At 69.4% G+C, this 55,288-nt stretch carries 55 protein-coding genes (1 of these 55 cut by a window edge); 35 read left to right on the top strand and 20 right to left on the bottom strand.

The features are described from left to right. Positions 1-1,014: the 3' end of a S46 family peptidase gene (locus V7D63_RS06080; protein WP_333591371.1), read on the top strand. 1,053 nt of this gene lie to the left of the window's left edge; only the last 1,014 of its 2,067 coding nucleotides appear in the window; its start codon lies beyond the left edge, outside the window; the stop codon is at positions 1,012-1,014. A 143-nt stretch (positions 1,015-1,157) separates the two neighbouring features. Here the strand turns inward: V7D63_RS06080 and pgsA are convergent, their stop codons facing one another. Together pgsA and V7D63_RS06070 are read right to left on the bottom strand one after the other, a co-directional pair. Further along, positions 1,158-1,787 carry a CDP-diacylglycerol--glycerol-3-phosphate 3-phosphatidyltransferase gene (gene pgsA / locus V7D63_RS06075; RefSeq protein ID WP_333591370.1) on the bottom strand — a complete coding sequence of 210 codons (630 nt, stop codon included), beginning with the start codon at positions 1,785-1,787 and terminating at the stop codon, positions 1,158-1,160. Between the two features lie 57 nt (positions 1,788-1,844). Next, positions 1,845-2,468, bottom strand: a complete 624-nt coding sequence (locus V7D63_RS06070) for a carbonic anhydrase (protein WP_333591369.1) — start codon at positions 2,466-2,468, stop codon at positions 1,845-1,847. Between the two features lie 100 nt (positions 2,469-2,568). On the opposite strand from V7D63_RS06070, the gene V7D63_RS06065 reads away from it, so the two are divergent. Beyond that, positions 2,569-3,048 (top strand): hypothetical protein, encoded by a 480-nt coding sequence (locus V7D63_RS06065; protein WP_333591368.1) that lies wholly within the window; start codon positions 2,569-2,571, stop codon positions 3,046-3,048. Further along, positions 3,048-3,449, top strand: a complete 402-nt coding sequence (locus tag V7D63_RS06060) for a type II toxin-antitoxin system VapC family toxin (RefSeq protein WP_333591367.1) — start codon at positions 3,048-3,050, stop codon at positions 3,447-3,449. The genes V7D63_RS06065 and V7D63_RS06060 overlap by 1 nt, the downstream gene beginning before the upstream one ends. 3 nt (positions 3,450-3,452) lie before the next feature. Here the strand turns inward: V7D63_RS06060 and uvrC are convergent, their stop codons facing one another. The 3 genes from uvrC to V7D63_RS06045 all read right to left on the bottom strand — a co-directional run bounded on the left by uvrC (position 3,453) and on the right by V7D63_RS06045 (position 7,009). Further along, a complete protein-coding gene (gene uvrC / locus V7D63_RS06055) occupies positions 3,453-5,345 on the bottom strand; it encodes an excinuclease ABC subunit UvrC (RefSeq protein WP_333591401.1) in 1,893 nt (630 codons plus the stop codon). Positions 5,346-5,647: 302 nt separating this feature from the next. Continuing rightward, complete coding sequence (locus V7D63_RS06050; protein WP_333591366.1) at positions 5,648-6,511, bottom strand: alpha/beta hydrolase; 864 nt, start codon at positions 6,509-6,511, stop codon at positions 5,648-5,650. A 60-nt stretch (positions 6,512-6,571) separates the two neighbouring features. Further along, positions 6,572-7,009, bottom strand: coding sequence for a DMT family transporter (locus V7D63_RS06045; RefSeq protein WP_333591365.1), 438 nt, complete (start codon positions 7,007-7,009; stop codon positions 6,572-6,574). A 110-nt stretch (positions 7,010-7,119) separates the two neighbouring features. On the opposite strand from V7D63_RS06045, the gene V7D63_RS06040 reads away from it, so the two are divergent. From V7D63_RS06040 to V7D63_RS06020, 5 genes are all read left to right on the top strand, one after another. Continuing rightward, positions 7,120-8,643 (top strand): TIGR00341 family protein, encoded by a 1,524-nt coding sequence (locus V7D63_RS06040; protein ID WP_333591364.1) that lies wholly within the window; start codon positions 7,120-7,122, stop codon positions 8,641-8,643. A 136-nt stretch (positions 8,644-8,779) separates the two neighbouring features. Further along, positions 8,780-9,538 carry an SDR family oxidoreductase gene (locus V7D63_RS06035; RefSeq protein ID WP_333591363.1) on the top strand — a complete coding sequence of 253 codons (759 nt, stop codon included), beginning with the start codon at positions 8,780-8,782 and terminating at the stop codon, positions 9,536-9,538. A gap of 7 nt (positions 9,539-9,545) precedes the next feature. Further along, positions 9,546-9,935: a dihydroneopterin aldolase gene (locus V7D63_RS06030; protein ID WP_333591362.1), complete on the top strand. Its 390-nt coding sequence runs from the start codon at positions 9,546-9,548 to the stop codon at positions 9,933-9,935. A gap of 191 nt (positions 9,936-10,126) precedes the next feature. Next, positions 10,127-10,756, top strand: a complete 630-nt coding sequence (locus tag V7D63_RS06025; RefSeq protein ID WP_333591361.1) for a DUF4870 family protein — start codon at positions 10,127-10,129, stop codon at positions 10,754-10,756. 9 nt (positions 10,757-10,765) lie between these two features. Continuing rightward, a complete protein-coding gene (locus V7D63_RS06020) occupies positions 10,766-11,143 on the top strand; it encodes a hypothetical protein (protein ID WP_333591360.1) in 378 nt (125 codons plus the stop codon). A gap of 8 nt (positions 11,144-11,151) precedes the next feature. Here V7D63_RS06020 and V7D63_RS06015 read toward each other — a convergent pair whose 3' ends face one another. Beyond that, a complete protein-coding gene (locus tag V7D63_RS06015) occupies positions 11,152-11,769 on the bottom strand; it encodes a DUF3617 domain-containing protein (protein WP_333591359.1) in 618 nt (205 codons plus the stop codon). Positions 11,770-11,861: 92 nt separating this feature from the next. Between V7D63_RS06015 and V7D63_RS06010 the strand changes: the two genes are divergently transcribed. Next, entirely contained in the window at positions 11,862-12,152 is a 291-nt protein-coding gene (locus V7D63_RS06010) for a GNAT family N-acetyltransferase (RefSeq protein WP_333591358.1), read from the top strand. A 76-nt stretch (positions 12,153-12,228) separates the two neighbouring features. Further along, a complete protein-coding gene (locus tag V7D63_RS06005; RefSeq protein ID WP_333591357.1) occupies positions 12,229-12,828 on the top strand; it encodes a DUF4126 domain-containing protein in 600 nt (199 codons plus the stop codon). A 5-nt stretch (positions 12,829-12,833) separates the two neighbouring features. Here V7D63_RS06005 and V7D63_RS06000 read toward each other — a convergent pair whose 3' ends face one another. Both V7D63_RS06000 and V7D63_RS05995 read right to left on the bottom strand, forming a co-directional pair. Beyond that, positions 12,834-13,430 (bottom strand): hypothetical protein, encoded by a 597-nt coding sequence (locus V7D63_RS06000; RefSeq protein ID WP_333591356.1) that lies wholly within the window; start codon positions 13,428-13,430, stop codon positions 12,834-12,836. Continuing rightward, complete coding sequence (locus V7D63_RS05995; protein WP_333591355.1) at positions 13,430-13,741, bottom strand: hypothetical protein; 312 nt, start codon at positions 13,739-13,741, stop codon at positions 13,430-13,432. Before V7D63_RS05995 ends, V7D63_RS06000 begins: the two co-directional genes overlap by 1 nt. 115 nt (positions 13,742-13,856) lie before the next feature. Between V7D63_RS05995 and V7D63_RS05990 the strand changes: the two genes are divergently transcribed. Beyond that, positions 13,857-14,666 carry a BglII/BstYI family type II restriction endonuclease gene (locus tag V7D63_RS05990; protein WP_333591354.1) on the top strand — a complete coding sequence of 270 codons (810 nt, stop codon included), beginning with the start codon at positions 13,857-13,859 and terminating at the stop codon, positions 14,664-14,666. 124 nt (positions 14,667-14,790) lie between these two features. Further along, a complete protein-coding gene (locus V7D63_RS05985) occupies positions 14,791-15,435 on the top strand; it encodes an MT-A70 family methyltransferase (protein ID WP_333591353.1) in 645 nt (214 codons plus the stop codon). Between the two features lie 27 nt (positions 15,436-15,462). On the opposite strand, the gene V7D63_RS05980 is transcribed toward V7D63_RS05985, so the two are convergent. After that, complete coding sequence (locus V7D63_RS05980) at positions 15,463-16,125, bottom strand: hypothetical protein (protein ID WP_333591352.1); 663 nt, start codon at positions 16,123-16,125, stop codon at positions 15,463-15,465. A gap of 72 nt (positions 16,126-16,197) precedes the next feature. Further along, positions 16,198-18,477, bottom strand: a complete 2,280-nt coding sequence (gene uvrB / locus V7D63_RS05975; protein WP_442882114.1) for an excinuclease ABC subunit UvrB — start codon at positions 18,475-18,477, stop codon at positions 16,198-16,200. Between the two features lie 205 nt (positions 18,478-18,682). On the opposite strand from uvrB, the gene V7D63_RS05970 reads away from it, so the two are divergent. From V7D63_RS05970 to V7D63_RS05940, 7 genes are all read left to right on the top strand, one after another. Then, positions 18,683-18,949 carry a PadR family transcriptional regulator gene (locus V7D63_RS05970; protein WP_333591399.1) on the top strand — a complete coding sequence of 89 codons (267 nt, stop codon included), beginning with the start codon at positions 18,683-18,685 and terminating at the stop codon, positions 18,947-18,949. A gap of 29 nt (positions 18,950-18,978) precedes the next feature. Then, entirely contained in the window at positions 18,979-20,064 is a 1,086-nt protein-coding gene (locus V7D63_RS05965) for a hypothetical protein (protein ID WP_333591351.1), read from the top strand. A 54-nt stretch (positions 20,065-20,118) separates the two neighbouring features. Continuing rightward, positions 20,119-20,634, top strand: a complete 516-nt coding sequence (locus V7D63_RS05960; RefSeq protein WP_333591350.1) for a methylated-DNA--[protein]-cysteine S-methyltransferase — start codon at positions 20,119-20,121, stop codon at positions 20,632-20,634. A 68-nt stretch (positions 20,635-20,702) separates the two neighbouring features. Then, positions 20,703-21,383 (top strand): hypothetical protein, encoded by a 681-nt coding sequence (locus V7D63_RS05955; RefSeq protein ID WP_333591349.1) that lies wholly within the window; start codon positions 20,703-20,705, stop codon positions 21,381-21,383. After that, on the top strand, positions 21,376-21,585 hold the full coding sequence (locus V7D63_RS05950; RefSeq protein WP_333591348.1) for a helix-turn-helix transcriptional regulator: 210 nt from the start codon (positions 21,376-21,378) through the stop codon (positions 21,583-21,585). Before V7D63_RS05955 ends, V7D63_RS05950 begins: the two co-directional genes overlap by 8 nt. Positions 21,586-21,587: 2 nt before the next feature. After that, positions 21,588-22,283 (top strand): hypothetical protein, encoded by a 696-nt coding sequence (locus V7D63_RS05945; RefSeq protein ID WP_333591347.1) that lies wholly within the window; start codon positions 21,588-21,590, stop codon positions 22,281-22,283. A gap of 73 nt (positions 22,284-22,356) precedes the next feature. Then, positions 22,357-23,619 (top strand): dicarboxylate/amino acid:cation symporter, encoded by a 1,263-nt coding sequence (locus V7D63_RS05940; protein ID WP_333591346.1) that lies wholly within the window; start codon positions 22,357-22,359, stop codon positions 23,617-23,619. A gap of 99 nt (positions 23,620-23,718) precedes the next feature. Here the strand turns inward: V7D63_RS05940 and V7D63_RS05935 are convergent, their stop codons facing one another. Then, on the bottom strand, positions 23,719-26,334 hold the full coding sequence (locus V7D63_RS05935) for a M14 metallopeptidase family protein (protein ID WP_333591345.1): 2,616 nt from the start codon (positions 26,332-26,334) through the stop codon (positions 23,719-23,721). A 353-nt stretch (positions 26,335-26,687) separates the two neighbouring features. On the opposite strand from V7D63_RS05935, the gene V7D63_RS05930 reads away from it, so the two are divergent. From V7D63_RS05930 to nadC, 7 genes are all read left to right on the top strand, one after another. Next, positions 26,688-27,794 carry a bifunctional transcriptional activator/DNA repair enzyme AdaA gene (locus V7D63_RS05930; protein WP_333591344.1) on the top strand — a complete coding sequence of 369 codons (1,107 nt, stop codon included), beginning with the start codon at positions 26,688-26,690 and terminating at the stop codon, positions 27,792-27,794. Beyond that, a complete protein-coding gene (locus V7D63_RS05925; protein WP_333591343.1) occupies positions 27,784-28,332 on the top strand; it encodes a methylated-DNA--[protein]-cysteine S-methyltransferase in 549 nt (182 codons plus the stop codon). The genes V7D63_RS05930 and V7D63_RS05925 overlap by 11 nt, the downstream gene beginning before the upstream one ends. Before the next feature lie 25 nt (positions 28,333-28,357). Next, the gene (locus V7D63_RS05920) at positions 28,358-29,143 is read left to right on the top strand and encodes a hypothetical protein (protein ID WP_333591342.1); all 786 of its coding nucleotides are present in this window, start codon (positions 28,358-28,360) and stop codon (positions 29,141-29,143) included. 87 nt (positions 29,144-29,230) lie between these two features. Further along, positions 29,231-30,313, top strand: coding sequence for a quinolinate synthase NadA (nadA, locus tag V7D63_RS05915; protein ID WP_333591341.1), 1,083 nt, complete (start codon positions 29,231-29,233; stop codon positions 30,311-30,313). Positions 30,314-30,422: 109 nt separating this feature from the next. Then, the gene (locus tag V7D63_RS05910; protein WP_333591340.1) at positions 30,423-31,295 is read left to right on the top strand and encodes a metalloprotease; all 873 of its coding nucleotides are present in this window, start codon (positions 30,423-30,425) and stop codon (positions 31,293-31,295) included. Beyond that, positions 31,292-32,803: an L-aspartate oxidase gene (locus tag V7D63_RS05905; RefSeq protein ID WP_333591339.1), complete on the top strand. Its 1,512-nt coding sequence runs from the start codon at positions 31,292-31,294 to the stop codon at positions 32,801-32,803. Before V7D63_RS05910 ends, V7D63_RS05905 begins: the two co-directional genes overlap by 4 nt. After that, positions 32,800-33,645: a carboxylating nicotinate-nucleotide diphosphorylase gene (nadC, locus tag V7D63_RS05900; RefSeq protein WP_333591338.1), complete on the top strand. Its 846-nt coding sequence runs from the start codon at positions 32,800-32,802 to the stop codon at positions 33,643-33,645. The genes V7D63_RS05905 and nadC overlap by 4 nt, the downstream gene beginning before the upstream one ends. A gap of 18 nt (positions 33,646-33,663) precedes the next feature. Here the strand turns inward: nadC and V7D63_RS05895 are convergent, their stop codons facing one another. Together V7D63_RS05895 and V7D63_RS05890 are read right to left on the bottom strand one after the other, a co-directional pair. Continuing rightward, positions 33,664-34,800, bottom strand: coding sequence for an acyltransferase family protein (locus tag V7D63_RS05895; RefSeq protein ID WP_333591337.1), 1,137 nt, complete (start codon positions 34,798-34,800; stop codon positions 33,664-33,666). A gap of 106 nt (positions 34,801-34,906) precedes the next feature. Continuing rightward, positions 34,907-35,908: a cell wall hydrolase gene (locus V7D63_RS05890; RefSeq protein WP_333591336.1), complete on the bottom strand. Its 1,002-nt coding sequence runs from the start codon at positions 35,906-35,908 to the stop codon at positions 34,907-34,909. A 498-nt stretch (positions 35,909-36,406) separates the two neighbouring features. Here V7D63_RS05890 and V7D63_RS05885 point away from each other — a divergent pair, with 498 nt between their 5' ends. From V7D63_RS05885 to V7D63_RS05875, 3 genes are all read left to right on the top strand, one after another. Next, the gene (locus V7D63_RS05885) at positions 36,407-36,592 is read left to right on the top strand and encodes a hypothetical protein (protein WP_333591335.1); all 186 of its coding nucleotides are present in this window, start codon (positions 36,407-36,409) and stop codon (positions 36,590-36,592) included. Positions 36,593-36,682: 90 nt separating this feature from the next. Beyond that, on the top strand, positions 36,683-37,177 hold the full coding sequence (locus V7D63_RS05880; protein WP_333591334.1) for a hypothetical protein: 495 nt from the start codon (positions 36,683-36,685) through the stop codon (positions 37,175-37,177). 108 nt (positions 37,178-37,285) lie between these two features. Next, complete coding sequence (locus tag V7D63_RS05875; protein ID WP_333591333.1) at positions 37,286-37,645, top strand: DUF6481 family protein; 360 nt, start codon at positions 37,286-37,288, stop codon at positions 37,643-37,645. Between the two features lie 58 nt (positions 37,646-37,703). On the opposite strand, the gene V7D63_RS05870 is transcribed toward V7D63_RS05875, so the two are convergent. Beyond that, a complete protein-coding gene (locus V7D63_RS05870) occupies positions 37,704-41,765 on the bottom strand; it encodes a PAS domain S-box protein (protein ID WP_333591332.1) in 4,062 nt (1,353 codons plus the stop codon). Positions 41,766-41,945: 180 nt separating this feature from the next. Between V7D63_RS05870 and V7D63_RS05865 the strand changes: the two genes are divergently transcribed. Beyond that, on the top strand, positions 41,946-42,125 hold the full coding sequence (locus V7D63_RS05865; protein WP_333591331.1) for a hypothetical protein: 180 nt from the start codon (positions 41,946-41,948) through the stop codon (positions 42,123-42,125). 9 nt (positions 42,126-42,134) lie between these two features. Beyond that, positions 42,135-43,325 (top strand): cell wall hydrolase, encoded by a 1,191-nt coding sequence (locus V7D63_RS05860; protein WP_333591330.1) that lies wholly within the window; start codon positions 42,135-42,137, stop codon positions 43,323-43,325. 20 nt (positions 43,326-43,345) lie between these two features. Here V7D63_RS05860 and trxB read toward each other — a convergent pair whose 3' ends face one another. Continuing rightward, a complete protein-coding gene (gene trxB / locus V7D63_RS05855; RefSeq protein ID WP_333591329.1) occupies positions 43,346-44,356 on the bottom strand; it encodes a thioredoxin-disulfide reductase in 1,011 nt (336 codons plus the stop codon). A 202-nt stretch (positions 44,357-44,558) separates the two neighbouring features. Between trxB and V7D63_RS05850 the strand changes: the two genes are divergently transcribed. Further along, positions 44,559-44,759, top strand: a complete 201-nt coding sequence (locus tag V7D63_RS05850; protein ID WP_333591328.1) for a hypothetical protein — start codon at positions 44,559-44,561, stop codon at positions 44,757-44,759. On the opposite strand, the gene V7D63_RS05845 is transcribed toward V7D63_RS05850, so the two are convergent. From V7D63_RS05845 to V7D63_RS05835, 3 genes are all read right to left on the bottom strand, one after another. Then, positions 44,756-45,754 carry a mitochondrial fission ELM1 family protein gene (locus tag V7D63_RS05845; RefSeq protein ID WP_333591327.1) on the bottom strand — a complete coding sequence of 333 codons (999 nt, stop codon included), beginning with the start codon at positions 45,752-45,754 and terminating at the stop codon, positions 44,756-44,758. The two genes, V7D63_RS05850 and V7D63_RS05845, sit on opposite strands and share 4 nt — an antisense overlap. A 4-nt stretch (positions 45,755-45,758) precedes the next feature. Continuing rightward, positions 45,759-46,232 (bottom strand): transcription elongation factor GreA, encoded by a 474-nt coding sequence (gene greA / locus V7D63_RS05840; RefSeq protein ID WP_333591326.1) that lies wholly within the window; start codon positions 46,230-46,232, stop codon positions 45,759-45,761. A gap of 207 nt (positions 46,233-46,439) precedes the next feature. Then, complete coding sequence (locus V7D63_RS05835; protein WP_333591325.1) at positions 46,440-47,105, bottom strand: glutathione S-transferase; 666 nt, start codon at positions 47,103-47,105, stop codon at positions 46,440-46,442. 97 nt (positions 47,106-47,202) lie between these two features. On the opposite strand from V7D63_RS05835, the gene selD reads away from it, so the two are divergent. Together selD and mnmH are read left to right on the top strand one after the other, a co-directional pair. Further along, on the top strand, positions 47,203-48,243 hold the full coding sequence (selD, locus tag V7D63_RS05830; RefSeq protein ID WP_333591324.1) for a selenide, water dikinase SelD: 1,041 nt from the start codon (positions 47,203-47,205) through the stop codon (positions 48,241-48,243). Continuing rightward, positions 48,240-49,301: a tRNA 2-selenouridine(34) synthase MnmH gene (gene mnmH / locus V7D63_RS05825; protein WP_333591323.1), complete on the top strand. Its 1,062-nt coding sequence runs from the start codon at positions 48,240-48,242 to the stop codon at positions 49,299-49,301. Before selD ends, mnmH begins: the two co-directional genes overlap by 4 nt. Here the strand turns inward: mnmH and V7D63_RS05820 are convergent. Further along, positions 49,270-50,589 (bottom strand): amidohydrolase, encoded by a 1,320-nt coding sequence (locus tag V7D63_RS05820; protein WP_333591322.1) that lies wholly within the window; start codon positions 50,587-50,589, stop codon positions 49,270-49,272. The genes mnmH and V7D63_RS05820 overlap by 32 nt on opposite strands. A gap of 118 nt (positions 50,590-50,707) precedes the next feature. On the opposite strand from V7D63_RS05820, the gene V7D63_RS05815 reads away from it, so the two are divergent. Further along, positions 50,708-52,507, top strand: a complete 1,800-nt coding sequence (locus tag V7D63_RS05815) for a DUF885 domain-containing protein (protein ID WP_333591321.1) — start codon at positions 50,708-50,710, stop codon at positions 52,505-52,507. A gap of 166 nt (positions 52,508-52,673) precedes the next feature. On the opposite strand, the gene carB is transcribed toward V7D63_RS05815, so the two are convergent. Beyond that, a partial coding sequence (carB, locus tag V7D63_RS05810) for a carbamoyl-phosphate synthase large subunit (RefSeq protein ID WP_333591320.1) occupies positions 52,674-55,288 on the bottom strand: 2,615 nt, incomplete at its 5' end.

Below are 55,288 nucleotides of genomic sequence, written 5' to 3'. Positions count from 1 at the left end.
CGCGTCGGCGACCCTTGGGCCGCCTTGGCCGCGGTTCAGGACGACTATCGCGACCTGTTCCCCGCCTACCATATGCTGGAAAGCAAGGCGGGCGGCGGCGCCGACCTGTTCGGCTGGGCGCAGACCCTGGTGCGCGGCGCGCAGGAGCGGGCCAAGCCCTCGGACCAGCGTCTGGCCGAGTTCGCCGACAGCCGACTGCGTGCGGTCGAGTCGGGTCTGCTGGCCGACAAGCCGACCTATCCGGCGTTCGATCAATTGCGTCTGGAATGGTGGCTGTCCAAGACCCGCGAGGTGCTGACCGCCGATGATCCGCGGGTCGAGAGTCTGCTGGGCCAGGAGTCGCCGGAAGGCCTGTCGGCGCGTCTGGTCGAGGGATCGCGCCTGGCCGATCCGGCCGTGCGCCGCGCCCTGTGGCAAGGCGGGCTGGAGGCGATCCAGGCCTCGGACGATCCGATGATCCGCTATGTGCTGTCGATCCAGCCGACCACCCGCGCCGCCCGCGCCGCCTGGGACGAGCGGGTGCAGGGACCGACCGACCGCGCCTCCGAAGCCCTGGCCGCCGCCCGCTTCGCCGCCTATGGCGACACCGTCTATCCCGACGCCACCGGCACCCTGCGGATGAGCTACGGCCTGATCGAAGGGTCGGACGTTCCGGGCCAGAGGTTCGCGCCCTTCACCACCTTCGCCGGCCTGTGGAAACGCGCCACGGGCGCCCCGCCGTTCCAGGCGGCGTCGCGCCTGCTGGCGGCCAAGGACCGGATCGATCCCGACACCGTGCTGAACATGACGGTCTCGTCCGACACCATCGGCGGCTCGTCAGGCTCGCCGGTGATCACCGAGCGGATGGAGATCGTCGGGGCCAATTTCGACTCGACCGTGATGAGCCAGCGCAACGCCTATGGCTATGACCGCGACGTCAACCGCAGCGTGATCGTGACCACCCCGGCCATCACCGCCGCCCTACGCCACGTCTACGGCATGGAGCGCCTGGCCGAGGAGCTGGGGGCGGACTGACGGGTGCTTTCGATCCTCCCCCGTTCTCGACGGGGGAGGGGGACCGCGAAGCGGTGGAGGGGGCAACCCCACACACCGGCGCTTGAACCCATCCCCTCCACCACCCTTCGGACGGTTCCCGCCACGCGGGGGGCGCCGCCCTCTCACCCCATCTGCCGCCGGGCCTCGTGGAAATACTGCCAGCCGGTCCAGACGGTGATGATCGCCGCGATCCACACCAGGCCGTAGGCGAAGGTCGAAAAGGCCTCCAGCCATTCCAGCGGGAAGCCGAAACCGTCCCACAACAGCACCAGTTGCAGCGCGGCCAAGGCCACCATCTGCAAGGTGGTCTTCCACTTGGCCAACAGGGTGACCGGCAGTTTCACCGAACCGGCCACCGTCTCGCGCAGGGCCGAGACGGCGAATTCGCGGAACAGGATCAGGCCGCACGGAATGGCCGCCTGCGGCACCGAACCCCAGGCCAGCACGCCCAGGATGGCGCCGGTGATCAGCACCTTGTCGGCGATCGGGTCCAGGATGGCGCCCCAGCGCGTCGTCGCCCCCCAGCGTCGGGCCAGAAAGCCGTCGACCCAGTCGGTCGAGGCGGCGATGACGTAGATGAAGAAGGCGTTGCGCCCCAGCCGGAACTGATCGTCCGGCGACAGATATTCCGACAGGAACGGAATCCCCTGCGGCGCCGCCCCGGCCAGGATCAGGAACATCACCACCCCGGCCACGAGCCGCAGGCCGGTCAGGATGTTGGGGATGGGGTTGGCGTGCGGATTGGGGGTCATGGCGGCCTCATCTAGCGGTCCCGGTGTCGCATGGTTCCCGCCGGGAGGTCGAGAGCCTCAGGCCAAGGGTTCAAACCTCGCGGCGTCCGTCAGCGCGCTCAACGCCCCGTCGGCGATGCCGAAATGCAGCCCCGTCAGTCTCAGCCGCCCCGCCGCCTCGCGCTCGGCGATCCAGGGGAAGGTGCGCAGGTTCTCGATCGACAGCCGAACCACCGCCTCTTCCGAGGCGCGCTCGACATCGGCGGGGAAGGTTTCGCAGGCGCGACGCACGGCCGGCACGCCCTGCTGAACCCAGGGGGCGACGAAGTCGGCGCAGATGGCCGGCGCGCCCGTCCGCATCGCCGCCACGCCGCCGCACAGCGCATGGCCCATGACCACGATGCGCGACACCTCCAGCACCTTGACCCCGAACTCCAGCGCCGCCGACACCCCGTGCAGATGACCGTCGGGCTGATAGGGCGGGGCCAGATTGGCGACGTTGCGGACCACGAACAGCTCGCCCGGCGCGGCGTCGAAGATCAGGGCCGGATCGGCGCGGCTGTCGGAACAGGCGATGATCAGGGTGTGCGGCTTCTGCCCCTTCTCGGCCAGGGCCTCATACTCGGCCTTCGCCTCGGGCCAGCGTTCCTGGCGAAAGCGGTGATAGCCGGTCAGCAGCGGATCGTTCGGTCCTTGGGTCATGGCCGGGTTCTAGCGACGCCCCGATCCCCCCTCAATGCGACAAGTTTGACAAGGGTCAGATCAAAGTTCATATAATAACGAACTTCGCTGGAGAAGCGCCATGACCTCACCTGAAGCGCGCGCCCGCTCGGTCCTTACGCTGCTCGATCTGCAAGCCGCCACGCGTGCGGCGAGCGGCCGATACCTTCGATCCGTGCCGGTTCGGCCGGGGGTCCGGTATTGGGCCACGTCCCAGCCTCGGTCCCGCAAGGACCTGCTCGGCGTCCAATTCTATGGCGAGGGGCTGGCCGAGGCCCGCCGTCTGAGCGCGCGGCTGGAGCAGGCCGGTTTCGAGGCGCGTTCGCCCCAGACGGGGCAGGCGACCTTCGCCAAGGCGGCGCCCTTCTCGACGGACGATGCGCTCGACGGTCCCGCGCTGCGTCTGCTTCGGCGCGAACTGGACGCCATCTTGGCGCAGGGAGAAGGCGCGGGCGTCGCCGAACCGGCGTGGTCGTTCCGCGACTTCATGCTGGCCTCGCCCCTGGCCGATCAGGAGATTGCGCTTCCGGCGCGCACCGGCGACTGGCGCGAGGTCGGCTGATGTGGCTGTTCGACACCGTCGCCCTGTCCGAGGCCGCCAAGCCGCGCGCCAACGCCGGGTTCGTCGCCTGGCTGGAGGAGGTGCGCACGCACGACATCCACACCAGCGTCCTGTGCCTGGGCGAGATTCGTCGGGGGATCGAAATGCTGCCGCCGGGCGACAAGCGTGACGGTCTGGCGCATTGGCTGGAGACCGACTTGACGGCCTGGCTGGGCGCCCGCGTCCTGCCGGTGGACGCCGTGACCGCCCAGGTCTGGGGCCGCCTCGGCGCCCGAGGCAAGGTTTCGCCGGTCGATGCGCTGATCGGCGCCAGCGCGGTCTCGGCCGGTCTGACGGTGGTGACCCGCAACGCGCGCGACTTCGACGGCCTGGGCGTGGCGGTCGTCAATCCCTGGACCTGACCCTCAGCCCTTCCTGAAGAAGGCGTGGATGCGTTCAGCCAGGGCCTGGTTGATCCCCTCGATCTTGACCAGGTCCGCCACATCGGCCCGCGACACCCCCTTGGCCGAGCCGAAGGCGTGCAGCAGGGCCTTCTTGCGTCCTGGCCCGACGCCCTCGATCTCGTCCAGCGGATTGCGCTTGATGTCCATCGACCGGCGCTTGGCGTGGGCGCCGTTGGCGAAGCGGTGGGCCTCGTCCCTCAGCCGCTGGAGATAATAGAGGGCGGGCGATTTCAGCGGCAGCATGAAGGGCGGCTTGCCGGGCATGAAGAAGCGTTCCAGCCCCGCGTCCCGATCCGGTCCCTTGGCCACCCCGACCACGGCGACGTCGTCGACGCCCAGATCGGCCAGAACCTCCAGCACCTCGGCCAACTGTCCCGCCCCGCCGTCGATCAGCAACAGGTCGGGCCGCTCGACCGTCTCGCCCTCTTCCTCGTCCCTGACCAGGCGGGTGAAGCGGCGACGCATGACCTCGCGCATCATGCCGTAGTCGTCGCCGGGGGTCAGGTCGGCGCCCTTGATGTTGAATTTTCGGTACTGGGATTTGCGGAACCCCTCGGGTCCGGCCACCACCATGGCGCCGACCGCGTTGGTCCCCTGGATGTGGGCGTTGTCGTAGATCTCGATCCGCTCGGGCCGCGCCTCCAGGCCGAAGGCCTCGCACACCTCGTCCAGGATCTTGCCCTGCGCCGAGCTTTCGGCCAGCCGCCGCCCCAGGGCCTCGCGCGCATTGGTCAGGGCGTGGTCGACCAGGTTTTTCCGATCCCCCCGCCGGGGCTGTTCGATCGACACCACGCGCCGTCCGTCCGCCAGCTTGGCCTTCAGCGAAAAGGCCTCCTCCAGCAGTTCGATCTCATGCGGCCGCACATTGGTCAGGATCAGGCGCGGAACCGGCTTGTCCTCGTAGAACTGGCCCAGGAAGGCGGCTAGGATCTCGGGGTCGGCGTCCATCTTGTCCACGCGCGGGAAATAGGCTCGTCCGCCCCAGTTCTGGCCGCCGCGATAGAAGAACACCTGCACGCACGCCTGCCCCCCCTCGGCGTGCAGGGCGAAGACGTCGGCCTCGGCCAGGCCCTCGGCGCTGACCGAGTTCTCCATGCTGATGGTCGACAGCGCCCGGATGCGGTCGCGCACCCGCGCGGCCTGCTCGAAATCCATGGCGTCGGACGCCGCCTGCATCTCGGCCGACAGCCGGCCGATCACCGCCCGTGACTTGCCGCGCAGGAAGTCCTCGGCCTCGGCCACCAGGGCGCCATAGGCCTCCAGCCCGATCAGGCCGGTGCACGGCGCCGAACAGCGCTTGATCTGGTGCAGCATGCAGGGCCGGGTGCGCGTCTCGTACACGCTGTCCGAACACGATCTCAGCAGGAACGCCTTCTGCAGGGTGTTCAGCGTCCGGTTCACCGCCCAGGTCGAGGCGAAGGGTCCGAAATAGTCGCCGGGAATCGTATGCGCCCCGCGATGCTTCCTGACCTGGGGCGCGCGGTGGTCCTTCCTGATCATCAGCTCGGCGAACGACTTGTCGTCGCGCAGCACCACGTTGAAACGCGGCTTCAGCTTCTTGATGAAGTTGGATTCCAGCAGCAGGGCCTCGGTCTCGGTCGCCGTGACCACCAGCTCCATCGACCGCGTCAGCGACACCATCAGGCCGATGCGCTGGGTGTGGAACCGGCCCTGGGCGTATTGCATGATGCGCTTCTTCAGCGACCGCGCCTTGCCGACGTACAGGCAGGCTCCGTCCTCGCCGTACATGCGATAGACGCCCGGCTTGTCGGGCGCGCGCCGGGCCTCGTCGCGGATCAGGTCCGCCGCTTGCAGCTCTGTCGATTCGGAAGACGGCGTGCTCACCGGCCCGATATAGGCCCGGACCGTGCCGCTCGGAACCGTCTGTCGCCTGACGCTGGACCGAAATCTGAGCCGAGCTGGGCTGCGCCCATCTCAACCGATTTCGGTCTAGGGTGTGCCCCCTGATCGGGTCAGAGTTCCGACAAGGCCTTCCAGGCTCCGTCACCCTCGGGCTTGTCCCGAGGGCCTATCCTTGCGGCGTCCTCGAACGCGGATGGTTCTCACCAGCGGTTAGAACGGTCCTCCGTCCAGCCTACAGCCGCCATGGCTCCTCGGGACAAGCCCGAGGGTGACGAGTTTCAGGGGTTCACGCCCTAGCGCAGGCTGGCGATGAACCGGGCGGCGCGTTCGCCTTCCGTATCCCCGGGGCGGCCGAATTCGCCGTTGATGTCGGCGTGGCTGTCGCCGGGCGCGGCGGCCACTTCGGCTCGGCCGCCGGCGGCGATCAGGGCCTGGGCCAGGCCCTGGCTCTGCACCGTGGAGTCTTCCCGGCTGACGACATGGAAGATCAGGAACGGCGGATAGCGCACGCCCGGCCGAACCCTCAGGGTCGGCGAAAGCTCGGCCCTCTGATCGCCGAAGGCGTCGTCATACAGCCGCTCCAGATACCGCCCCGCCGGTCCCGGCGGGCGCGGCAGGGTCGCGTCAAAGGCCGCGCTGTCCAGGGGAATGACCCCCGCCAGGTCGCTGGGCGCCAGGCCGTGCGCGCCCAGATATCGGGTGTCCGTCCCGACCAGGGCCGCCAGGTGCGCGCCCGCCGAATGGCCCAGCAGCACGATCGGCCGGCCCGGCCGATCCTGACGGACCCGTGCGATCGCGGCGGCCAGGTCCTGGGCCTGTTCGCGCGCCGTGACCTCGGGAACCAGGCGATAGTTGACCGAGACCAGCGTCAGGCCGTGGCGCCGGGCATAGTCGGGCAGGTCATGCACCATCGACTTGTCGCCCCGGCTCCAGCCGCCGCCGTGCACGAAGACCAGCACCGGCCCGGTCGCCCCGGCGTCGTCATAGACGTCAAAGGCCTGTCGCGGGTTCGGGCCATAGGCGACGGCGACATGCGGCGCGTCCGACACGCCCTCGTCGCCGCCTCCGCGACGCCGGCTGAGTCGTCGATCCTGGCCCAAGGCTGGACCGGCCAGGGCGATGATCAGGCCCGAGAGAACAAGCGCGCGACGATCCATGACATCACTCCGAATGGGGACGTCTCAATCCAACGCCGCCCGACCGGACACTCCGTCGCTTCAGAACCGACGCACCATCACCACGCCGACGATGACCAGGACCACCCCCGCGACACGGCCCAGGTTCAGCGGCTGCACCGGCTGACCGAAGGCGCCGAAATGGTCCAGGATCAGCCCGACCAGAAGCTGGCCGGCCACCATCAGGGTGATGGTCAACGCCACCCCCAGGCGCGGCACGCCCCAGGTCGCCGCCACCACGAAGATCGCGCCGTACAGCCCTCCGACCCAGGCGTACCAGGGCAGGGCCTTGGCCGCCGTCATGTCCGGCCGCGCTTGCATGACCAGGGCCAGCGCGCCCAGGGCGACCGTCCCGATGGCGAACGACACGAAGGCGGCGTTCACCGGCGACCCGACGGCGGTCATCAGCCGGGCGTTGGTCGGCGCCTGCAAGGCCGTGGCCCCGCCCGCCAGGACCACCGCGACCAGGGAAAAGAGCATGGGGTTCATGTCGCTTGGCTAGCACCTTGCGAGGCGTCACGCACCGCCCCCCGTCGCGCGGCCGAGACCGATTGATTGCGGTTCGTCGCCATGCCCGGCATTTAGGGGGCATGACTTCCGGCGATAAAACCGTCCGCGACACCCGGAACCTGGCGCGCCGCATCCTGGCCCGCGCCCGCCGCCAGGTCGATCACGGCGATGTGGCCCAGAACGTCTATGACAACGGCGGGCTTAGCGGCCGCTATCTCATCATGTCGGTGATCTCGGCGGCCATCGCCATCCTCGGCTTGATGCTGTCGTCGCCCGCGGTGGTCATCGGGGCCATGCTGGTGTCGCCGATGATGGGACCAATCGTGGCCCTAGGCTTCTCCCTGGCCCTGCTGGACTTCGGCGAGTTGAAACAGGCGCTCCAGGCCATTGTCGTCGGCCTGGGCGTGGCCCTGCTGGTGTCGGTCATCCTGACCCTGGTCTCGCCGTTGAAAGAGCCGACAGCCGAGATTCTGGCGCGCACGCGACCCAATTTCTTCGATCTGCTGATCGCTGTCTTCTCGGGCGTGGCGGGCGCCTACGCCGTCATCAAACAGCGGGGCGAGACCATCATCGGCGTGGCCATCGCCACGGCCCTGATGCCGCCCGTGGCGACGGTCGGCTTCGGCATCGGCACGGGGGATTTGCGCATCGCCGGCGGGGCCTTCTTCCTGTTCATGACCAACCTGGTGGCGATCGCCCTGGCCGCCACCCTGACGGCGGGCTTCTACGGCTTCCGGCCGCGCCTGGGCGAACGTTCGGGCCAGGCCCGTTGGCGCGGTCTGGCGGTCGTGGTGGTGTTCGCCCTGCTGTCGGCGCCGCTGGTGCTGTCGCTGCGTGCTATCGGTCTGGAGAGCCGGGCCATGGCTGAGACTCGCCTGGCGGTGTCCGAGATCTTCAAAGGAGCCGACTCGCGCATCACCGTGCTGGACGTTCGCAGCGACCACGACAGGATTGACGTCTCCACCCTGGTCAGCACCCGCACCTTGGTCGCCGACGCCGAGAGCCGTCTCAACGACCGTCTGACCGCCGCCTTGCACACCCCGGTCCAGGCCCGTCTAGACCAGATCGTCGTCGCCGACCCGCGCGCCGCCGCCCGCGCCGTCCAGGTCAGTCAGGGCGCGGCCCCCGACCCGATCGCGGCCCTGCGGTCGCGGCTGATCGAGGCGGTGCCCTTCGCCACCGACGCCGTCATGCTGGATGGGTCGGGAAGCCGCGCCCTGATTCTGCTGCGGCCGGATTCCGGCCTGGACCTCAACAGCGCCTACGCCTTGGAGAAGGCGCTTCAGGGTCGGTTCCAGGGCATGGCCGTCTGGGTCGCGCCGCCCCTGACGCCGTTCGAGGCGGTGGACCTGGGCGATCCGGCCGCGGTTGAACGCGCCGCCTGGGCCTTGGCGCGTTGGCGGGCCAGTCCAGCGGTCAGTTTCTGCCGCCCGGCCCCCGCGCCCGCGCTTTCGCCCGACGCGCCCGCCGAGGCGCCCCCGCCCCAGAGCGACCGGGAGCGTTTCGTCGCCGCCCTGGCCGTCATGGGGGTGCTTCCGGCTTCGACCGCCGGTCCCGCCTGTCGGCGCGGCGATGTCAATCTGGCCCGGATCGCCCTGGGTTGAGCCGGTCGGCTTGAACCCCGCGCGTCCTCGCTCTATTCCCGCCACACCAACCGGAGTTTCCCCATGCTGGCCATCGCCATCATCCTAGGTTTCGTGGCCGTCATGGCCCTGATCAACTTCGTCGAGTTCGGCCGGGTTGACTGATCCCGCCGTCCGTCGCGGCGCGGCCCTGGTCACGGGCGGCTCGCGGCGCATCGGCCGGGCCGTCGTCCTGACCCTGGCGCGCGCCGGGTGGGACGTCGCCGTGCATCACCGCGATTCGCCCGCCGACGCCGCCCAGACGGCCGCCGACGCGCGCGCGTTCGGCGTTCAGACCGCCGTCGTTCAGGCTGATCTGGCCGACGAGGCGCAGGTGCGCGGCCTGGTCGACCAGGCGGCCCAGGCCCTGGGTCCCCTGTCGGTGCTGGTCAACAACGCCTCGGTGTTCCAGGACGACCGCGTCGGCGCCCTGGACCGCGCCGTCTGGGACCGGCACATCGAAACCAATCTGCGCGCGCCCCTGGTGCTGGCCGAAACCTTCGCCGCCCAGGCGCCGGACGGGGCGTCCATCATCAATCTGCTGGATCAGCGGGTGCTGAAGCCCGATCCCCGCTTCATCTCCTACGCCCTGTCGCGCAACGGCCTGTGGTGGGCCACGCGCACCCTGGCCCAGGCCTTGGCGCCGCGCATCCGCGTCAACGGCGTCGGTCCCGGCCCGACCCTGCCTTCGATCCACCAGACGCCCGAAGACTTCGCCGCCGAGGCCGCCGGAACCCTGTTGCAGCGCCCCGGCAGTCCCGAGGCCGTGGCCCAGGCCGTGTTGTGGCTGATTGACGCCGACATGGTCACCGGCCAGATGATCGCCGTCGATGGGGGCCAGCACCTGGCCTGGCGCACCCCCGACATCCTGGAGTGACCCGCGCGTGAGCCAGCCCGTCGCCGCCTTCCCCGCAACCGCGCCCCGGCCCGAGGCCCTGACCGTCTTCGTGCGCGGCCTGACCATCCAGGCGGGCATCGGCGTGCACGACCACGAACTGGGCCGGTTGCAGACCCTGATCCTGTCCGTGGCCCTGACGCTGGAGCCGCATGCGGTCGCGCGCCTGTCCGACACGGTGAACTATGAAGGCGTGGCCGCCGCCGCCCGCGCCATCGCCGCCGAGGGCCACGTCGGCCTGGTCGAGACCTTCGCCCAACGTCTGGCCCTGGCCTGTCTGGACGATCCGCGCGTGCGCCGGGTCGAGGTCACAGTCGACAAGCCGGGCGCCCTGGACGGCGCCGAGGCCGCGGGCTGCAGCGTCGCCTACGTCCGCTAGACCCAAATCGGCCGAGCTGGACGAAGTCCAACTCGGCTCAGATTTCGGTCCAGCATCATGCGAGAGCCTGATTCACGGCATCGGAGGAAACGCGAAGCGATTCCTCCTCAGCCGATCAGGCTCTGACGGTTGCGCCGAACGGCGCGCGCCGCCATTGTCACAGCGCCGCACGCGCGGCCTAGAGGAGCCAGATGGCCGAACCCGGCGATCCGAACCGTCCCGACGACGAAGAGGCCGCCAAGGCCCCGCCCGCCGGTCACGCCTGGGACGACGACCATGTCGGCTTCGCCACGCCCGCGAGCCTGACGCCCCAGCCCGTGCGCCGACCCGAACCGGAGCCGACGCCTGAACCCGCGCCCGAACCGACGCCTGAGTCGATCTTCGCCGCGCCCGCGCCCGATCTGTTCTCGACGCCGACGCTCGAACCGGCGCCGGTCCCGACGCCTGACTGGGCCGTCGAGACGCCCCGGCCCGACCGCACCCCGCCGAACGTCACCGGGTCCCTGAACCTGTACGCCAACTACGCCCTGATCCTGTTCGCCGTGCCGACCCTGGGCGTTTCAGCCGTGATCGGCCTGCTGGCCGTCACCGGACGCGAGGCCCCGGCCGATCCGGTGGCGCGCAGCCACTTCATCTATCAGCAGCGCACCCTGTGGACCGGCGCCGTCGTGGCCCTGCTGGGGGCCATATTGATCGTCGTGAACATCGGCGTCTTCGTGCTGTTCGCCCTGGCGCTGTGGATGCTGGCGCGCGGCGCGGTCGGCGTCTTCCGCCTGAAGGCCGGGCAGCCGATCTCCCACCCCCGACACTGGTTCATCTAAAGGGTCCCCATGACCGACGCCCAACCCCGTCTGCAGCGCGGCCACGAGAGCGAGGGCAAGGCCGCCGCCATGATCGCCTGGGCGCTCTACATCCTGTCGATCCCCAGCGTGAACACCCTGGTGCTGGTCGGCCTGGTCGTGGCCTATGCCGCGCGCGGATCGGCCACGGGCCTGGCCCGCGCCCATATCGACGCCCAGATCGCCCTGTTCTGGTCGGTCTTCTGGTGGACCGTCGGCCTGTGGATCCTGGTGGGCGTCAGCTTCGTGTCGATCATCGGCATTCCGCTGGGCTATGTCTTCCTGCTGCTGCTGTTCGTCCTCAGCATCTGGTTCACGGTGAAGAGCATCTTCGGCCTGCTGGCCCTGGCCGGCGGCCGCGCGCCCTAGCGTCGGGTTCAGCGCGCGGGACGCGGCGCCTCCATCTTGGACGCCATCTCGGCCATCTCCAGCATGTTGAACTTCATGCCGCCGGGAATGATCATGTCGCCCGGCTTCATGTCGGAGGGGCAGGGACCCTCATAGGCGCCCTGGCCCGAGACCGTCACCGTCCGGTTCATGTGCGCGACCTGGGCGCCGGTGGTCGTCACCGTGGTGCGGCTGGAATAGCCGCTGGTCAGATCGCCGGTCATCACGCCTTCGCTGACGCTGGTCCCGCCGCCCAGGGCCGAGTGGTCGCAGACGGTGCGATAGCGCCAGCCGCCGCCGGGGTTCGGCGAGGTGGTCGTCTGCTGGCAGGCCCCGGCCGAAGCCTGGGCGCCGACCACGTTCAGTCGGGACTGCACGGCGTCGTCCAGGCACATGCGGGCCACGCCTTCCGGCCCGTCGCCGGTGGTGGTCACCCGCCACAGGCCCGCGCGCAGTTTCGGCGTCGCTGCGGGCGCGTTCGCGGCGCCGGGCGCGGCGGGCGTCGCGGCCGAAGGGGCCTGGCCCGCCTTGTCCGCCTGTTTCTTGTCGCCGCAGGCCGCCAGGGCCAGAACGGCGGCGCCGACCGTCAGAACATGGACTGCACGCATTGTTTTCTCCCCTCGCGCGATCGTCATGCGCCGTCATGGAACGGTTGGCCGCGCTCGCGGTTCAATAGCCGACACTAACCCAGGACGCCGCCATGACCACCCAGTTCCGAGACGTCGCCGCCGCCCGGCGCTTCGAGCAGGGTTTCACCGACGCCGACGGCGAGTTGCGCACCGTCTTCGCCGACTATGAGGCCCAGGGGAACGTCCGCCTGATCCTGCATGTCGAGGCCGATCCGCATCTGCGCGGCGCCGGGGCGGCCGGGCGGTTCATGCAGGCGCTGGTCGATCACGCGCGGGCCGAGCGGCTGAAGCTGGTCCCGCGTTGCAGCTACGCCGTCGCCTGGTTGCAGCGACACCGCGAATACGACGACGTCCTGGCCTGAGCGCCGCCGCCCCAGCGATGACGGCCCCGGCGATGACCGCTGGAGCCGCGCGCGTTTCCGGCGCAGTCTGCGGATCATGGACGTCCCGCCCCTGACTGCGCTGAACACCTGGGTCCTGCCCGCCCTGCTGGGGCTGGGGCTGGCCTCGGCGACGGGGCTGCGCACCTTTCTGCCGCTGCTGCTGCTGGCCCTGGCGGCCAAGTTCGAGTTCGCGGGCGTGCGCCTGAACGACCAGATGGCCTGGCTGGCCGGTTGGCCCGCCATCTCGGCCCTGGCCCTGGCCGCGACGGTCGAGTTCGCGGGCGACAAGATCCCGGCCGTCGACCACGCCCTGAACGCCCTGGGCTTCGTCACCCGGCCGATCGCCGGGGCGGTGGCGGCCGGCAGCGTCTTCTGGGGCGTGGACCCGATGGTCGCGGCCATGGCGGGCGTCATCGTCGGCGCGCCCACGGCCCTGGCCTTCAATGCGGCGCAAGGGGGAATGCGCGTCGCCTCCAGCGCCACGACCGGCGGCCTGGGCAATCCGGTGGTCAGCCTGGTCGAAGACGTGCTGGCGCTGTTCACCGTGATCCTGTCCCTGCTGATCCCGATCCTGGTTCCGGTTCTGCTGGTCGTTCTGGCCGTCGTGGTCATGCGCATCGGCAAGCGGTTGAAGCGGGGGCGCGAGGCGGCCTGAGCCGATCAATCGCGCGGCGCGATCGCGTCCGCCTCGTCGAACATGGAGGCGAAGGGTTCAGGCAGGGTCTCGCCGCGCGACAGCATCCGCGCCAGTTCCAGCGCCAGGGTGTGGACATAGCTCATCTGCACCGCGCGACGGTCGGCCTGTTCCTTCTCCAACCCTTCGGGATCGCAGTCGTGATCGCTGATCGGCCAGTCGAGGCGGCGGTCCAGTTCGGCGATCTGCTCGGCCGCGCGGATCAGGCGCATGGCCCCCAGGCCGTCGCGCGCCATCAGCGCCGCCGAGGCCGAGCGCAGGGCCAGCCGCGCCAAGTCGCTGTGATGCGGGACGGCCGGGGGCACGGCCATGACCGCGTCGCGGGCCAGGTCGCGCAGATGCGGCGGCAGGCCGGGCGGGATCAGAGCGGGATCGTCAGCCGGATCGGCCTCGTGCGCCCGAGTTGCGGCGGCGCGGGTCCAGCCGCCGCGCTGGGCGCGCTTGCGGATGGAATTCTCAGTGACGCCAAAGGCGCGGGCCAGGGCGCCGGCGGTTTCCCCGGCCGCGAACCGCGCGTGAATCGCTTGCCATTCGCGAGCGCCGAGCCGATGCGGGGCGCCCATCAGGCGGTTTCCAGAGCCGAGGCGCGGGCCGGAACCGCGCGGGCCGCCGTCAGGCGGCGGTCGATGTCCTCGCCGTGACGCAGCAGGCGGTGCAGACGGTCTGTGTCACCCTGCCGTTCGGCCCAATTAATTGCGATCTGTACCCGTACAGAACGGGCCTCAAGCGTCTTGACCTCGCATGGCGCAGAGCCGGTTTCGGCCCGCGCGCCCGGCGCGACGCCGAACCCGTGCGGCGCCCCGCCCCAGCCGCAAAACCCCGACCCGCCGGGGTTAAAGGGGGTCAGCCGGTCGGCGGGAACAGAGATGGACATGGACGCCTCCTGAAGATGGGGGAGGAGTCTAGGGCGGGTGTGAACCCAGGCGTGGTGATTGTGGCAGGGGGCAGGGGTTGTTGTGCGGCGTTGGGAATCCGTTGCATCGTGTGACATGGCTGAAACTGACGATTTTGAAGACGAGGTCTCGCGGGATGAGATCGCGCTGGAGCCAAGTGAAGCGGCGGACCCACGTGAACTCGTAGCGCAGATGATCCCTACGGATCTGATGGAGAAGTATGAGGTCTACAGCTATCGCAGTGCGGCGACGATCCTCAGAATGAGCCATAGCGACTTGTTTGAGGAGCTGTGTCAGGCGCTTCGGGAGTTTTCCATCGATGAAGCAATGATCCGCACGGCAGGGGGCAATGAATCCGACATTCCCAAGCTGATCTCGGCAAACCTTCGACCCAAGGATTGGCGCGAAACAATCATTCGCGGCGACCTAGAAGTTCAAAAGATCGCCAAGCGGTACGTGACCGCCAGCAAAACAGGTAAGCCGCTCAAGAAGCCAAAATACGAAAAGATGCCTCCCGAGACTATCACGCGAGAGAAGTACTTAGATGGTCACAAAGTTGACTATGTGAAGGGGAAGGTTGCATTCGATCTTGAATGGAACAGCAAAGATCAGACGTTCGACCGGGACCTATATGCATTCTCGGCCTTCGCCCAAACAGGGGTAGTGGACGTCGGTGTTCTGGTGACGCGCGGCACCGAGATGACCGATTACATCAAGGGCTTGGGACCCGCCCTGACAAAGAGTGGTCAGATTGAGATGAAGGACGGGAAGCCGCGAACCACAGCCGCCAAGTACGGTGCCAGCACCACATGGATGGGAAAGTTGCTCTACCGCCTCAACGCGGGCCGAAACGGAGCCTGCCCCGTACTGGTGTTCGGGATCACTCCACGCTGTGTCCAGGACTGATCGTCCACAACCATCTGGACATTTCGCCAAGAACAAAGCAAGAACGAGTGTGTGATTTGTATGCCGTGCGGTTACATTGGGTAATGCGCGCGGTTGATTCCATCTGCGGCAAGGGGCTGTGGAAATGGCTTACGACGCCAACCTGTCTGAAGCGGCTTGCGCTCTCCGTCGCTTCGCTGGCGACCGCCGCTTCAAGACCATCCTCGCTGATCCGCCGTGGCAGTTTCAGAACCGCACCGGCAAGGTGGCACCAGAGCATAAGCGGCTGAACCGCTATCCGACTATGACGCTGGAGGACATCTGCGGCCTGCCGGTGTCAGAGGTCGCGGCCGATACGGCTCATCTCTATATGTGGGTGCCGAACGCTCTGTTGCCCGAGGGACTAAAGGTCATGGAGGCTTGGGGTTTCCAGTACAAATCCAACCTCGTCTGGCACAAGATTCGTAAGGATGGCGGGTCTGATGGGCGTGGTGTCGGCTTCTATTTCCGCAATGTGACCGAGTTGATCCTGTTCGGCGTGCGCGGCAAGAACGCCCGCACCGAGCCGCCCGGTCGTAGCCAGGTCAACATGATCCAGACCCGGAAACGCGAACACAGCCGCAAGCCGGATGAGCAGTATGAACTGATCGAGATGTGCAGTCCGGGACCGTATCTGGAGATGTTCGCCCGCGGTGAACGACCGAGGTGGGCCGTGTGGGGCAATCAGGCGGACGAAACTTATGCGCCGACGTGGAGGACGTATGCCTACAACTCGGCGGCGGCGGAATGATACTTTTCGGATCTAAGAATTTCGGATCTAAGAATCAGGCATGTTTCCGCGCGCCAACGCCTTTTCATATAGCCACAAAGCATTCTCTAAAAATCTTTTATTTCCGCTGGCTCGTCTTCTGTCTTCGATGTGCGGAATAATTTGGGATACGCCATTTATTACGGCGGCGTCATAAAGTATAAGAAAATCATCTTCGTTTAGAACGCCTATCTGGCAGCAGTGTCCGACGGTTTCTAGCCAATAGGGATATCTCATAATATCCATATATTCTTCAGTTGGATTTTCATACAATTTCAATTTAGGTTCAAATATTCGGGCTTTCTTCCAGATTTCTGTCAAGTGACCCGATACAAGTTGGGTGTTTTCCGTGCTTCTGTCTACATAAGGCGGCGTGACACCTGTTCTTTTGCGCGAAATAGAACGCGATAAAGAAAAAAGTCTCTGCCTAGAGGCGGCAAGCGCAGGCTCCTCAAATTCACGATCTATATCTAATATGATTTTCAATCGTTCCAAGCGATTTGAATGAGCTTCCACTTCATTAGATTTACGAAGAGCTTGAAGTTGATAGATGATCGATACTAGGCCTAGCGCTGCTGTCAGGGCTACGACCCAGTCTGGCACCGAACCCCAATCAAGCGCGGTCGCTGCGCTAATGAATCTTTCAATCTTCATTGTGTTGTTAAATGCCAAAGGGAGTCCTTCAGGAAGTTAATATATTACCCACAACTATAGGCTTTGGCCAGCGCTCTACTTTTCCTCTTTTCACCGCCCCCGCCTTATCCGCTCCGCCTTCTCCGCCGCCGCCTCCGCCCGCCACCGCTTGGGCGCGGCCTTGTCCACCTCTTCGTCCGCGCCGGTCAGGGCTTCATTGGCGAACTCCAGGTCCAGCAGTTTCATTTTCTTGATCTCGTCGCGCAGGCGGGCGGCTTCTTCGAACTCCAGGTTGGCGGCGGCTTCGCGCATCCGGCCTTCCATGTCCTTCAGCGCGGCCTGGAAGTTGGAGCCGGTGAAGGGTTTGGCCTCTTCCGCCACGCCGGGGCGGGTCAGCCGGTCCAGGGCGCGGCTCTCGTACGGACTGGCCAGAATCTCCTTGATGTCGCGGCGCACGGACTCGGGCGTGATGCCGTGGGCGGTGTTGTAGGCGACCTGTTTCTCGCGCCGGCGTTCGGTCTCGGCCATGGCCCGCTCCATCGAGCCGGTGATGCGGTCGGCGTACAGGATGACGCGGCCGTCGATGTTGCGGGCGGCGCGGCCGATGGTCTGGATCAGACTGGTTTCCGAGCGCAGGAAGCCCTCCTTGTCGGCGTCCAGGATGGCGACCAGGCCGCATTCGGGGATGTCCAGCCCCTCGCGCAGCAGGTTGATGCCGATCAGCACGTCGAACGAACCCAGCCGCAGGTCGCGCAGGATCTCGATCCGCTCCAGCGTGTCGACGTCGGAGTGCATGTAGCGGACCCGCACCCCCTGTTCGTGCATGTATTCGGTCAAGTCCTCGGCCATCTTCTTGGTCAGGACGGTGACCAGGCTGCGATAGCCGTTTCGCGCGACCGCCTTCACCTCGTCGATGACGTCGTCGACCTGGGTGCGGGTGGGGGTGGAGACGGGGCGCACCTGGACCGGCGGGTCGATCAGGCCGGTGGGGCGGATCACCTGTTCCACGAAGACGCCGCCCGACTGTTGCATCTCCCAGGTCTGGGGCGTGGCCGAGACGTGGATGGTCTGGGGCCGCATCGCCTCCCATTCGTCGAACTTCAGCGGGCGGTTGTCGATACAGCTTGGCAGGCGGAAGCCGTATTCGGCCAAGGTTGATTTGCGCCGATAGTCGCCGCGATACATGGCGCCGATCTGGCCGATGGTCACGTGGCTCTCGTCGACGAACAGCAGGGCGTCGTCGGGGATGTATTCAAAGAAGGTGGGCGGCGGCTCGCCGGGCGCGCGGCCGGTCAGCCAGCGGGAATAGTTCTCGATGCCGGCGCATGACCCGGTGGCCTGCATCATCTCCAGATCGAAACGGGTGCGCTGCTCCAGACGCTGGGCCTCCAGAAGCTTGCCGTTGGCGACCATCCAGTCGAGCGTCTCCTTCATCTCGGCCTTGATGCCGTCGATGGCCTGGTTCAGCGTCGGGCGCGGGGTGACATAGTGGCTGGCGGCGTAGACGGTGATCTGGTCCAGGTCGGCGGTCTTCTTGCCGGTCAGGGGGTCGAACTCCTGGATCGCCTCGACCTCGTCGCCGAACAGGCTGATGCGCCAGGCCCGGTCCTCCAGGTGGACGGGGAAGATTTCCAGGGTGTCGCCGCGCTTCCTGAACATCCCGCGCTCGAAGGCGGCGTCGTTGCGCTTGTATTGCAGCGCGATCAGATCAGCCCGCAGCTTGGTCTCGTCGACCGCGTCGCCGACCTTCAGATCGAAGGTCATCGCCGTATAGGTCTCGACCGAACCGATGCCGTAGATGCAGGACACGGACGCCACAACGATGACATCGTCACGTTCTAGTATAGCGCGTGTCGCCGAATGGCGCATTCGGTCGATTTGCTCGTTTATCGAGCTGTCTTTCTCGATGTAAGTGTCTGTTCTTGGGACATAAGCTTCGGGTTGGTAGTAGTCGTAGTAGCTAACGAAATACTCGACCGCATTGTCGGGAAAGAAGGCCTTGAACTCGGAATAGAGCTGGGCCGCCAGGGTCTTGTTGGGGGCCAGGATCAGGGCCGGGCGCTGGGTCGCCTCGATGACCTTGGCCATGGTGAAGGTCTTGCCCGAGCCGGTGACGCCCAACAGCACCTGATCGCGGTCGCCGGCCTTCGCCTGGGCGACCAGTTCGGCGATGGCGGCGGGCTGGTCGCCGGCGGGGGTGTAGTCGCTGACCAGACGGAAGGGGATGTGGCGACGCTTTTCGGGGCGCGACGGGCGGTGCGGGGTCCAGTCGGCGGGTGCGCCGGGCGCTTCCTCCGGCGTCAGACGCGGGCCGGAGACGGGCGCGAAGGGTGTGCCGGTTTCGGCCATGCCGGGGGCGGACCTGGATTTGCCGGAGGGAGAACGAGTCATGAACGGAATGTAGGTCCGCGGGCGCGTTTCCGCCATAGGGCGCGAACGGGCGGTGCGGTGGCCAGGCCAGCCGCTTGACTCGCTCACACAGTATGCGTCATACACTGTGTGTCACACACTATGTGACGACAAGTGAGGACACGCCGTGGGCGAGACCGATCTTTATGAGACGCTGCGGCTGGAGCTGAGGCGAGGGTCGCTGGTGATGGCGGTCCTGGCCCGGCTGCGAACCGAGCAATACGGCTATTCGTTGCGCGTCGCTCTGGGCCAGGACGGGCTGGAGATGGAGGAATCGACCCTCTATCCGCTGCTGCGCCGTCTGGAGAGCCAGGGGCTGCTGGTCAGCGAATGGCGCGAGGAGGAGAAGCGCAAGAAACGCTTCTATCGCCTGTCGGACGAGGGCGAGGCGGTGCTGACGCGCCTGCACGCCGAATGGCGGCGGATTTCGGATTCGCTGGAGCGGATCCTGTGAACACGGACAATCAACGAGGGGGCGGGGCCATGACCCTGATCGATCAATATCTGGCGGCGGTGGCCGCCCAACTGCCGCGCGACAAGCGTGAGGACATCACGGCCGAACTGCGCGACGCCTTGATGGAACGCGTCGAGGCGCGCGAGGAAGAGCTGGGCCGGTCGATGACCGAGGCCGAGACGGAAGGCCTGCTGCGCGAGTTCGGACACCCTCTCACGGTAGCGGCGCGCTATCGCGGCGGGGCCGAATATCTGATCGGGCCGGAGCTGTTCCCCTATTGGTGGTTCGCGGTGAAGGCGGCGCTGCTGATCCTGGGCGTCGTGGTCCTGATCGGGGCGGTCGCCAGCGTGGTGATCGGCGAGGCGGACATTCCCGACGCCATCGCCGACATCTGGCGCGGGCTGCTGAACGGCGGGGTGATGATCGTGGGCGCCGCGGCGGTGGCGGGCTTCATCATCGAGCGCCAGCCGAACAAGCCCGAGTTCATGACCGAATGGCGGGTGAAGGATCTGGAGGTCTTCCGGGTCTGGTCGCTGAACGGCGATGGGCTGAAGGAGACGCTGGGCGCGGCCTCGGCGGGGGCGGCTCCGGTTCGCAAGGACCGCAAGGGCGGCGTGGTGGCCGGCGCCCTGTGGCACGTGGCGTGGTTCGGCGTCTTCCTGCTGTGGTGGGTCGGGGCGTTCGAGCTGGGCGGTCTGAACCCGCAGCAACTGCTGGCGGCCTTCGGCTCGATGTTCCCCGGCGTGGACTATGGCGAGGCCCTGAGCGGTCTGGTGCGGCCGCTGTACTGGCCGGTGATCGCCTATTGCCTGGCGCGGATCGCGCTGGAGCTGGTGCGGGCGGCGGCGCCGGGCGCGGTGCGTCCCGCGGCGCTGGGCGACCTGATCATGGCCTTCGTCGGCGCGGGCTTCCTGTACTGGATCTGGACCCAGTCGGCCCTGGCCCCGGCGGCACAGATCGACAGCCTGGGCGGGCTGGTCGACCGGACGGTCGATCTGTTCCAGGGCCGGTTCGACCTGGCCCATGTTCTGGTGCTGATCCTGATCTTCAACGCGATGGACATCATGGGGCGGGTCTTCGGCGCCCTGCGGCGGCTCTCGACCGGCCGGGCGTAGGGACGGGACCGAAAACCGCGAGACGCGGCGGGCGGCGCGAGGCAGGATGGGGCGATGATCCCGCGCCTGACCCTGACCGCCCGCCCCAGTCCGATCGGGCCGCTGGCCCTGGCCTTCGACCCGGATCGGCGACTGCGCGGCGTGTCGTTCGGCGAAGGGCTGGAGCGGACGATGCGCCGCGAATATCCGGGCGCGGCGATGGAGGCGGGCGACGCGCCCGAGGAGGCGAGCGCCCTGATCGACGGCTATTTCGCGGGCGACCTGTCGGCCCTGGGCCGGGTGGTCTGGTCGCTGGAGGGCGCCGCCGGGGGCGACGGCTTCAACGGCCGGGTCTGGCGCTTGCTGGCTCAGGTTCCGGCGGGCGTCACCCTGAGTTATGGCGAGACGGCCAGGCGGGCGGGCGAGCCGGGCGCGGCCCAGGCGGCGGGCGTGGCCCTGAACCGCAATCCGATCCCGCTGGTTCTGCCGTGTCACCGGGTGGTGGGGGCGGACGGCGCCATGGTCGGCTTCGGCGGCGGACTGGAGCGCAAGACCTGGCTGTTGCGCCACGAGGGCGCATTGCTGCTTTGAAACAAACGGGCTTGACAGCGGTGTAACCCATAGGTGATATGTCACCCACAGGTGACATGGAGGCCGCCGTGGGCGATACGCTGGAGCAGAGGGAAGAGAAGCGCGAGACGCGCAACGGCCTGGGCCGTTTCGTCATGGGCCTGGGCGTCAGCCTGATGGCCGCGGGCGGGCTGATGCGGTTCGACGGCCCGGCGTCGCATCCGACGGCGGCCGTCTGGATGATCGGCGTCGGGGCGCCCGTCGCCCTGGTCGGCGCCCTATGGGCGTGGCGCAATCGGGCGGGCCAGGACGCGCGGACGCTGGGCGCCTCGACCGGGGTTGTCGAACGGGCGCACCGCAACCGCTCGATCATGCTGACCCTGTCGCCGGTGTTCATGCTGTTGTTCGGTCTCATCTCGATCGACGCGACCGGCAAGCTGCTGGCGGGCGAAGGCGACAACATGGACCGGCTGATGATCGGGGCGGTGATCGCCTATGCCTGGCTGGGACCGCTGATCGTCTTGGGCCGGGGCGGGCTGACGGCGTCGCAACGGCGGCTGCTGGAGGACGAGCTGACGCGCCATCACCGGGCCTTGGCGGTGGCGACGGGGCTGGTCGTGTTGATGGCCGGGGTCTCGGCGGTGATCGTGGTGGGGCTATGGCGGCCGGACTGGGGGGTGCGTCTGGCGCCCCTGGTGATGTGCGCGGCGGGGGCGGCGACGACCCTGAGGTTCGGCTGGCTGGATCGGAAGGCCGGTCAGGATGGGTGAACTGCGGCTGGGCATACGGCTGAAGGATGTGCGCACGGCGGCGGGCCTGACCCAGGCTGAACTGGCCGAACGGGTCGGCGTGTCCAGAAAGACGGTCAATACGGTCGAGAACGGCGTCTTCGTTCCCTCGACGCCGCTGGCCCTGGGGCTGGCGCGGGCGTTGGGGGTCAAGGTCGAGGACCTGTTCTGGCTAGAGGATTGAAAATGGCGGGATTGGACATGAACGGGTCGGAGCTGGAGCGCCAGGAGCGGGCGCGGCTGGGTCGGATGAAGGGCGGAATGCTGTTGCTGGCCGTCGGCGTGGCCGGCATGGGCCTGGGCGTGCTGGCGAGCGTCCGCGCGGTGACGGACGACACCTCGGCGGGCGTGATCACGGGCGTGGGTCTAGGCCTGGCGGTGATCGGCGTCTTGCTGACGTGGCTGTACAGGCCGGGCGATCAGGCGCGGCGTCTGGCCCAGGCCGGCGGCGCCAGGGACAGGGCGCAGCGTGACCGGGCGCGGATGCTGGCGATCGTGCCCTTCTCCATGGTCGCCTTCGGAGTCCTGGCCGTGAAGGCGGTCGGCGAGGTGCAGAACGGCACGGCGGGTCTGGGGGACGGGCTGATGGTGTTCTGCGGTCTGCTGTACGGCTGGCTGGGACCGCTGGTCGTCATGGGCTGGGACGGCCGGTCGTTGAGGAATCGCCGACTGCTGGAGGACGAGCTGACGCGCCATCATCGGGCGCGGGCGGTGATCCCGGCCTTCATCCTGTTGCTGACGCTGATGACCGGGCTGGTCGCCGTTGGGCTGTGGCGCAGCGACCTGGCGGTCCAGTTGGCGCCCCTGGCGATCTGCATCTCGGGCGCGGCGGCGGCCCTGCGTTTCGCCTGGCTGGAAAGACGGGCCGAGGCCGACGGCTGATCCGCCGTTTCTGGGGCATGATTTCGCGGTGGCGCGGCGAACGGCGTCCGCCTAGCCTGATCCGATGAACACCATGCCCCGACTCCGTTTCCTGCCGCCGCTGAGCATTCAGGTTCTGCTGGCCCTGGTCATCGGCCTGGCCGCCGGGGCCGCCGCCCAGAGCTGGGGCCTGCCCGGCGGAGAAGCGACGGCGGGGGGCGTCGCCGCCCTGGGCGCCCTGTGGCTGAACGCGCTGAAGATGACCATCGTGCCGTTGGTCTTTTCGCTGTTGGTCACCGGCATCGCCTCCATCGCCGACGCGGCGCGAACCGGGCGGCTGGCGGCCAAGGCCATAATGTGGTTCGCCATATTGATCACGGCGGCGACGATCTATGCGGTGCTGGCGAGTTTCGGACTGCATCAGATCTGGCCGATCGACCCGCAGGGCGGGGCGGCCCTGATCGCGGGGGCGCCGGCGACGCCCGAAGGCCTGTCGGGCGGCGCGCCGTTCAGCGACTTCGTCAAGACCATCGCCCCGGCCAATCCGATCCGGGCGGCGGCGGACGACGCCATTCTGGGGCTGGTGGTGTTCGCGGTCTTCTTCGGCTTCGCGGCCAGCCGCCTGCCCGAGAGCCAGCGCCTGCCGCTGGTCGGCTTCTTCGGCGCGGTGGCCGAGACCATGATCATCATCGTGCGCTGGGTCTTGCTGGCCGCGCCGCTGGGGGTGTTCGCCCTGGGCCTGGGCGTCGGCCTGTCGGCGGGTGTGGGCGCGGCCGGGACCCTGGCCCACTATGTCGCCCTGGTGGTGCTGGCCCAGGTGGGGCTGATCATCCTGATCTATCCGGTCGCCATCGTGTTCGGGCGGGTCAGCCTGGCGCGGTTCGCGCGGGCGGCGGCCCCGGCCCAGGTGGTGGCCTTCTCGACCCAGTCGTCGCTGGCCAGCCTGCCGGTGATGGTCGAGCGGGCGGTGGACTTCCTGGGCGTGGCGCGGCCGACGGCGGGGCTGGTGCTGCCGCTGGCGGTGGCCCTGTTCCGCATCACCAGCCCGGTCGCCAACCTGGCCGTGGTCATCTATTGCGCCCATCTGTTTGGGGTCGAGATTTCGATGGCGCACATCCTGGCGGGGATGCTGACGGCCATATTGGTCAGCATCGGTAGCGTCGGCCTGCCGGGTCAGATCTCGTTCTTCGTCTCCATCGCCCCGATCTGCGTGGCCATGGGCGTGCCGGTCGAGGTGCTGCCCCTGCTGCTGGCGGTCGAGGTCATCCCCGACATCTTCCGCACGGTGGGCAACGTCACCGCCGACCTGGCCGTGGCCCGCATCGTCCAGGGCGAGGATGCTGAGGCGGAGGTTTGACCTCATCGTCATCCTCGGGCTTGACCCGAGGATGACGGAGCTGGGGGACAGAGGCGTGCGTCATCACGGCGCGACGCGCCGTTCCCCTTCGACTCGCCCCTACCAGTTCGGGCTGGAATGCGCCGGGCCGCGGAAGACGGCGTTCAGGAACAGGCCCTTCAGCCCCTGAAGATAGCCGCGCGTGGTGATGTCCTGGGTGAAGGCGACGTATTGGCCGCGCCCGTTCTCGGCGACCATGGCGACCGGCTTGAAGGCCAGTTGACGCCGGTTCTCGGTCCAGAGCTGGCCCGAGGCCAACAGGGCGTCGGCGGCGACGAAGCGCACAGCGTTGACGCCCTGGTCGCGGCGCAGGGGCGTGTAGATGTCCGAACCGCCCGCCAGCACCGTCAGGCGCGGCGGCAGGCCTGCCCCCAGCCAGTGGTCGGGATCGACCGAGGCGTAGGCCAGGACGCCCGCGACGCTGTCGGGATTGCGGCGGTCGGAATGGATCTGCTCCAGATAGGCGGGTTCGGCCTCGATCAGGCCGCCGTCGACCACGGCCTTGTCGGACGGATCGTCGCCGCCCTCGCCCTCGATCACCGCGCGCTCGCGGCGGGCGGCCAGCATCTCGGCGCCGGGGTCGGCCAGCAGGCGGGTGGCCGAGCCGAGACTGATCAGCACGCCGCCGCGCGACACCCAGTCACGCAGATTGGCCACCCCGCCGTCGCCCAGCACGCCCTTATAGCCGCCGCCCGACGGCAGGATCACGACCTGGAAGCGCGACAGGTCGGCCTGGCCCAGGGTCTCGGTGCGGATGATGGTGATGGGATAGCCGTACTCGCGCTCCAGCATCCAGCGCACGGCGCCGGCGGCGGTGGGCGAGGCGGGGTTGTCCCAGGCCACGGCGATGCGGGGCGCGCGCAGGCGCACCACGTCGCCGCCGCCGAAGCTGGCCCCGGACTCGACCCATGAGGACTCGACGCCCGTGACGGCCGCGCCGGTCTGGGCCGCCAGCCGCGCGACGGTCGCGGTCAGGTCGCCCGGGTCGCCCGCGCGGGGCAGGATCAGGGTCCCGGCGGGCCAGGTGCGGCCGTTCTGGACGAAGGGCTTGTCGTTGGAGCGCACGTCCAGCCCGGCGCGCAGGGCCGCGGTCAGGAAATGCAGTCCGGCGTCGCCCGGCGCGACCAGATAGCCCCAGGCCGCGTCCGGCGCGGTCACCGGAACGGCGTCGAAGAACTCCGGTCCGCGCGCCTCGACGGCGACGGCGGGCGCGGCGGCGCAGCGCGGCGCCTCGATCCCGGCCATCAGCGGCAGGGACCAGGCGGTGACGTCATAGATCTCGTCGCCCAGGCCGCGCGCGCGACGACGCTCCTGTTCAGCCAGGAAGGCGGGGTCCAGCGGCACGTCGGGGTTCATCAGCACCTCGGCCATGCGGCGCTGGGGCTGGGCCAGGTTCACGACATAGTCGCCCGCCTGATAGGTCTTGCCGCAGGCGGCGAAGGCGGTGCGCGCGCGGCCGACCTCGACCCCCTGACGCACCAGCAGGCCCGCCAGACGGTCGGCGGCCGAGGCGTCGCCTGCGCGCGAGATCAGATAGGCCCCGCGTCCGGCCGCGCCGTCCACGTGATAGGCGTGAAAGTCGTTCAGCAGCCTTTCCCGATTTCTCGCGGCGGTCTCGATGGTGGCCAGGCTGGCGGTCAGGTGGCCGCGCACCGTGTCGGCATAGGTGAAGACCTCGCCCGAGGTGCGGCGCGCCGCCAGGCCCCGGCTGGACGCCTGCTCATAGGTCATGGAGACCGCGCCCAGATAGCCGGGCCAGCCGTCGCCATAGCCGGGATAGAAGGCGTCGAAGACCTTGCCGGTGAAATAGCCCAGGCCAGCCTGGTCGAAACGGGCGGCGGTGGCGCGGCCGAACAGGGCGCGGTTCTCCAGCGTGCGCGGATGGATCCACGGGTTCAGCGGCTGAGCCTCGGGCGGGAAGAAGAAGGTGTCGTCCGAACCCATCTCGTGGGAATCGACCACGACCTGGGGCCGCCAGTCGCGGATGGCGGCGGCGTGGCCCTGCGTTTCGGGCTGGGACTGGATGAACCAGTCGCGGTTCAGATCGAACAGGGCGTGGTTGAAGCGGCCGCCGGGCCAGTCCTGGTCACGCTCGACCGACAGGGGATCGGGATCGGGCGCCAGGCCGCGCGCCTGTTCAAAGCCGGCCAGGAAGCGTTCGCGCCCGTCGGGGTTCTGGGTCGGCACGAAGACCACGACCACGTTCTGAAGCCAGCCCTGGCCTTCGGGCGTGGTCAGCAGATGGCGGGCGGCGGCCATGGCGGCGTCGGCGGGGCTGATCTCATCGCCATGGACGGAATAGGCCATCCAGACGATGACGGGCATGTCGGCGATCAGAGCGCGGGCCTGGGCGGCGGGCGTCGCACGCGGATCGGCCAGGGCGCGCGAGGCGGCCTTGATCTGCTCCAGCCGGGCGATGTTGGCGGCCGATCCGACGGCGGCCCAGAACAGCGGGCGGCCCTCCCATGTGCGGCCGTATTCGCCGATGCGGACGCGCGCCGGATCGGCGGCGGCCAGGGCGTCGAAATAGCGCCGCACATCGGCCGAACGGGTGATCTCGGCGCCCGAGGCGTGACCGACGACGGTCTCGATGGACGGAAGGGTCTGGGCCTGGGCGGGCGCGGCGGACAGGATCAGGGCGGCGAGCGCCGGGACCAGCGACAGACGACGAAACATGGAGACCCTCGGATATGGGCGCGCACCCTAGACGGGGCGAAGCGGGGCGGGAAGGTGGGAGGCTGCTGGGGGCGTGGCGGAAGACTCTCCCTCCCCTTGATGGGGAGGGTGGCGCGAAGCGACGGGTGGGGTGAGACCACGCGCTCCGTCGTCGAAACCTTAGCCTGCGCCCAACTGAGAACCACCGCGCGCGAGGCTCGCCCCCACCCGTCTTCGCCTTCGGCTCAGCCACCCTCCCCACTCCGGGGGAGGGAGAAGGCGCGCGTGGTCTTCGTCGGCGCGGCGCAGTGCGCCGCGCCTCCATGTCCGAAAACCGCGAGACGAACCCGGCTTGCCCGCCTATCACTCCACCCATGGATACGACCGATCTGGATCAGGAGGCCTGCTATCGCGCCGTCGTCACGCGCGATGCGCGGTTCGATGGGCGGTTCTTCGGCTGTGTGAAGACGACGGGCATCTACTGCCGTCCGGTCTGTCCGGCGCGGACGCCCAGGCGCGAGAACATGATCTTCGTGGCCACGGCGGCGGCGGCCGAGGCGGCGGGGTTCCGCGCCTGCCTGCGCTGCCGTCCCGAGACGGCGCCGGACATGGGCGCTTGGCGCGGCACCTCCAACACCGTCAGCCGGGCGCTGTCCCTGATCGAGGCCGGGGCGCTGGACGCGGGATCGACCGAGGCCCTGGCCGACCGGCTGGGCGTCGGCGAGCGGCATTTGCGGCGGCTGTTCCGCCAGCATCTGGGCGCCGCCCCGGTCAGCGTGGCCCAGACCCGGCGCGTGCTGCTGGCCAAGGCGCTGATCCAGGAGACCGACCTGCCGATGGCCGAGGTCGCCCTGGCGGCCGGGTTCGGCAGCGTGCGCCGCTTCAACGAGACCTTTCAGGCCCTGTACGACCGGCCGCCCGGCGCCCTGAGGCGGCGCGGCGAGCGGGCGCCGGGGGCGGGGGTCAGGCTGAACCTGACCTATCGCGCGCCCTATGACTGGGACGGATTGATCGCGGCGCTGGCCGCGCGCGGCGACGCGGTGGCGGACGGGCGCTGGACCCATGTGCTGGACCCGGCGGTCGACGGCGCGAGCGGGTCGGTGGTCGTGGAGCGGGGGGCGGCCGATCCAGGGTCTGGCGGGCGGCTGGCGGCGACGGTCGAGGCGTCGGACCTGAAGGCCCTGCCCGGGGTGCTGGCGCGGGTGCGGCGGGTGTTCGACCTGTCGGCGGACCCCGAGGCCATCGGGCGCGACCTGTCGGCCGATCCGCTGTTGGCGCCCCTGGTCCGGGCGCGGCCGGGCCTGAGACTGGCGGGCCGATGGATCGACGACGGCGAGGACACGCCCAGCGACCGGGCGCCGAAGGACTGGAGCGCGGCCATGCTGGCGCGGGCGGAGAACTGGCGGCCCTGGCGGGCCTATGCGGCGGCGCATCTGGCGGCCGCCGGGATCGAGATCGAGGAGACGAGAGATGCGGCCTGAAATTTTGACCCTGGAACGCCTGCCGTCGCCGGTGGGCGAGGTGCTGCTGGTGACCGACGCCCAGGGCGCGGTGCGGGCGCTGGACTTCGCCGATTTCGAGGACCGGATGCGACGCCTGCTGGCCCGGCACGCGCCGGGGGGCGAAGTGGTCGAGGGCCGCGCCGACGCCAGGGCGCGGGCGGCGGTCGCGGCCTATTTCGGCGGCGACGCGCGGGCGTTCGACGGCGTGGCGGTGAAGACGGCGGGCACGGATTTCCAGGAGGCGGTGTGGGCGGCGCTACGCGCCATTCCGGCGGGCGAGACGCGCAGCTACGGCCAGTTGGCGGCGGCGGTCGGACGGCCCAGGGCGGTGCGCGCGGCGGGTGCGGCCAACGGCCAGAACCCGGTCGCGGTGCTGAATCCCTGTCACCGGGTGATCGGGGCGAACGGGACCCTGACCGGCTATGCGGGCGGGCTGGAGCGCAAGACGTGGCTGCTGGCGCACGAGGGGGCGGCGGTCGTCGCCGTTGTTGACGAGAGCGCATCCAGAGCGGCGTGATAGGCTCGCATATGGAGTAGATCGCATGACCAAGGGGTTCCTGGCGGCGGCCGCGCTGATGATGCTGACGGCGCCGTCGATCGCTTGCGCGCAGGACGACGACTGGGAGTTTCAGGAAGACCCCGCGCGGAAATTATCGGTCGCCGCCGTTCGGTACGAAGGCGGTCAGATGATTGTGCTTCAATGCGAAGACGGCAGGCTGAGATTGGCGGTGACCGGGTTGCCGCAATCGGATGCCCAAATCCACCTCACCGGGACACGGGTCGACGGCAGAAGCGCGGAGCAGGTCTGGGCGCCGATCGCGCCCGGCGTGTACCGCAGCGCCTCACCGGGTCGGGACGCGCGCTTTCTCCGTGGAGGCGGCGTCTATGCGATGAGGACAGGCCCGGATGCGACGACAGCGCTCAGCGCGAATTTCGACCTGCCCTCGGAGTCTGAAAACCTGGATCGGGTCCTGACCGCTTGCGGTTGGGCGTTGGAGGACGACCGCGACCTGTTGGAAGAGGCGGAGGAAATTCAGCTCGACCCGCCCCGCCGCGGCCGCGGCCCAGATGCATGGCCCTACCGACCGCCCGCCAATCCTGAGCATGAGGTCAGTTGCATCGTTCGCGGCATGCGTCTGCGGGATTGTCGCGCCGATCACCCTGCATACGTCAGGAACGACCACGTCAGGTCCCTCATCCGTTCGACGGAAGGACGTAAGGTGTATGTCGTGGAGGGCGTTGATGCGTCCGCGACCGAGGGCAAGGTCTTTCACGTCATAGCCAGCAACATGCTGCTGTTGGTGGCGCTCTCGTACGAGCCGTTATAGCGGATCGCCCCTTGCATCCCTCACCGATCAGCCTACATTCCTCCCGCTTATGCTAGATATGAGCATAAGGATTGAGCGGAGGCCGAGATGGCGGACGGAGGGTTTGGGTTCGGTGCGGATGTGGCCAAGGCCACCGATCACATCTGGCCCAAGGTGCGCGATCATGTGACGCCGCTGGAGTGGGCGCAAAAGGCCCCGCTGATCGCCGAGATCAACCGGCTGAAGGTCCAGCGCGACGCGGTCATCCTGGCCCACAACTATATGACGCCCGACATCTTTCACGGGGTCGGCGACTATGTCGGCGACAGCCTGGGGCTGGCGAAGGAGGCGGCGCGGTCGGATGCGAAGGTGATCGTCCAGGCGGGCGTCCACTTCATGGCCGAGACATCCAAGATCCTGTCGCCGGACAAGACGGTGCTGATCCCCGATCCGCTGGCGGGCTGTTCGCTGGCGGCCTCGATCACCGGGGCGGACGTGCGGCTGATCAAGGCGCGCTATCCGGGCCTGCCGGTCGTCACCTATGTGAACACCACCGCCGATGTGAAGGCCGAGACCGACATCTGCTGCACGTCCGCCAACGCCGTCCAGGTGGTGGAATGGGCCGCGCGCGAATGGGGCGTGGACCGGGTCATATTGATCCCCGACGAATATCTGGCGCGCAACGTCGCGGCCCAAACCGACATCGGGATCATCGCCTGGGCCGGCCGGTGCGAAGTGCACGAACGCTTTACCGCGCAGGATGTCGCCGAGATGCGCGCGGCCTATCCGGGCGCCCAGATCCTGGCCCACCCGGAGTGCCCGGAAAGCGTGCTGGAGGCGGCGGACTTCGCCGGATCGACAGCGGCGATGAACGACTATGTCGTGGCGAACCGGCCCAAGCAGGTGGTGCTGATCACCGAATGTTCGATGGCGGCCAATGTCGCGGCCGAGGCGCCGGAGACGAAATTCATCGGTCCCTGCAACCTGTGTCCGCACATGAAGCGTATCACGCTGGAGAACATCCGCGACGCGCTGTTGCACATGCGGTTCGAGGTGACGGTGGATGACGCCGTGGCCGAGCGGGCGCGCCGCGCCGTGCAGCGGATGGTCGATCTGCCGCCGCCCGCTGTTCCGGCGCGCTACGACCTGGTGCGGGCGCGCGGCCATCATCCGGCGGTGGAGCTGATCTGATGCACTATGTGGCGCCGGTGCGGGCGGTGGCGACGCTGGACCCGCGCACCCTGCGGCTATTGGCCCTGGCGGCCTTGCTGGTGCGGCCGATACGGCCCAGGTCAGGCAAATGAGCGAGATCGAACCCCCCGCCCGTCGCCCCGGTCCCTGGGATTCCCACCCGATGCGGCCCGCCCCCGCGCGCGCCGAACCGGTGCGCGAGACCGCGCCGTTGGAGGGTCCGCAGAACCCGGTCTGGGCGGTGATCTCCACCCTGCTGCTGGGCGGCTTCCTGTGGTGGGTGACGGGGACCTGGGTCGCGGCCCTGGCCGGTGTGTTCGGCCTGTTCGTGCATGAGTACGGCCATGTGCTGGCGATGAACCGGCTGGGCATGGGACCGGCGCATATCCATGTCGTCCCCTTCCTGGGCGGACTGGCGCGGGGCCAGCGCAATCCGGTCAGCGAATGGCATGGGGTGCTGGTGTCCCTGGCGGGACCGGCCTTCGGTCTGTTGGCCATGATCCCCTTCGTCGCGGCGTGGATGACGCTGGGCGGCGGGGCGTGGCTGTTCGGGGCCTTCTTCATCGCCATGATCAATCTGGTGAACCTGGTCCCGGCGTCGCCGCTGGACGGGTCCAAGGCCCTGGGACCGGTGCTGGCGCGGGCGCACCCGATGCTGGAGAAGGCGGTGCTGGTCGCCGTCGGCGGCGTGGTGGTGATCTGGAGCGTGATGACCGGCCGCTGGTTTCTGGCGACCTTCCTGGCCATCGCCGTCATCGGCCGCCTGCGCGGCGGCGGTCAGCGCTCGGACGAGGAGCGGCCGTTGACCGCGTCCGAGACGGCCAAGAGCCTGGGCCTGTATCTGCTGACGGCGGCGGCCTGTGCGGCGGCAACCGTCGCGCCCCTGGCGCTGATGAGCGACGGCACGATCATGGGCGGGATCGAGCTGGGCCTGGGCTTCATGGGTCTGAATTTCGCCCCGGTCGCAGGCGCGGCGGCATGAACCGCAGACGCCATGACGGCCCACTGATCGTCGGCGGTGGCCTGGCCGGACTGTCGGCGGCGCTGGAGGCGGCGCGGGCGGGAGCCAAGGTTCTGGTGGTCACGCCGGACACGCTGTTGAACGCCTGCGCCTCGGCCTGGGCGCAGGGCGGGATCGCGGCGGCCCTGAGCGCCGACGACAGCGCGGCGGACCATGCGGCCGACACGGCGGCGGCGGGCGCGGGCCTGGTCGAGGCGGCTGCGGCGCGGGCGCTGACCGAGGCCGGGCGCGAGACGGTGGATTGGCTGTCGGCCCTGGGCGCACCCTTCGACCGGGATGCGGACGGCGGCTATGCGCTGAGCCGCGAGGCGGCGCACGGGCGGGCGCGGGTGGCGCGGGTGGGCGGCGACGGGGCGGGGCGGGCCATCTTGTCGGCCATGGCCGCGGCGGCGCGGGCCGAGCCGAACATCGAGATCTGGGAGGACGCCCGCCTGCGCGGCCTGATGCAGGATGCGGCCGGACGCGTGACCGGCGCGGTGCTGGAGCGCGACGGGCGCCGGGCCGAGGTCACGGCCTCGGCGGTGGTGCTGGCGACCGGCGGGATCGGCGGCCTGTACGCCGTGACGACCAATCCGGCGGCCTTGCGCGGCGAGGGGCTGGCGATCGCGGCCTGGGCCGGGGCGACGATCATGGACCCGGAGTTCGTGCAGTTCCATCCGACGGCCCTGGACCTGGGCCTGGACCCGGCGCCCCTGGCGACCGAGGCCCTGCGCGGCGAGGGCGCGCGGCTGGTGGATCGTCAGGGCCGGTTCCTGCTGGGACCGGAGACCGACGCCGACCTGGCCCCGCGCGACGTCGTGGCCCGGGCGGTGCACCGGGCGCGGATGGAGGGGCGCGGCGCCTTTCTGGATGCGACGCGAGCGGTCGGCGCGCGGTTCCCCGATCACTTTCCCGCCGTTTTCGCGGCCTGCATGGGGGCGGGGATCGATCCGCGCTTGAACCCCATGCCGGTGGCCGAGGCGGCCCACTATCACATGGGCGGGATCGCCGCCGACGCGGACGGGCGCACCAGCCTGAAGGGTCTGTACGCCGTCGGCGAATGCGCGGCGGCGGGGGTGCACGGCGCCAATCGCCTGGCCTCCAACAGCCTGTTGGAGGCGGCCGCCTTCGGACGGCGCGCCGGGCGGGCGGCGGCGGCCGAGACGGCGCCGGCCGGCGAGGGTGCGGCGGATCGGATCGCCACGGATCTGCTCGAGGCGGACCTGGCCGAACTGCGCGCGGCCATGACGGCCCATGCCGGGCCGGTGCGGGACGCGGCGGGACTGATGAGCTTGCTGACGTTGATCGACCGGCTGGAGGCGAAACGCCCGGACGCGGCGGCGCTGACGGCGGCGCGGCTGGTCGCCCAGGCGGCGCTGGACCGGCGCGAGAGCCGGGGCGGGCATTGGCGCGACGACCGGCCCGAGACGTCGGACGTGGCGGCGCACACCCTTGTTCGACTGAATCGGCGCGAGAGGGCCGCGGCATGATGGAGTTTCTGATCGAACCGGTGGTGCGTGCGGCGCTGGCCGAGGACCTGGGCCGGGCGGGCGATCTGACCGGCCAGGCCTGCATCCCCGCCGACGCTCGGATGGACGGCGTGTTCGCCGCGCGCAAGGCCGGGGTCGCGGCGGGCGTGGACGCGGTGCGGATCGCCGTGCGGATGCTGGACGCCGAGGCCGTGGTCGAGACCCTGGTCACGGACGGCCAGGCCTTCGGCGCCGGGGCGGCCCTGGTGCGGGTCCAGGCCAAGGCCCGCGCCCTGCTGGCGGCGGAACGGACGGCGCTGAACATCCTGGGCCGGATGTGCGGGATCGCGACCCTGACCCGCGCCTATGTCGAGGCGGTGAAGGGAACCCAGGCGCGCATCGCCGACACCCGCAAGACCACGCCCGGCTTGCGCGCGCTGGAAAAACACGCCGTGGCCTGCGGCGGCGGGATGAACCATCGCTTCGGCCTGGATGACGCCGTCCTGATCAAGGACAACCACGTCGTCGTCTGCGGCGGGGTCGGTCCGGCGGTGCGGCGCGCGCGCGCGCACGTCGGCCACCTGGTCAAGATCGAGGTCGAGGTGGATTCCCTGGACCAGTTGGATCAGGCCCTGGTCGAACGGCCCGATGTGGTCATGCTGGACAACTTCAGCCTGGCGGCCCTGCACGAGGCGGTCGAACGGGCCAAGACCAGCCCCTTTGGCCGCCCGGTGCTGGAGGCCTCGGGCGGGGTGACGCTGGAGACGGTCGGCGACATCGCCCGCACCGGGGTGGACGTGATCTCAGTCGGCGCCCTGACCCATTCGGCGCCGGTGCTGGACATCGGCCTGGACGCGGCCTGAGGGATCAGGCGTGAGGGATCAGGCCGCAGCCGTCTCCATCTGGGGCTGAGGCGCGGGGCGGCGGCCGAACAGGCGGGCGTTCAGCACGCGCTGGATTGGGCTGTCGACGAAGCGGTCGTACAGGGCCGCGCCGATCACGGTGGCGACCAAGGCGCCGCTCCACATCGCCCAGCCCAGCACGGGACCGTCGGCCAGGGCCGGAACCAGGCGCGTGGCCAGGGGCTGCACCACGTCGAACCAGACCGCGCCGGTCAGGGTGTGGACCATGAACAGGCAGAAGCTGACCCGCGCGCCCCAGGCGGCGAAGGGCAGGGCGCGGGTGGTCGGCGAAGCGCCGCAGCCGATCATGACGGCGCAGATCGACAGGATGTTGATCATGTCGGGACCGGCCAGCACGGCGTTCAGCACCAGGACCGCGCCGCCGCCGAAGCCGATGACGCGCGCCGTCGAGGCCTTGAAGTCGGCGGTCTGCACCGCGCGCGCCAGGGTCAGGCCGACCAGGAACAGCGGTGCGGCGCGGAAAAAGCACCACTGGAACGGCAGGTTGAACTGTTCGCTGCCGAGCAGGGCGACGCTGAGCAGGTTCGAGACCGTCAGGATCAGCAGGCCCAGGCTGAGCGCGGAGGCCGGATTGGCGATGCGCAGCATGGCGCGCCACAGCACCGGGAAGAAGGCGTAGCAGATCAGCAGGGTTGAAATGGTCCAACTGGGGATGTTCCAGTGACCGCCGCCCAGGCCGAAGGCGTGCAGCAGCAGCACCTGGGCGGGCAGGCCGGACCAGTCGAAACGGCCCGCATTGTCCGAGGTGAAGCCCAGCAGGGCGCCCGCGCCGACCATGGCGGCCAACAGGGCCAGGGTGATCAGATGGGTCGGATAGCAGCGCACGAACCGCTTGGACCAGAACCGCCCCAGCGAGATGCGGTGCGCGGCGACCGCCGGTCCATAGGCCTTGGCCAGGACGAAGCCCGACAGCATCAGGAAGAAGTCGGTCGCCAGATAGCCGCGGCCCAGGAAGGGATGCAGTTCACTGAGGGCGACCGGCGCCTGGTCCCCGAAATGGAACACCACGACGAACAGGGCGGCGACGAAGCGCAAGGCGTCCAGCGCCCCGCCGCGCAAGGGGGTGGAGGATGTCGGGGACGAGAACGCGGACATGATCGAGGCCTCATCCGTCCCGGAGCGGGACGGTTGCCGATCAGACCCGCAAGCTCCGTTCCATGCTCGTCATGGACGGTGCGATACGCGGTGTCGGAGACGGACCCTAGGCGGGGTTTTTGGCGGCGGCGTCCTGAGCGGCGGCGGCAGTCGGCGCAGCCTGAGCCGTCGTCGAGACCTCGGCCGTCGCGGCGGGGCGGGCCTCCTGCGCCAGCAGCAGGGTGTAGGCCACGGCCTGACCGGCCTGGCGCGCGGTCTCGACCGGATCGAGACCAGCCTGGATCAACTGGCCCTGGTCGGTCGCGGCCGAGGGGCGCGCGGCGTAGGTGAAGGCCGCGCTGGAGCCGGAACGGCCGCCGAAGCGGTAGAACAGGTGCTGGCCCACCTGGGTCACCCGCACCAGAGAGTTGCGCCACGCCGGGGCGACGCCGGTGGTGTGGAAATGGGTGGCTGAACCGACCGGCGCATAGACGTAGCCGGACAGGGCGCGCGAGGCGATGTCGCGGGCGCGGTTCCAGGCGGCGCGGTTGACGCGGCCCTGCATGGAGCCGTCGCAGGTGAAGCTGAACTGGCAGCCGGTGCGGCGACCGGCGCCCTGGAACACCACGCCGCAGACGCTGTTGGGGAAGGCGCCGTGGCGGGCGCGGTTCAACACCACCTGGGCCACGGCCTTCATGCCGTCGGAACCTTCGCCGCGCGCTTCGTAATAGGCGGCCTGGGTCAGGCAATCGAGATCGCGGGATTCGTCGATGGCGACGCCCAGACGGAAGGGCTGGACCGTGGGACCGGTCAGGCTGACGCGACGCAGACCGGCGGCGGGGGTTCCGCGAAGCTGTTCCAGCCGCGCGGTCAGAAGGGCCGCTTGACGGTCCCGCTGGGCCGAGCCGGCGACGGTGTAGGGATCATGACGCCGGGCGATGGCCAGGGCGCCTTCGTCCAGACCCCCGGCGGCGGCCGACAGGGCCTCTTCGGTGAAACCGGCGGACGTCGCCGCCTGAATGCGCTCGGCCTGGCCGCGCACCGTGCTCGCCTTCGCCGCCGCGCCGCCCAGATAGGCGCCGCCGACGGCCAACCCGACCAGACCGCCGAACACGGCCGCCGTCGCCATGGGCCGCATACGGGCCACACGGTCGGCAGGCCTGAAGGCGCTCAGGCTGAGGGCATGGGACAAAGGCGTGGTCCTGTTCAGCAGGGCGGGAATCGTCGCCCTCGGGTCGTCTCGCCTGCCGAACGCCCGTCTCGGGGTTCGGCCGCGGAACCGGTGCTCGGCATGGGACCGGGCGTCGGGAAGGCGCGCCTATAGCCATCCGTTTATGGCGTCAATGTGGTTGATTCGCAACTTAATGCTGCGCCGCAACAAAAATGAGAAGATTTCGCGCGGTTGAGCCGTATCGTCAGATGTGGAGGCGTCATCGCTCTAGCTGTGCGGTGCAATACTGTATCCATCGTCTGAGCGTCTGCACAGCCATCGTCGAATCGATCCGGCGACGATTGTTCGTCAGGATTCACGGTGATCCGTTTCCCGTCGAAATCTGAAAACGACTGTGGCGAGGGAACCGCCGTTCGGGCCGGTTCGTTTCATCGGACGGACAGGAGACGCGAGAGCATGAGAGTTTCAAACAAGGCGGCGTCGTGCGGCCTGGCCGTGTTGATGCTGGCCGGTTGCGGCGCGACCATCGAACAGAAGGCGGCGACCGGCGCCGTGGCCGGGGCGGTGGTGGCCGGTCCCGTGGGGGCCGTCGTGGGCGGCGCGGCGGGCGCGGCGGTGGGCCAGGCGTCGAAACCGAACTGACGCGCGCGGCCGACGCGGGACGGCGACGTCAGGTCTCGACAGACGACGAAAGAGGTCCGAACCGCTCCAATCGGCGCAACGGAGACGCCGATGAAGACCGCCGCCCTTGTGCTGTTGAGCCTCGCCGCGCCCCTTGTCGCGCCCTTGGCCGTCGGTCAGGCGGCGACGTTGCGGCTGGGCGGGCTGGAGACGGCCTATGATCCCGCCGCCCTGCGGGTCGAACGTTTCGACGGCGGCCTGGTGCTGGAGGGCGACCGGACCTGGACGCGCACCGCCGCCTATGTCGAGGTGTCCGAGACCGAACCCTGTTCGCAAGAAGCCATGCGCACGGCCCTGGGGGAACGCGGCGACACGGGCGAGGACGCCGGGTCCCAGACCCTGGCCTCGGGGCTGACGCTGCACTGGGCCACGACCTGGACCGGATGCCGCGCCCTGACCGGTCGGCCGGTCGCCGCCTGCATCCGCCACGACGGCGTGACGACGCGGGTGCGGGGCCTGGATCTGGGCTGCCGGACGCCCGTGGATCAGGACATGCTGATCCTGACCTTGCTGCAAGGCGCGCGCCCCGCGGGCGAATCCGGCTAAGCGACCCTTGATTTTCGCCGCCGTTTGGGGTTCAGCGTGCGGCATCCCAAATGAAGACGACGGCGGTCGCCGTTTCGGCCGCGTGATGAAGGACACCCATACGCTCGCATGAGAGATCTGAAGAACACCGGCTTCACCGACCGTTTGACCGCCCAGCAGGAGGCCAAGAAGGCCCTGCTCGCCCGTTTCAAGCCCAAGACCGCCGCACCGGACCCTGAGTTCGACAAGCTGGCCGCCAAGCGCGCCGCCGAAAAGGAGGCCCTGCGCCAGCAGCACGAGCTGGCCAAGGCCGAGCGTCGGCGGGAAAAGGCCGAGAAGGAAGCGGCCCAGTTGGACGCGCAACGCGAGGCCCAGGAGGCGATCGACGCCGAGAAGCGCGCCGCCCGCAAGGAGCGCAAGCAACTGACCAAGGAAGAGCAGAAGGCGCGCCGCGACGCGCGCTACGCCGCCCGCAAGGCGCGTCGCTGATTTTTCGACATCGTTGAACGGACACGGCCGTCGGGGCGACCCGGCGGCCGTTTTCGCATCAGCTCGGCAGTTCGCCCTCGTCGAGGATGCGGCGCAGCCGGTCGGCCGAATAGGGCTTGGGCAGGAAGGGCCAGGGGGCGTCCTTCAACGCCTCGTCGACGTCGTCGCCCGCATAGCCCGAGGTCAGGACGATGCGCATGGCCGGATGCCGGGGCGCGACCCGGCGCGCCAGTTCGACGCCCGTCATGCCGCCAGGCATGACGATGTCGGTCATCATCAGGTCGAAACGCTTCTTCTTGAGCACGTTCAGGGCCTGGGGGGCGGTTTCGGCGATGGTGACCTCCAGGCCCATGGATTTCAGCAGGTCGGCCGCCACGGCGGCGACGGCGATGTCGTCCTCGACCAATAGGATGCGGCGGCCCGCGGGCGCGGTGGGCGAGGCGGCGCGGGCGCTTTCGACCGGCGCCTCTATGGTGCGGGTCAGAGGCGGCAGGAACAGGCGGACCTCGGTTCCGCGTCCGACCTTGGAGGCGATGCGCACGCCGCCGCCGGACTGACGCGCGAACCCGTACACCTGGGACAGGCCCAGGCCGGTGCCCTTGCCGACCGACTTGGTGGTGAAGAAGGGTTCAAACACCCGGTCCATGACCTCGGGCGTCATGCCGGCCCCGTCATCGGACACACCGACGCAGACATAGGTTCCGGCGGCCAGTTCAGGGATTTCTCCGGCGGCGACCGTGCAGTCCAGAGTCTGGACGGTGATGCGGCCCTTGTCGCCCACGGCGTCGCGGGCGTTGACGATCAGGTTCAACAGGGCGGCCTCGAACTGGGCCGGATCGACGTTCACCCGCACGCCGCCGCGTTTCAGCTTCAGCTTGAACTCGACCGCCTCGCCCACGGCGCGGCGCAGCAGAGGCTCGCCCTCGCGGATCAGTCCGTTCAGGTCGATGGCCTCGGGGCGCAGGGCCTGGCGCCGCGAGAAGGCCAGAAGCTGATGCGTCAGCCGTTCGCCGCGCCGGGCGGCGGCCAGGGCGGCCTCGCCCAGCTTCTTGCGCCGCGCGGCGTCCTCGGGCGCGCGCAGGATCATGTCCAGGGCGCCGATGACCACGGTCAGCAGGTTGTTGAAGTCGTGGGCCACGCCGCCGGTCAGACGGCCGACCGCCTCCATCCGCTGGGCGTGCAGCAGATCGGCCTCGGCCTTGGCCTTTTCGGCGAGCGCCTCGCCGACGCGCTCTTCCAGCAGTTCGTTGATGCGCTTCAGGTCGTCTTCGGCCCGCTTGGCGTCGGTGACGTCGATCGAGGCGCCGACATAGCCTTGGAACACGCCCGAGGCGTCGTAGCGCGGCACGCCCTCGGTGCGCAGCCAGCGTTCGCCCAGGCTGTGATGGGACATGCGCACCACGGCCTCGAACCGGTCGCGCACCTGATGCGCCGTGGCGAAGCCGGCCTCGAAGCGCGCCAGGTCCTCGGGGTGGATGCGCCGGCGCCAGGCGGGGGTCAGGCGGCTGTTCGAGCGGACGCCGAAGAAGGTCTTGTAGCGACGGTTGGCGAAGATGATCTGGAACTGGTCGTCGCTCATCCAGATCAGGGCCGGGGCGCTGTCGGCCACGGTGCGGAAACGGGCCTCGGATTCGGCGATGCGGTGCTCGGCCTCGACCCGGGCGGTCTCGTCGCGCAGGGTCAGGACCGCGCCCATGCGCGCGCCGTCGGGACCGAAGACCGGACGGGCGTTGCCGACGGCCAGCACCTCGACGCCGTCGGGTCTGCGGATGCGCCAGCGGGCGTTCAGCACGGTCTCGCCCTTCTCCACCGCGCGGGACAGCGGCAAGGTCTCCGGCGGGTGGGGGCGGCCGTCCTCGGTCAGCAGGCGATAGGTCTGGGCGTAGTCCTGCGGGGCGACGTCCAGCGTCTGCACCCCGTGCAGGCGGGCGGCCGCCTCATTGATGAAGATGATCCGGCCGTCAGGGTCGGTGACGATGACGCCTTCGGCCAACTGACCCAGGATGGCGTCGCGCTCGGCGGCGGCGGCGGCCAGCCGTGCGTTGGACTCGCGGATCTCGGTCACGTCGAAGGCCACGCCCACGAAGCCGGCCACGGGACCGGCCGGACCCAGGCGCGGGCGCGAAAAGGTCTTCAGCCAGCGGTATTCCCCGTCGTGGCGGCGATAGCGCGCCTCCATCGAGAAGGGGGCGCCGGCGGCTTCTCCGGCCTGGGATTCGGCGACGATCCGTTCGCGGTCGTCGGCGTGGATGATCGCGCGCCAGTCGGCCAGCCGCGCCTGTTCATAGGTTCCGCCGCTGAAGGCGACATAGGCCTGGTTCACGAATTCGCGCACCTGATCCCGATCGGTGACCCAGATCAGCACCGGGGCGGTGTCGGCGACGGCGCGGAAGCGTTGCTCGCTCTCGCGCACGGCGGTTTCGGCGCGGGCGCGCTCGACCTCGGTCCAGGTGCGCGAGGCCACGGCCTCGACCAAGCCGATCTCGTCCGGCGTCCAGTCGCGGACATCGGCGTCGTGGACATAGAGAAAGGCGCGCAGCCGGCCGCCGCGGATCAGGGGCGCGCGGATGATGGCGCGGGTCTGGATGGTCTCGAAGGCGTCGGCCACATCGGCGGTGCGCGGGTCCAGCCGTACGTCGGGGACGGCGGCCGTCCGACCCTGGGCCAGGTCCTCCATCAGGGCCTCGCCGAAGACGTGCAGCCCGAACGGTCCTTGGACGCTTGTGACGCCGGAGGTCCAGTCGGGGGTGTTGGCGACGACCCCGCGACGCGGGTCCAACTCGCCGTAGCCGACGCGATGAACGCCCAGTTCGTCGCCCAGGGCCTTTTCGACCGCGCCCATGATCTCGGTGGGATCGGACAGGTCGCGAATGCGGTCGCTGAGACCCAGAAGGAAGCTCTGGCGGCGCTCCTGGGCGGCCAGGGCGTCCAGGGCCTCGCGCGTGTCGGTGCTGTCGAAGGCCATGCCGACATAGCCCAGGAAGCCGCCTTCGGCGTCGCGCCGCGGCTTGACCGCGACCCGCATCCAGCGCCACGACCCGTCGGTGCGGGGAAACCGAGCCTCGAAGCCGTAGGGCGCGCGCGCGGGCCGAGCCTGGGCCTGGACGGCGGCGACGGCGTCCTGGTCGTCGGGGTGCATGACCCGCTTCCAGACGTGGCCCAGAATCCGTTCGACGGGACCGCCGAAGAATTCGATCAGGGCCGTGTTCGCGAACTCGATCTCGCCCTCGACGTTCGTCAGCCAGACGGGCGAGGGCGCGGTGTCGGCCATCAGGCGGAAGCGCGCCTCGCTTTCGCGCAGGGCGGCCTCGGCGGCGCGGGCCTCGGTGACGTCGGTGTTGACCCCGGCCATGCCCAGGAAGGTCCCGTCACGGGCGAAGCGAGGCTGGGCCTGGGTGCGCAATATGCGCCAGACGCCGTCGGCGCGCCGGTAGCGGGCCTCGGTGCTGAAGCCCTGGGCGGCGCGGGCGGCGGCGGCGCTCTCGGCCAGGACCCGGTCCCGGTCGTCGGGATGCAGGGTCGAGGCGAAGTCGAAGGTCGAGGGATCGTCGGCCACGCCCCAGAATTTCCGCTGGGCCTTGTTCAGATGGACGCACTCGCCCGCCGGGCCGCTCATCCACAGCAGGGCGGGGGAGAGTTCGCTGAAGCCGTGCAGCCAGGTCTCGGTCTCTTCGGCGCGGGCGTCCGAGACGGTCAGGGCGCGCAAGGAGGTCTCCAGCCGCATCACCGTCTTGCGCAGGGCGGCGGCGACGAAGGTGATGAAGACGCCGACGATGACGAAATTGACCGTGGACGCCACGCCCGCCCGGTCCCAAACCCCGACGCCCTGAACGTCCTTGCTCAGAACGAGCTGGGCCAGCAGAAGGCATCCGGCGGTGGCCGTGAACCCCGCGATCCGCCCCCCCGCCAGGGCCGCCAGGATCACGCCGGGCAACAGGATCATGAAGCCGCTGGACTGGCCGTACAGGCCCGAGGCCGCGAAACGCCAACCGATGGCCAAGGCCGCGCAGACGACGCCGATGAGCAGGCTCTGGAACGGAGACGTGACGGGGCGGCGCGCCAGACGCGACAGCGCGGTCTCGAAATCGAACGCCCGCGCGAAGACGTGGACGGCCCTCATTGCTCCCCCGAGTTTCGCCAGGACGCGAAAAACCGCAACGTTTGGGTCCGCTCGGGCGTTCCGTGCGGTCCATCACGATGAAAAACCATGAGTAGCGCCGCCGCGCGGACTTGGCGAAGGGTTTCACGCTTCCCACCTTAAGTCGTGTCGGACAGGCCGAAATTCGGAGACCCGCCCTTGATGAAGGCCGCGATCATGACCGGCGTGGACGGGATCGGCGCGGGCGCAACCGCCTGGACGATCGGGCGTTTCACCGTCGATGAAAAGACAACGGGATGTTGCGCGCGGCCCCGGACGGGCGCTAAACCGCGCGCCGACCGCCGATATCCGGTCGTGAAACGGCCGCATCGGGCCGCTTAAAGGATGTCCATGCACCGCGCCCGTTGGAACCGGCTGAAAGCTTTGGCGGCTCGCGGCGTCGCCGCGGCTCCGGCCGTGCTGGCCGCCCTGGGCGTGGCCATGGCCGCCGGATCGACGCCCCGGCCCGACATGGACCGCACGGCCGAAGCCGTGGCCCGCCTGACCCACGGCGACCTGTCGGAAGACGGCATGGCCGCCGTGCGCGGACGTCTGGACCCGGCGCAACTGGCCCTGGCGCGACGGCACGATCCGCTGTTCCGACAGGCGGCCCTGTATGGGCTGACGCCGGGCTGGGAGAGCCTGACCCTGGCCGGAAAGCCGGGGCTTGAACTGGGCGCGACGGGCCTGGAGGCGCAGAAGCTGAACGCGGCCATGCCCGCAGCCACGAACGCCCTGCGCCCCGCCCTGGCCTTCAAATTCGCGCCCAAGACGGCCGAGGATCGCCGCCGCGCCCTGCGTTGCCTGACCCAGGCGGTCTATTACGAGGCCGCGCTGGAGCCTTCGCTGGGCCAGGAGGGCGTGGCCCAGGTGGTGCTGAACCGGGTGCGCGATCCGAACTATCCGAACAGCGTCTGCGGCGTGGTGTTCCAGGGCGCGGAGCGGACCACGGGCTGTCAGTTCAGCTTCACCTGCGACGGCTCCTTGGGCCAGGCGCCGGTGGGCTGGGCATGGGAGCGAGCGCGGCGGACGGCCGAGCGCGCCCTGGCCGGCCATGTGAACCAGAGCGTCGGCACCGCGACCCATTACCACGCCGACTATGTGCATCCCTGGTGGTCGCCGACCCTGGCCAAGATCACCCAGATCGGGGCGCATATCTTCTATCGCTGGAAGGGGGTCAGCGGCGAGACGGCGGCCTTCCGTCAGGCCTATCTGGGCCGCGAACCCCTGATCGACGAGGCCCGGTTCTCGCGGCCGCGTCTGCTGACGGCCGTCGATGTCGGCGCCACGGCCGATCCCGACAGCGTCGAGGCCATCGCCAGGGCCAACGGCGTGGAGATGCGCACCGTCCAGATCGACGGCCAGACCCGCGTCGTGGGCGCGGCCAGCCTGGGCGGACGCCGTCTGCCGACGCGTGAAGAGGTCGCCGAGATCAACGCCCGGCTGGACACCTTCCAGGCCCAGCCGCCGCGCGCGGCCGCGCCGCCGCCGCCCGGGGTGACGGCCATGGCCGTGGAAGAAGTCGGCCGTCCGGCGGCCTGACCGGGCCTTCGACTAGGGTCTCACCAGACCCCGATCTTCTCGGCCTGTTTGTGGCTGATCGGATGGCCGGCGGCCTTGTGGTCCTCCTCGGCCAGGAAGCGGGCGGCCTCCAGGGCGGCCATGCAGCCCATGCCGGCGGCGGTGACGGCCTGGCGATAGACGTCGTCGGTCACGTCGCCGGCGGCGTAGACGCCCTCGACGGCGGTCGAGGTCGTGCCCGGCTTGACCACCAGATAGCCGCCCGTCTTGGTCTGCAACTGACCGGCGAACAGTTCCGACGAGGGGGCGTGGCCGATGGCGATGAAGACGCCGTCGGCGTCGATCTGACGCGTCGCGCCCGTGCCGACGTCCTTCAGCCGGACGCCGACGACGTTGGAGCCGCCGTTCTCGGTGACGCCCAGGATCTCGTCCACGGCGTGGTTCCAGATCACCTCGATCTTGGGATGGGCGAACAGGCGGTCTTGCAGGATCTTCTCGGCGCGGAACTCGTCACGGCGATGCACCACCGTGACCTTCGACGCGAAATTGGTCAGGAACAGCGCCTCCTCCACGGCGGTGTTGCCGCCGCCGACCACCACCACCTGTTTGCCGCGATAGAAGAAGCCGTCGCAGGTGGCGCAGGCCGAGACGCCGAAGCCCTGGTATTTCGCCTCGGATTCCAGCCCCAGCCATTTGGCCTGGGCGCCGGTGGAGATGATCACCGTCTCGGCCAGAATCTCACCGCCCGAATCCAGCGTCAGGCGGAAGGGGCGGGCTGACAGATCGGCGCGGGTGACGATGTCGTGGATGACTTCCGTACCGACGTGACGGGCCTGGGCCTCCATCTGCTCCATCAGCCAGGGACCCTGGATGGTCTCGGCGAAGCCCGGATAGTTCTCGACATCGGTGGTGATGGTCAGTTGGCCGCCCGGCTGGATGCCGGCGATGACCACCGGGTTCAGCGAGGCGCGGGCGGCGTAGATGGCGGCGGTCCAACCGGCGGGACCGGAACCGATGACGGCGACGCGGACGGTGCGGGGCGAGATGCTCATGCGTCCTACTTAACGTCGATTCCGCCGGGGACCAGTGGGGCGCCCCCTTGCTCCACAGCCGAGACCGTCCGTCGCGCAAGTCGAACGCCGGACATGAGCGCCGACGCCCCCGTCAGATCCTGAGTGATTTCCGAACGAGAAGCGTCGCTTGGTCTCAGGCCGAGGCGAGGGTTAGGGTCGCCCAAGCTTTGGGAGGCGGAATATGGAACGACGCAGCTTCACCGGCATCGGCATCGCCCTGGGCGTCGCCATAGGCTCGGCGCTGGGCATCGCCATGGACAACCTGGCGCTGGGCATCGGAATGGGCATCGCCATCGGGGTGGCGATCGGCGCGGGTCTGGACGCCTCGCGACGGCGCAAGTCGGATGATCGCAAGCCCGACAGCTCGGACGGCGGCGACTAGCGCCGGGCGGCCATGGCCTTCAGCACCGCCTCGGCGGCGCGGTCGGTCTCGGCCAGGGGCGTATAGCGCCAGGTCTGCAACGGCGGACTGAACGGCCGCGCGGCGCCGTGGGCCGACAAGGCTTCGTGCAGGCGGGCGAATTTGTCGCCCGCGCCGGTGGCGGCCATCGGCAGGATGTGCACCGGCTTTCCGGTCGAGGCGGCCTCCGCGGCCATGTTGGCGCTGTCCTCGGTGACCAGGACGTGGTCGGCCGCCTCCAGGAAGGCGAACAGGGGATTGGGTCCGCTGCCGCGCCAGATCCAGCTCGGCAGGGTCCGCAGACGGCGGGTCATGATCTTGCGGGCGCTCTCGGGCGTGCGGCGCGAGAAGGTCATCAACAGAGAGCCGCCGGCCTTGGTCACCGTGTCGGCGATGCGCTCGGCCAGGGCCGCGGCGTGATCGTCGGTCAGGTCGAAGGCCTTGGACTTGCCGCCGATCATGGCGACGATGCGCGGATGCGGCAGGGCGCCGATCTGATCGACATAGACCGGCGCGGCCTCGGTCAGGCGATCGGGCGTGATGCGGTGCGGACTGCCGATGATGGACAGGACGTTGGCGCCCGTCAGTTCGTCGTGCGCCGGGGCGACGACCATGTCGAAGCGCGCCGGATCGAGGCGCGGGTCCTGGATCTGGACGACGAAGGGGCGGGGACCCGGACCCCGCCGCATCCATAGCGACAGGGGCAGGCTGGCGCGGCCGGCGGCGATCCACAGCTCGGGCGGGTCGCCGTCCAGGGCGTTGGTCACGTTGTCCAGCATGAAGCGCTGCTTCAGGTCGGCGGGCAGCCAGTCGAAGGCGCGCTTCCAGCGGACCTTGCGGTCCTGGATGCGCGCGGACGTGCGGCGGGCGACGGCCTCGGCCAGGCCCAGGGCCTGGTTGCGGATGCCGACGCGCCCGTCCGAGACGACGCGGATCGTCAGGAGTGGGGCGGTCGGAGACGATCCGGCCGCCGTCACGGGCTTATTTCCACTCGACCTTGGCGATTTCATAGGCCTTGACCCCGCCGGGGGTGTTGACCTCGACCGTGTCGCCGACGGCCTTGGAGATCAAGGCCCGCGCGATCGGCGACGCGACCGAGATGCGGCCCGCCTTCACGTCGGCCTCGTGCTCGCCGACGATCTGGTAGCGGCTCTTCTCTTCGGTGTCCTCGTCGATGACGGTCACCGTGGCGCCGAATTTGACCTGGTCGCCCGACAGTTTGGAGACGTCGATCACCTGGGCGCGGCTGATCTTGTCCTCGATCTCGGCGATCTGGCCCTCGATCCAGCCCTGGCGCTCCTTGGCGGCGTGATATTCGGCGTTTTCGGACAGGTCGCCGTGGGCGCGAGCCTCGGAGATGGCCGCGATCACGCTCGGCCGTTCGACCGACTTCAATTGCTTCAACTGATCGTCGAGGGTGCGATAGCCCTCGGCCGTCATCGGCACTTTTTCCATTGTGTCGTGAGTTTCTTGGTCGCCCTGGAGACTGGAAGTAGGTCGGTGGAAAGTGAATCCCGCCGCGGGGCGAGCGCGGCGGGGGACGAAAAGACTAGGCCGATGGACGAGAAAATTCAAGATCGCGGATAACGGTGCTCCGCCTCGGCCGGATCGCGCGCCCGTTCCGCCGCCGCGTCGGCCCGACCGCTGCGGGCGGATCGGCGCTCAGGAATAGGCGTAGGGACCGCCGCGCTCCAGCGCCCGCTGATAGGCCGGGCGGGCGTGGATGCGGTTCAGGAAGGCGTCGAGCCGGGGCCGGTCCTGGCGGCGGAAGGCGCGCTGGGCGCCCGCCTCGACCGGGAAACTCATCATGATGTCGGCGGCGCTGAAGGCGTCGCCGGCGAACCATTCGGACTGGGCCAGCTCCGCCTCCCAGAAGTCGGCGTGGGCCTTCAGTTGCGGGTCGATGAAGCCGGACTGAGCCTTGGCCGCGACGCCGTTGACGATGGGCCGCACCAGGCCGGGCGCCCGTTTGGGCAGTTGGCTGAAGATCAGTTTCAGCAGCAGGGGCGGCATGGCCGAACCTTCGGCATAGTGCAGCCAATAGGTGAAACGCCGCCCCTCGGGCGTACGCGGCGGCGGACGCAGGCGGCCGTTCCCGTGCGTGTCCAGTATGTGTTCGATGATGGCCCCGGTCTCGGCCACCCGCACATCCCCGTCGTCCACGACCGGCGACTTGCCCAGGGGATGGATCGCCTTCAGCTCGGGCGGGGCCAGCATGGTCTTGGGGTCGCGCTGATAGCGTTTCACCTCATAGGGCAGGCCCAGCTCCTCCAGCAGCCACAGGATGCGCTGGCTGCGGCTGTCGTTCAGGTGATGGACGGTGATCATGGCGCGGGTCTCCGACGGCGAGGCGGCAGCATGGGCGGTTGACGCGGCGGAGGTAAAGCCCCGTTGCGTTCGGGCGGTGTTGGGCTAAGCCGTCGGCATGGAGACGCCCGAACCCCGCCTGACCTCGCTCGCCCACGGCGGCGGCTGCGGCTGCAAGATCGCGCCGGGCCTGCTGCGCGAAATGCTGGCGGCGACGCCCCAGACGGCGGGGTTCGCCAACCTGATGGTTGGGACCGAGACCAGCGACGACGCGGCGGTGTGGCGGCTGAACGAGCGCCAGGCCCTGGTGGCGACGACCGACTTCTTCATGCCGGTGGTGGACGATCCGTTCGACTTCGGCCGCATCGCCGCGACCAACGCCCTGTCCGACGTCTATGCCATGGGCGGGGCGCCGATCCTGGCCCTGGCCCTGGTGGGCATGCCGATCAATGTGCTGTCGACGGCGACCATCGGCCGGATCTTGGCGGGGGGCGCGAGCGTCTGCGCGGCGGCGGGCATTCCGGTGGCGGGCGGCCATTCGATCGACAGCGTCGAGCCGATCTATGGGCTGGTCGCCCTGGGCCTGGTCGATCCCGAACAGGTGCTGACCAACAGGGGAGCGCGGCCTGGCGACGTGCTGATCCTGACCAAGGCGCTGGGCGTCGGGGTGCTGAGCGCGGCCTTCAAACAGGGGCGGCTGGACGCGGCGGGATACGCCGCCATGATCGCCTCGACGACGCAGTTGAACACCTTGGGGGCGAAACTGGCCGGGCGCGCGGGCGTGCATGCGGTGACCGACGTGACCGGCTTCGGCCTGCTGGGTCATGCGCTGGAGATGGCGCGGGGGGCGCAGGCGACGGTTCAGATCACGGCGGACGCCGCGCCGTTGCTGGCGGGGGTCGAGACCCTGTTGGCCCAGGGGGTGCGCACCGGCGCCTCGGGCCGCAACTGGGCGAGTTACGGCGAGGCGGTTGAGGGGCTGGAGGCGGGTTCGACGCGCGACCTGCTGACCGATCCCCAGACCTCGGGCGGCTTGCTGATCGCCTGCGCGCCCGAGGCGGCGGATGCGCTGTTGGACTTGGCTCATGCCGACGGTTTCGACCGCACCGCCGTGATCGGCCGGGTGGTCGAGGGGCCGGCGCGGGTGCGGGTCGCGTGATCCGCCGCACCCGCGATGTCGGCCTGGCCGCGCGCGACGCCTTCGACGCGATCATCGACGTGCGCAGCCCCGGCGAGTTCGCCCAGGACCACCTGCCCGGTGCGATCAACCTGCCGGTGCTGGACGACGCCCAGCGCGTGGTGGTCGGAACGGAATATGTGCAAGGCTCCAAATTCCGCGCCAGGCGTATGGGGGCGGCCCTGGTGGCGCGCAATATCGCCGATCATCTGGAGGGGGCGCTGGCGGATCGCGACGGCAGCTTCCGGCCGCTGGTCCACTGCTGGCGCGGCGGGCAGAGGTCCGGGGCCATGGCGGCGGTGATGGACCAGGTCGGCTGGACCGTGACGGTGTTGGACGGCGGCTATCGCACCTGGCGCCAGGCGGTGACGGCGGAGCTGTACGACCGGCCGCTGGCGCATCGGCTGGTGCTGCTGGACGGGCCGACCGGTGCGGGCAAGACCGAGGTGCTGGGGCGGCTGGCGGCGCGCGGCGTGCAGACGCTGGACCTGGAGGGCCTGGCCAATCATCGCGGCTCGCTGTTCGGGGCCATGCCGGGCGGCCAGCCCAGCCAGAAACTGTTCGAGAGTCGGATTTTCGCGGCCCTGGAACGGCTGGACCCCGCGCGGCCGGTCGTGGTCGAGGCGGAATCGAGCAAGGTCGGCGCCCGGTTGGTTCCGTCCCGCCTGTGGGCGGCCATGGGCGCGGCGCCCCGGATCGGACTGAGCGCCTCGGTCGCGGCGCGGGCGGCCTTCAGCGCACGAGCCTATGCGGCGACGGCGGCAGACGCCGAGGCCCTGGAACGCGCCTTCGCCCGGATGCCGCGCCATGTGTCCAAGGCGACGCTGGCTGAATGGCGCGCGCTGGCGGCGGCGGGCGATCACCTGGCCCTGGCGGCCGCCCTGATCGAGACTCACTACGACCCGGCCTATCGCCGCAGCGGCGGCGCGGCCGAGCGGATGGCGACGGTGGACGCGGGCGACCTGTCCGACGCGGCGCTGGAGGCGGCGACGGATCGGACGGTGGCGATTATCGTTTCGGCAGCAGGCTCATCGCGCTGAGCGTCATGGCTTCGACGCCGGTGGTGACGGCGGGGCGCGGCTCGATGCGGAAATGCGATGAATGGTGGGGCGCGGCCTCGGCCAGATGCTCGGGCGCGGTGCCGCCGACGTCGAAGAAGACCGCCTTCACCCCCGTTTCAGGCTGGCCGTACAGGGCGAAGTCCTCGGCTCCCATGCTGGTGCGCGGCGGCGAGACCAGCACATCGGCGCCCATGCCGTCGGCGATGACCTGACGCAGCCGCAGCGCCAGGGGGGTGTCGTTGATCACCGGCGGCACTCCGGCGCTGGGCTGGCGTACGATGGGCAGCCGATCCTCGGGCGCGTTCAGGGCCAGGGCCGTGTTGCGGGCGATGCGTTCGACGCCCGCGCGCAGATGGGTGCGCACCTCGGGACTGTCGGCGCGCAGGGTCAGTTGCAGTTCGACCTCATCGGGGATGATGTTGGCGCGGGCGCCGCCGTGGATCGAGCCGACGGTGACCACGGCGCCTTCCAGCGGGCTGATCTCGCGGCTGCGCAGGGTCTGAAGCGCCACCACGATGTAGGAGGCCATCACCACCGGATCGACCGTCATGTGCGGCGAGGCGCCGTGGCCGCCGACGCCGCGCACCGTCATGCTGAGGCTGTCGGAACTGGAATAGGCGATGGCCTCGGGCACCTGGACATGGCCCGCCGGCAGGCCGGCCTTCACGTGGAAGCCCAGGGCGTAATCCGGCTTGGGGAAGCGGGTGTAGAGACCGTCCTCCAGCATGGCGCGGGCGCCGCGCACCCCTTCTTCGGCGGGCTGGCCGATCAGGACCAATGTGCCCGACCAGGCGCCGCGCCGGGCCATCATCTGGCGCGCCGCGCCGATCAGCGCGGTCATGTGCACATCGTGGCCGCAGGCGTGCATGACCGGCTTCTCGACCCCGTCCGTATCGACCTGGGTGACGGTCGAAGCCCAGGGCAGGCCCGTCTCTTCGCGGATCGGCAGGCCGTCCATGTCGGCGCGCAGCATGACCGTCGGTCCCGGCCCGTTGCGCAGCACCGCGACCACGCCGTTGCCGCCGACGCCGGTGGTGACGTCATAGCCGAGCGCGCGCAGCTCCTGCGCCATGCGGGCGGCGGTCCTGACCTCCAGCGTCGAAAGCTCGGGGTTGCGGTGCAGATGCTCCCACAGGGCGCCCAGATTGGCGTCGTAGTCGGCGGCGATGGCGGCGCGCAGATCGGCGGGCGCCGAGGCCGGAGCCTGGGCCGCGGCCGGTCCCGACAGGGCGGCCACGGCCGCCGCCAGCAGAAGCATGGATCGCATCTTGGTCTTCCCCCTCTATCCCGGCGGGGACCTTAGAGCACCGCCGGGCCGACGCAATGCGGACGGCTTGTCATCGACGGCGGGGCGAGGCCCTATGGCCGAAAGAGGGAGACGCGCCATGACCATCGACCGCCGCCGCCTGCTGGGATCGACCGTTGCGCTCGCGGGCGCCGCAGCCCTGCCGTCCGCCGCCTGGGCGCGCCGGAACGACGAGGACGCCAGGCTGGACGCCCTGTTGACCCGCCAGTTCGAGGATTCGCTGGACGACGGGCCGGAGGGGGTGACGAACCTGGGCCTGGACGTCGGGGCGCGGGCCGGGCAGCGCGCCCTGTTGGACGACCGGTCCCCGGCCTTCTTCGCCGCCCAGCGCGACAAGGCGGCCGAGCGGCTGGCCGAACTGGGCCGCATCGACGTCTCGGCCCTGAGCGCGGACGGACGGTTGAACCATGACGTGGCCCTGTTCCAACGCCAGATCGCCGACGGCTATCGCCGGTTCGAGTGGCACACGCCCGACGGCTGGAAACAGACCCCCTATGGCGTGTCCCAGATCGGCGGCGCCTACAGCGACATTCCCGATTTCCTGGACAGCACCCACCCAATCAACGACGCGGCGGATGTGGAGGCCTTCCTGGCGCGGACGGCGGGCTTCGCCGTCGCTCTGGACCAGGACACCGAACGCACCCGCGCCAACGCCGCCATGGGGGCGATCGCACCGGACTTCATCCTGACCAAGACGCGCGATCAGTTGAAGGCGCTGAGGGCGACGCCGGGCGCGCGGCAGCCGATGGTGCTGTCGCTGGCGCGGCGGTCGCGCGACAAGGGGCTGACCGACCGTTCGGCCGAGGCGGCGGCTCTGTTCGACGGGCCGGTGGTCGCGGCCCTGGACCGTCAGATCGCCGAGATCGAACGCCTGCTGCCCCTGTCCAGCCATCAGGCGGGGGTCAAGCGCGTGCCGGACGGCGACGCCTATTACGCCTGGAACCTGCGCAATTTCACCACCACGGAATACACGCCGGACGACATCCACCGCATCGGCCGCGAACAGGTGGCCGAGCTGCAATCGCGCATCGACGGCCTATTGAAGTCGCAGGATCTGACGCAAGGGTCGGTGCCGCAGCGCCTGAAAGGTCTGCGCGAGGACCCGCGCTTCCGGTTCGCCAACACTGATGCGGGCCGGGAAGAGTTGTTGGCCTATGTCAACGCCGAGATGGCGGCGATCCGGGCGCGGATGCCCGAGGTCTTTCCCCGCATTCCGCGCGGCGATTTCGAGGTGCGGCGCGTGCCGGTCTCGATCGAGTCGGGCGCGCCCGGCGGCTATGCCCAGGGCGGCAGCCTGGATGGGTCGCGGCCCGGCATCTACTACATCAACCTGCGCGACACGGCGGAATGGCCGCGCTGGACACTGAAGACCCTGACCTATCACGAGGCGGCGCCCGGCCACTTGTTCCAGGGCCAGTTGGCGCGCGAGGCGGGCGATCTGCCGCTGTATCGCCGGGTCGGCGGCTTTTCGGCCTATAGCGAGGGCTGGGGCCTGTATTCCGAACGTCTGGCGGCCGAACTGGGGGTCTATGAGAACGATCCCTTCGGCGAGATCGGCTATCTGGAGAGCTTCCTGTTCCGCGCCTGCCGCCTGGTGGTCGACACCGGCCTGCATCACCACGACTGGAGCCGCGAGGCGGCCATCCGCTATTTCGAGGACAACATCGGCGACCCCAACACCGCCGAGGTCGAACGCTATTGCGCCTCGCCGGGCCAGGCCTGTTCCTACAAGATCGGCGAGACCTTCATGTCGCGGCTGCGCGACGATCTGCGGACGCGGCCGGGCTTCGACATCAAACGCTTCCACACCGCCATGATCGACGGCGGCAACATCCCCCTGACCGTGCTGGAGCGGCGGGTGCGGGCGGCGATGGGGTGAGCATCCTTCTCCCCTTGCGGGAGAAGGTGGCAGCCGAAGGCTGACGGATGAGGGGGCACGCCAGCCTCGCTGGTGAGATCGAGAGACCCCTCACCTGATTTCGCGGCCGATCGCCTTGCAGGCTCTCGGGCGAAATCTCCCTCTCCCACAAGGGGAGAGGGCCTCCTCAATCGTAAGCCTGGATCGGCCGCACATCCAGTTCGCCCGCGCGCAGGGCGGCGATGGCTTGGGCCGCCGCCAGGGCGCCGGCGGCGGTGGTGTAGTAGGGGATCTTCATCATCAGGGCCGTGCGGCGCAGGCTGAAGCTGTCTTGCAGCGACTGCTTGCCCTCGGTGGTGTTGATGACCAGTTGGACCTCGCCGTTCTTCATGGCGTCGACGATGTGGGGGCGGCCCTCCAGCACCTTCTTGATCAGGCCGACCTCCAGCCCCTGTTCCGCCAGATAGGCGTGGGTGCCGCCGGTGGCGATGACGCTGAAGCCTTGGTCCAGCAGGGTCCGGGTCGCCTCTAGAATGAAGGGCTTGTCGCTGTCCTTGACCGAGACGAAGGCCCGGCCCGAGGACGGCAGCACGGTGCCGCCGCCGATCTGGGACTTCAGGAAGGCGCGGGCGAAGGCGGGGGCCAGGTCGCTCTCGCCGTCGCGACGCCAGTCCAGACCCATGACCTCGCCGGTCGAACGCATTTCCGGTCCCAGCACGGTGTCGACCCCGGCGAAGCGGGCGAAGGGGAAGACCGCTTCCTTGACCGCGATATGGTCCAGGGCGCGGTCCTTCAGGCCGAAGGCGGCCAGGGGTTCGCCGGCCATGACCTTGGCGGCGATGGCGGCGACCGGCGCGCCCATGGTCTTGGCGACGAAGGGCACGGTGCGGCTGGCGCGCGGATTGACCTCCAGCACGAAGATGCGCGGCGCGTCCGAGTGCGGCTCCTCGATGGCGAACTGGACGTTCATCAGGCCGCGGACCTTCAGCGCCCGGGCCATGGCCTCGGTCTGGCGCTTCAGCTCGGCGATGATTTCGGGACGCAGCGAGTGCGGCGGCATGGAGCAGGCGCTGTCGCCCGAATGGACGCCCGCCTCCTCGATATGCTCCAGCACCCCGGCGACGAAGACGGTTTCGTCGTCGCACAGGGCGTCGACGTCCACCTCGGTGGCGCGGTTCAGATAGTGGTCGATCAGAACCGGATCGTCGCCCGAGACGCGCATGGCCTCGTGGACGTAGCGGTCCAGTTGTTCGCGGTCGTGGACGATCATCATGCCGCGCCCGCCCAACACGTATGAGGGGCGCAGCACGACCGGATAGCCGACCTGCTCGGCCCTGTCGGCGGCCTCTTCGGCGCTGCGGGCCAGGGCGTTGGGCGGCTGCATCAGGCCGATGTCGGTCAGCATGCGCTGGAACCGCTCGCGGTCCTCGGCCAGGTCGATGGAATCGACGCTGGTGCCCAGGATCGGCACGCCGTCGTCCTGAAGCGCATGGGCCAGCTTCAGCGGGGTCTGGCCGCCGAACTGGACGACCACGCCGATCAGCTCGCCCCTGGAGCGTTCGACGTCGATCAGCTCCAGCACGTCCTCGGTCGTCAGCGGTTCGAAATAGAGGCGGTCGGAGGTGTCGTAGTCGGTCGAGACCGTCTCGGGATTGCAGTTCACCATGATGGATTCGACGCCGATGTCGTCGAAGGCGAAGGCCGCGTGGCAGCAGCAGTAGTCGAACTCGATGCCCTGGCCGATGCGGTTCGGCCCGCCGCCCAGGATGACGGCCTTCCTGCGATCCGAAGGCTCGGCCTCGCACTCGGGAACCTGGCCCAAGGCGCCGGTCTCATAGGTCGAATACATATAGGCGGTGGCCGAGGCGAACTCGGCCGCGCAGGTGTCGATGCGCTTGAACACCGGGCGCACGCCCAGAGCGCGACGGGCGGCGCGGACAGCCTTTTCGGTCTGGCCGGTCAGTTGGCCCAGACGGGCGTCGGAGAAACCCTTGGCCTTCAGGCGGCGGAAATCGACCGCCTCGGTCGGCAGGCCCTGGACGCGGATGTGGCCCTCGGTGCGCACGATGTCGGCGATCTGGCGCAGGAACCACGGCTCATAGGAACAGGCGGCCTCGACCTCTTCCACCGTCAGGCCATGGCGGAAGGCCTGGGCGATGACGCGGATGCGGTCGGGCGTCGGCAGGCCCAGGGCGCGCACTACGGCGGCGCGGGCGCCCGCGTCGTCTTCCGCATTGGCCACGTCCTCGATCTCGATCTCGTCGAAGCCGGACAGGCCGGTTTCGAGACCGCGCAAAGCCTTCTGCATCGATTCTTGGAAGGTGCGGCCGATGGCCATGACCTCGCCGACCGACTTCATCGAGGTGGTCAGCGTCGGCTCCGAGCCGGGATATTTCTCGAAGGCGAAGCGCGGGATCTTGGTGACGACATAGTCGATCGACGGCTCGAACGAGGCGGGCGTGACCTGGGTGATGTCGTTGGTCAGTTCGTCCAGGGTGTAGCCGACGGCCAGTTTGGCGGCGACCTTGGCGATGGGAAAGCCGGTGGCCTTGGACGCCAGGGCCGAGGAGCGCGACACGCGCGGGTTCATCTCGATCACGACCATGCGGCCGTCCTTGGGGTTGATCGCCCACTGGACGTTCGAGCCGCCGGTCTCGACCCCGATCTCGCGCAGCACGTTGATCGAGCCGGTGCGCATGCGCTGATATTCCTTGTCGGTCAGCGTCAGGGCCGGGGCCACGGTGATGGAGTCGCCGGTGTGGACGCCCATCGGGTCCACATTCTCGATCGAGCAGATGATGA

It is taken from the genome of Brevundimonas sp., from assembly GCF_036732845.1.
Taxonomy (GTDB): domain Bacteria; phylum Pseudomonadota; class Alphaproteobacteria; order Caulobacterales; family Caulobacteraceae; genus Brevundimonas.
This window is presented reverse-complemented; position numbering and strand designations above follow the sequence as displayed.

Excerpts from the sequence above, each read along its gene's own strand:
- V7D63_RS05875 (WP_333591333.1), top strand. The coding sequence starts at position 37,286 with ATGAGAGATCTGAAGAACACCGGCTTCACCGACCGTTTGACCGCCCAG.
- V7D63_RS05885 (WP_333591335.1), top strand. The coding sequence starts at position 36,407 with ATGAGAGTTTCAAACAAGGCGGCGTCGTGCGGCCTGGCCGTGTTGATG.
- V7D63_RS05870 (WP_333591332.1), bottom strand. The coding sequence starts at position 41,765 with ATGAGGGCCGTCCACGTCTTCGCGCGGGCGTTCGATTTCGAGACCGCG.
- V7D63_RS05815 (WP_333591321.1), top strand. The coding sequence starts at position 50,708 with ATGACCATCGACCGCCGCCGCCTGCTGGGATCGACCGTTGCGCTCGCG.
- V7D63_RS06065 (WP_333591368.1), top strand. The coding sequence starts at position 2,569 with ATGACCTCACCTGAAGCGCGCGCCCGCTCGGTCCTTACGCTGCTCGAT.
- V7D63_RS06070 (WP_333591369.1), bottom strand. The coding sequence starts at position 2,468 with ATGACCCAAGGACCGAACGATCCGCTGCTGACCGGCTATCACCGCTTT.
- trxB (WP_333591329.1), bottom strand. The coding sequence starts at position 44,356 with ATGAGCATCTCGCCCCGCACCGTCCGCGTCGCCGTCATCGGTTCCGGT.
- V7D63_RS05865 (WP_333591331.1), top strand. The coding sequence starts at position 41,946 with ATGAAGGCCGCGATCATGACCGGCGTGGACGGGATCGGCGCGGGCGCA.
- V7D63_RS05850 (WP_333591328.1), top strand. The coding sequence starts at position 44,559 with ATGGAACGACGCAGCTTCACCGGCATCGGCATCGCCCTGGGCGTCGCC.
- V7D63_RS05950 (WP_333591348.1), top strand. The coding sequence starts at position 21,376 with ATGGGTGAACTGCGGCTGGGCATACGGCTGAAGGATGTGCGCACGGCG.
- V7D63_RS05945 (WP_333591347.1), top strand. The coding sequence starts at position 21,588 with ATGGCGGGATTGGACATGAACGGGTCGGAGCTGGAGCGCCAGGAGCGG.
- V7D63_RS06060 (WP_333591367.1), top strand. The coding sequence starts at position 3,048 with ATGTGGCTGTTCGACACCGTCGCCCTGTCCGAGGCCGCCAAGCCGCGC.
- V7D63_RS05985 (WP_333591353.1), top strand. The coding sequence starts at position 14,791 with ATGGCTTACGACGCCAACCTGTCTGAAGCGGCTTGCGCTCTCCGTCGC.
- V7D63_RS05995 (WP_333591355.1), bottom strand. The coding sequence starts at position 13,741 with ATGTCCATCTCTGTTCCCGCCGACCGGCTGACCCCCTTTAACCCCGGC.
- V7D63_RS06040 (WP_333591364.1), top strand. The coding sequence starts at position 7,120 with ATGACTTCCGGCGATAAAACCGTCCGCGACACCCGGAACCTGGCGCGC.
- V7D63_RS06000 (WP_333591356.1), bottom strand. The coding sequence starts at position 13,430 with ATGGGCGCCCCGCATCGGCTCGGCGCTCGCGAATGGCAAGCGATTCAC.
- nadA (WP_333591341.1), top strand. The coding sequence starts at position 29,231 with ATGGCGGACGGAGGGTTTGGGTTCGGTGCGGATGTGGCCAAGGCCACC.
- V7D63_RS06010 (WP_333591358.1), top strand. The coding sequence starts at position 11,862 with ATGACCACCCAGTTCCGAGACGTCGCCGCCGCCCGGCGCTTCGAGCAG.
- V7D63_RS05970 (WP_333591399.1), top strand. The coding sequence starts at position 18,683 with ATGGCGGTCCTGGCCCGGCTGCGAACCGAGCAATACGGCTATTCGTTG.
- V7D63_RS05860 (WP_333591330.1), top strand. The coding sequence starts at position 42,135 with ATGCACCGCGCCCGTTGGAACCGGCTGAAAGCTTTGGCGGCTCGCGGC.
- V7D63_RS05820 (WP_333591322.1), bottom strand. The coding sequence starts at position 50,589 with ATGCGATCCATGCTTCTGCTGGCGGCGGCCGTGGCCGCCCTGTCGGGA.
- V7D63_RS05920 (WP_333591342.1), top strand. The coding sequence starts at position 28,358 with ATGACCAAGGGGTTCCTGGCGGCGGCCGCGCTGATGATGCTGACGGCG.
- V7D63_RS05960 (WP_333591350.1), top strand. The coding sequence starts at position 20,119 with ATGATCCCGCGCCTGACCCTGACCGCCCGCCCCAGTCCGATCGGGCCG.
- V7D63_RS06020 (WP_333591360.1), top strand. The coding sequence starts at position 10,766 with ATGACCGACGCCCAACCCCGTCTGCAGCGCGGCCACGAGAGCGAGGGC.
- V7D63_RS05940 (WP_333591346.1), top strand. The coding sequence starts at position 22,357 with ATGCCCCGACTCCGTTTCCTGCCGCCGCTGAGCATTCAGGTTCTGCTG.
- V7D63_RS06005 (WP_333591357.1), top strand. The coding sequence starts at position 12,229 with ATGGACGTCCCGCCCCTGACTGCGCTGAACACCTGGGTCCTGCCCGCC.
- V7D63_RS06045 (WP_333591365.1), bottom strand. The coding sequence starts at position 7,009 with ATGCTCTTTTCCCTGGTCGCGGTGGTCCTGGCGGGCGGGGCCACGGCC.
- greA (WP_333591326.1), bottom strand. The coding sequence starts at position 46,232 with ATGGAAAAAGTGCCGATGACGGCCGAGGGCTATCGCACCCTCGACGAT.
- V7D63_RS05890 (WP_333591336.1), bottom strand. The coding sequence starts at position 35,908 with ATGGCGACGGCGGCCGTGTTCGGCGGTCTGGTCGGGTTGGCCGTCGGC.
- pgsA (WP_333591370.1), bottom strand. The coding sequence starts at position 1,787 with ATGACCCCCAATCCGCACGCCAACCCCATCCCCAACATCCTGACCGGC.
- uvrB (WP_442882114.1), bottom strand. The coding sequence starts at position 18,477 with ATGACTCGTTCTCCCTCCGGCAAATCCAGGTCCGCCCCCGGCATGGCC.
- selD (WP_333591324.1), top strand. The coding sequence starts at position 47,203 with ATGGAGACGCCCGAACCCCGCCTGACCTCGCTCGCCCACGGCGGCGGC.
- V7D63_RS05835 (WP_333591325.1), bottom strand. The coding sequence starts at position 47,105 with ATGATCACCGTCCATCACCTGAACGACAGCCGCAGCCAGCGCATCCTG.
- nadC (WP_333591338.1), top strand. The coding sequence starts at position 32,800 with ATGATGGAGTTTCTGATCGAACCGGTGGTGCGTGCGGCGCTGGCCGAG.
- V7D63_RS06015 (WP_333591359.1), bottom strand. The coding sequence starts at position 11,769 with ATGCGTGCAGTCCATGTTCTGACGGTCGGCGCCGCCGTTCTGGCCCTG.
- V7D63_RS05910 (WP_333591340.1), top strand. The coding sequence starts at position 30,423 with ATGAGCGAGATCGAACCCCCCGCCCGTCGCCCCGGTCCCTGGGATTCC.
- V7D63_RS06025 (WP_333591361.1), top strand. The coding sequence starts at position 10,127 with ATGGCCGAACCCGGCGATCCGAACCGTCCCGACGACGAAGAGGCCGCC.
- V7D63_RS05895 (WP_333591337.1), bottom strand. The coding sequence starts at position 34,800 with ATGTCCGCGTTCTCGTCCCCGACATCCTCCACCCCCTTGCGCGGCGGG.
- V7D63_RS05930 (WP_333591344.1), top strand. The coding sequence starts at position 26,688 with ATGGATACGACCGATCTGGATCAGGAGGCCTGCTATCGCGCCGTCGTC.
- V7D63_RS05965 (WP_333591351.1), top strand. The coding sequence starts at position 18,979 with ATGACCCTGATCGATCAATATCTGGCGGCGGTGGCCGCCCAACTGCCG.
- V7D63_RS05880 (WP_333591334.1), top strand. The coding sequence starts at position 36,683 with ATGAAGACCGCCGCCCTTGTGCTGTTGAGCCTCGCCGCGCCCCTTGTC.
- V7D63_RS06050 (WP_333591366.1), bottom strand. The coding sequence starts at position 6,511 with ATGGATCGTCGCGCGCTTGTTCTCTCGGGCCTGATCATCGCCCTGGCC.
- V7D63_RS05935 (WP_333591345.1), bottom strand. The coding sequence starts at position 26,334 with ATGTTTCGTCGTCTGTCGCTGGTCCCGGCGCTCGCCGCCCTGATCCTG.
- V7D63_RS05990 (WP_333591354.1), top strand. The coding sequence starts at position 13,857 with ATGGCTGAAACTGACGATTTTGAAGACGAGGTCTCGCGGGATGAGATC.
- V7D63_RS05905 (WP_333591339.1), top strand. The coding sequence starts at position 31,292 with ATGAACCGCAGACGCCATGACGGCCCACTGATCGTCGGCGGTGGCCTG.
- V7D63_RS05925 (WP_333591343.1), top strand. The coding sequence starts at position 27,784 with ATGCGGCCTGAAATTTTGACCCTGGAACGCCTGCCGTCGCCGGTGGGC.